The 56472-nt window shown below is 67.2% G+C and carries 54 protein-coding genes and 3 pseudogenes (1 of these 57 only partly in view); 20 read left to right on the top strand and 37 right to left on the bottom strand.

Annotation, left to right across the window (positions count from 1 at the left end):
• A protein-coding gene (locus tag BLW27_RS13715) for a proton-conducting transporter transmembrane domain-containing protein (protein ID WP_245710883.1) crosses the window boundary here: on the top strand, positions 1-911 show its 3' portion. The gene continues 640 nt to the left of window position 1, outside the view; 911 of the gene's 1551 nt are visible here — the last part of the coding sequence; its start codon lies off the left edge, out of view; it ends in the stop codon at positions 909-911.
• Between the two features lie 4 nt (positions 912-915).
• A complete protein-coding gene (locus BLW27_RS13710; RefSeq protein WP_089883956.1) occupies positions 916-3279 on the top strand; it encodes a YbcC family protein in 2364 nt (787 codons plus the stop codon).
• A 4-nt stretch (positions 3280-3283) separates the two neighbouring features.
• Here the strand turns inward: BLW27_RS13710 and BLW27_RS13705 are convergent, their stop codons facing one another.
• From BLW27_RS13705 to BLW27_RS13670, 8 genes are all read right to left on the bottom strand, one after another.
• Positions 3284-4132 (bottom strand): metal ABC transporter permease, encoded by an 849-nt coding sequence (locus tag BLW27_RS13705; RefSeq protein ID WP_089883955.1) that lies wholly within the window; start codon positions 4130-4132, stop codon positions 3284-3286.
• Positions 4129-5034: a metal ABC transporter permease gene (locus BLW27_RS13700; protein WP_089883954.1), complete on the bottom strand. Its 906-nt coding sequence runs from the start codon at positions 5032-5034 to the stop codon at positions 4129-4131. The genes BLW27_RS13705 and BLW27_RS13700 overlap by 4 nt, the downstream gene beginning before the upstream one ends.
• On the bottom strand, positions 5031-5927 hold the full coding sequence (locus BLW27_RS13695; RefSeq protein WP_089883953.1) for a manganese/iron ABC transporter ATP-binding protein: 897 nt from the start codon (positions 5925-5927) through the stop codon (positions 5031-5033). Before BLW27_RS13695 ends, BLW27_RS13700 begins: the two co-directional genes overlap by 4 nt.
• A 75-nt stretch (positions 5928-6002) precedes the next feature.
• Positions 6003-6884 carry a metal ABC transporter substrate-binding protein gene (locus BLW27_RS13690; RefSeq protein ID WP_089884017.1) on the bottom strand — a complete coding sequence of 294 codons (882 nt, stop codon included), beginning with the start codon at positions 6882-6884 and terminating at the stop codon, positions 6003-6005.
• A 118-nt stretch (positions 6885-7002) separates the two neighbouring features.
• On the bottom strand, positions 7003-9129 hold the full coding sequence (locus BLW27_RS13685; RefSeq protein WP_177177907.1) for a CHASE domain-containing protein: 2127 nt from the start codon (positions 9127-9129) through the stop codon (positions 7003-7005).
• Positions 9130-9490: 361 nt separating this feature from the next.
• Complete coding sequence (locus BLW27_RS13680; protein ID WP_089883951.1) at positions 9491-10198, bottom strand: haloacid dehalogenase type II; 708 nt, start codon at positions 10196-10198, stop codon at positions 9491-9493.
• A 191-nt stretch (positions 10199-10389) separates the two neighbouring features.
• Positions 10390-11655, bottom strand: a complete 1266-nt coding sequence (locus tag BLW27_RS13675; protein WP_089883950.1) for a DEAD/DEAH box helicase — start codon at positions 11653-11655, stop codon at positions 10390-10392.
• Between the two features lie 318 nt (positions 11656-11973).
• The gene (locus BLW27_RS13670) at positions 11974-14505 is read right to left on the bottom strand and encodes a cation:proton antiporter (protein WP_089883949.1); all 2532 of its coding nucleotides are present in this window, start codon (positions 14503-14505) and stop codon (positions 11974-11976) included.
• Positions 14506-14752: 247 nt separating this feature from the next.
• Between BLW27_RS13670 and BLW27_RS13665 the strand changes: the two genes are divergently transcribed.
• Entirely contained in the window at positions 14753-15784 is a 1032-nt protein-coding gene (locus BLW27_RS13665; protein WP_089883948.1) for an AI-2E family transporter, read from the top strand.
• Positions 15785-15857: 73 nt separating this feature from the next.
• On the opposite strand, the gene BLW27_RS13660 is transcribed toward BLW27_RS13665, so the two are convergent.
• From BLW27_RS13660 to BLW27_RS13640, 5 genes are all read right to left on the bottom strand, one after another.
• Positions 15858-16811, bottom strand: coding sequence for a YihY/virulence factor BrkB family protein (locus BLW27_RS13660; RefSeq protein WP_089883947.1), 954 nt, complete (start codon positions 16809-16811; stop codon positions 15858-15860).
• A gap of 196 nt (positions 16812-17007) precedes the next feature.
• Complete coding sequence (locus BLW27_RS13655) at positions 17008-18510, bottom strand: tripartite tricarboxylate transporter permease (protein WP_089883946.1); 1503 nt, start codon at positions 18508-18510, stop codon at positions 17008-17010.
• A 4-nt stretch (positions 18511-18514) separates the two neighbouring features.
• Positions 18515-18961: a tripartite tricarboxylate transporter TctB family protein gene (locus tag BLW27_RS13650; protein ID WP_089883945.1), complete on the bottom strand. Its 447-nt coding sequence runs from the start codon at positions 18959-18961 to the stop codon at positions 18515-18517.
• A 7-nt stretch (positions 18962-18968) separates the two neighbouring features.
• On the bottom strand, positions 18969-19949 hold the full coding sequence (locus tag BLW27_RS13645) for a Bug family tripartite tricarboxylate transporter substrate binding protein (protein ID WP_089883944.1): 981 nt from the start codon (positions 19947-19949) through the stop codon (positions 18969-18971).
• 153 nt (positions 19950-20102) lie between these two features.
• Complete coding sequence (locus tag BLW27_RS13640) at positions 20103-20885, bottom strand: IclR family transcriptional regulator (protein WP_089883943.1); 783 nt, start codon at positions 20883-20885, stop codon at positions 20103-20105.
• Positions 20886-21078: 193 nt separating this feature from the next.
• Here BLW27_RS13640 and BLW27_RS13635 point away from each other — a divergent pair, with 193 nt between their 5' ends.
• From BLW27_RS13635 to BLW27_RS13590, 10 genes are all read left to right on the top strand, one after another.
• The gene (locus BLW27_RS13635) at positions 21079-22560 is read left to right on the top strand and encodes an ABC transporter substrate-binding protein (protein WP_245710885.1); all 1482 of its coding nucleotides are present in this window, start codon (positions 21079-21081) and stop codon (positions 22558-22560) included.
• 114 nt (positions 22561-22674) lie between these two features.
• Entirely contained in the window at positions 22675-23592 is a 918-nt protein-coding gene (locus tag BLW27_RS13630; RefSeq protein WP_089883941.1) for an ABC transporter permease, read from the top strand.
• 1 nt (position 23593) lies between these two features.
• A complete protein-coding gene (locus BLW27_RS13625) occupies positions 23594-24496 on the top strand; it encodes an ABC transporter permease (protein WP_089883940.1) in 903 nt (300 codons plus the stop codon).
• A gap of 3 nt (positions 24497-24499) precedes the next feature.
• Complete coding sequence (locus tag BLW27_RS13620) at positions 24500-25498, top strand: ABC transporter ATP-binding protein (protein ID WP_089883939.1); 999 nt, start codon at positions 24500-24502, stop codon at positions 25496-25498.
• Positions 25495-26490: an ABC transporter ATP-binding protein gene (locus BLW27_RS13615; protein ID WP_089883938.1), complete on the top strand. Its 996-nt coding sequence runs from the start codon at positions 25495-25497 to the stop codon at positions 26488-26490. The genes BLW27_RS13620 and BLW27_RS13615 overlap by 4 nt, the downstream gene beginning before the upstream one ends.
• A 4-nt stretch (positions 26491-26494) precedes the next feature.
• Positions 26495-28075, top strand: a complete 1581-nt coding sequence (locus tag BLW27_RS13610) for a gamma-glutamyltransferase (protein ID WP_089883937.1) — start codon at positions 26495-26497, stop codon at positions 28073-28075.
• Positions 28076-28079: 4 nt separating this feature from the next.
• Entirely contained in the window at positions 28080-29462 is a 1383-nt protein-coding gene (locus BLW27_RS13605) for a M20 family metallopeptidase (RefSeq protein ID WP_089883936.1), read from the top strand.
• A gap of 175 nt (positions 29463-29637) precedes the next feature.
• On the top strand, positions 29638-30744 hold the full coding sequence (locus BLW27_RS13600) for a patatin-like phospholipase family protein (RefSeq protein WP_245710882.1): 1107 nt from the start codon (positions 29638-29640) through the stop codon (positions 30742-30744).
• A gap of 282 nt (positions 30745-31026) precedes the next feature.
• Positions 31027-31812 carry an acetamidase/formamidase family protein gene (locus BLW27_RS13595; protein ID WP_245710881.1) on the top strand — a complete coding sequence of 262 codons (786 nt, stop codon included), beginning with the start codon at positions 31027-31029 and terminating at the stop codon, positions 31810-31812.
• An 18-nt stretch (positions 31813-31830) separates the two neighbouring features.
• Positions 31831-32793 carry a Gfo/Idh/MocA family protein gene (locus tag BLW27_RS13590; protein ID WP_089883934.1) on the top strand — a complete coding sequence of 321 codons (963 nt, stop codon included), beginning with the start codon at positions 31831-31833 and terminating at the stop codon, positions 32791-32793.
• Between the two features lie 359 nt (positions 32794-33152).
• Here BLW27_RS13590 and BLW27_RS13585 read toward each other — a convergent pair whose 3' ends face one another.
• From BLW27_RS13585 to BLW27_RS13545, 9 genes are read right to left on the bottom strand one after another with little or no spacing between them, the layout of a single operon-like run.
• Positions 33153-33545, bottom strand: a complete 393-nt coding sequence (locus tag BLW27_RS13585; RefSeq protein WP_089883933.1) for a CBS domain-containing protein — start codon at positions 33543-33545, stop codon at positions 33153-33155.
• Positions 33542-33721: a hypothetical protein gene (locus BLW27_RS13580; RefSeq protein ID WP_089883932.1), complete on the bottom strand. Its 180-nt coding sequence runs from the start codon at positions 33719-33721 to the stop codon at positions 33542-33544. Before BLW27_RS13580 ends, BLW27_RS13585 begins: the two co-directional genes overlap by 4 nt.
• A gap of 4 nt (positions 33722-33725) precedes the next feature.
• Positions 33726-34718 (bottom strand): FAD:protein FMN transferase, encoded by a 993-nt coding sequence (locus BLW27_RS13575; protein ID WP_089883931.1) that lies wholly within the window; start codon positions 34716-34718, stop codon positions 33726-33728.
• A gap of 3 nt (positions 34719-34721) precedes the next feature.
• Positions 34722-35945 carry an NADH:ubiquinone reductase (Na(+)-transporting) subunit F gene (gene nqrF / locus BLW27_RS13570; protein ID WP_089883930.1) on the bottom strand — a complete coding sequence of 408 codons (1224 nt, stop codon included), beginning with the start codon at positions 35943-35945 and terminating at the stop codon, positions 34722-34724.
• Positions 35942-36556 (bottom strand): NADH:ubiquinone reductase (Na(+)-transporting) subunit E, encoded by a 615-nt coding sequence (nqrE, locus tag BLW27_RS13565; RefSeq protein WP_089883929.1) that lies wholly within the window; start codon positions 36554-36556, stop codon positions 35942-35944. The genes nqrF and nqrE overlap by 4 nt, the downstream gene beginning before the upstream one ends.
• A complete protein-coding gene (locus tag BLW27_RS13560; RefSeq protein WP_089883928.1) occupies positions 36553-37218 on the bottom strand; it encodes an NADH:ubiquinone reductase (Na(+)-transporting) subunit D in 666 nt (221 codons plus the stop codon). The genes nqrE and BLW27_RS13560 overlap by 4 nt, the downstream gene beginning before the upstream one ends.
• A 3-nt stretch (positions 37219-37221) precedes the next feature.
• Entirely contained in the window at positions 37222-38016 is a 795-nt protein-coding gene (locus BLW27_RS13555; protein WP_089883927.1) for an FMN-binding protein, read from the bottom strand.
• A complete protein-coding gene (locus BLW27_RS13550; protein ID WP_089883926.1) occupies positions 38003-38785 on the bottom strand; it encodes an RnfABCDGE type electron transport complex subunit D in 783 nt (260 codons plus the stop codon). Before BLW27_RS13550 ends, BLW27_RS13555 begins: the two co-directional genes overlap by 14 nt.
• On the bottom strand, positions 38782-40050 hold the full coding sequence (locus tag BLW27_RS13545; RefSeq protein ID WP_089883925.1) for a Na(+)-translocating NADH-quinone reductase subunit A: 1269 nt from the start codon (positions 40048-40050) through the stop codon (positions 38782-38784). Before BLW27_RS13545 ends, BLW27_RS13550 begins: the two co-directional genes overlap by 4 nt.
• 118 nt (positions 40051-40168) lie before the next feature.
• Between BLW27_RS13545 and BLW27_RS13540 the strand changes: the two genes are divergently transcribed.
• A complete protein-coding gene (locus tag BLW27_RS13540) occupies positions 40169-41362 on the top strand; it encodes a cytochrome c3 family protein (protein WP_089883924.1) in 1194 nt (397 codons plus the stop codon).
• Between the two features lie 54 nt (positions 41363-41416).
• Positions 41417-42583 carry a cation:proton antiporter gene (locus tag BLW27_RS13535; RefSeq protein WP_089883923.1) on the top strand — a complete coding sequence of 389 codons (1167 nt, stop codon included), beginning with the start codon at positions 41417-41419 and terminating at the stop codon, positions 42581-42583.
• 74 nt (positions 42584-42657) lie between these two features.
• Here the strand turns inward: BLW27_RS13535 and BLW27_RS22010 are convergent, their stop codons facing one another.
• Positions 42658-42834 (bottom strand): hypothetical protein, encoded by a 177-nt coding sequence (locus tag BLW27_RS22010; RefSeq protein WP_342708070.1) that lies wholly within the window; start codon positions 42832-42834, stop codon positions 42658-42660.
• Positions 42835-42879: 45 nt separating this feature from the next.
• Positions 42880-42993, bottom strand: coding sequence for a fumarylacetoacetate hydrolase family protein (locus BLW27_RS22005; RefSeq protein ID WP_342708071.1), 114 nt, complete (start codon positions 42991-42993; stop codon positions 42880-42882).
• Between the two features lie 8 nt (positions 42994-43001).
• Here BLW27_RS22005 and BLW27_RS20765 point away from each other — a divergent pair.
• Both BLW27_RS20765 and BLW27_RS13525 read left to right on the top strand, forming a co-directional pair.
• Positions 43002-43154, top strand: a pseudogene (locus BLW27_RS20765) (M24 family metallopeptidase); the annotation flags it as partial.
• Positions 43120-43446 (top strand): annotated as a pseudogene (locus tag BLW27_RS13525) (transposase family protein); the annotation flags it as partial. The pseudogenes BLW27_RS20765 and BLW27_RS13525, both read left to right, overlap by 35 nt.
• On the opposite strand, the gene BLW27_RS13520 reads toward BLW27_RS13525, so the two are convergent.
• From BLW27_RS13520 to BLW27_RS13460, 12 genes and pseudogenes are all read right to left on the bottom strand, one after another.
• Positions 43443-43679: a pyridoxine 5'-phosphate synthase gene (locus tag BLW27_RS13520; protein ID WP_089883922.1), complete on the bottom strand. Its 237-nt coding sequence runs from the start codon at positions 43677-43679 to the stop codon at positions 43443-43445. The pseudogene BLW27_RS13525 and the gene BLW27_RS13520 sit on opposite strands and share 4 nt — an antisense overlap.
• Before the next feature lie 56 nt (positions 43680-43735).
• Positions 43736-44323: pseudogene (locus BLW27_RS13515) on the bottom strand (FMN-binding negative transcriptional regulator).
• A 338-nt stretch (positions 44324-44661) separates the two neighbouring features.
• Entirely contained in the window at positions 44662-45069 is a 408-nt protein-coding gene (locus tag BLW27_RS13510; protein WP_089883921.1) for a universal stress protein, read from the bottom strand.
• A gap of 636 nt (positions 45070-45705) precedes the next feature.
• Complete coding sequence (locus tag BLW27_RS13505) at positions 45706-46452, bottom strand: flavodoxin domain-containing protein (RefSeq protein WP_245710880.1); 747 nt, start codon at positions 46450-46452, stop codon at positions 45706-45708.
• 10 nt (positions 46453-46462) lie between these two features.
• On the bottom strand, positions 46463-47503 hold the full coding sequence (locus BLW27_RS13500) for a 4-oxalomesaconate tautomerase (protein WP_089883919.1): 1041 nt from the start codon (positions 47501-47503) through the stop codon (positions 46463-46465).
• Positions 47504-47579: 76 nt separating this feature from the next.
• Entirely contained in the window at positions 47580-48254 is a 675-nt protein-coding gene (locus tag BLW27_RS13495; protein WP_089883918.1) for a 4-carboxy-4-hydroxy-2-oxoadipate aldolase/oxaloacetate decarboxylase, read from the bottom strand.
• Positions 48254-48985 (bottom strand): PIG-L deacetylase family protein, encoded by a 732-nt coding sequence (locus BLW27_RS13490; protein WP_089883917.1) that lies wholly within the window; start codon positions 48983-48985, stop codon positions 48254-48256. The genes BLW27_RS13495 and BLW27_RS13490 overlap by 1 nt, the downstream gene beginning before the upstream one ends.
• Positions 48986-48999: 14 nt before the next feature.
• Positions 49000-49881: an amidohydrolase family protein gene (locus BLW27_RS13485; protein ID WP_089883916.1), complete on the bottom strand. Its 882-nt coding sequence runs from the start codon at positions 49879-49881 to the stop codon at positions 49000-49002.
• Positions 49881-51824: a TRAP transporter permease gene (locus BLW27_RS13480; RefSeq protein WP_089883915.1), complete on the bottom strand. Its 1944-nt coding sequence runs from the start codon at positions 51822-51824 to the stop codon at positions 49881-49883. Before BLW27_RS13480 ends, BLW27_RS13485 begins: the two co-directional genes overlap by 1 nt.
• A gap of 15 nt (positions 51825-51839) precedes the next feature.
• A complete protein-coding gene (locus BLW27_RS13475) occupies positions 51840-52769 on the bottom strand; it encodes a TAXI family TRAP transporter solute-binding subunit (RefSeq protein ID WP_089883914.1) in 930 nt (309 codons plus the stop codon).
• Positions 52770-52805: 36 nt separating this feature from the next.
• Positions 52806-53477, bottom strand: coding sequence for a TetR/AcrR family transcriptional regulator (locus tag BLW27_RS13470; RefSeq protein ID WP_089883913.1), 672 nt, complete (start codon positions 53475-53477; stop codon positions 52806-52808).
• 562 nt (positions 53478-54039) lie between these two features.
• Positions 54040-54642, bottom strand: a complete 603-nt coding sequence (locus tag BLW27_RS13460; RefSeq protein ID WP_218141120.1) for a TetR/AcrR family transcriptional regulator — start codon at positions 54640-54642, stop codon at positions 54040-54042.
• 163 nt (positions 54643-54805) lie between these two features.
• On the opposite strand from BLW27_RS13460, the gene BLW27_RS13455 reads away from it, so the two are divergent.
• The 3 genes from BLW27_RS13455 (at position 54806) to BLW27_RS20760 (ending at position 56012) form a co-directional block, all read left to right on the top strand.
• Positions 54806-55324, top strand: a complete 519-nt coding sequence (locus tag BLW27_RS13455; RefSeq protein WP_089883911.1) for a cytochrome P460 family protein — start codon at positions 54806-54808, stop codon at positions 55322-55324.
• Between the two features lie 152 nt (positions 55325-55476).
• The gene (locus BLW27_RS21215) at positions 55477-55653 is read left to right on the top strand and encodes a hypothetical protein (RefSeq protein ID WP_218141119.1); all 177 of its coding nucleotides are present in this window, start codon (positions 55477-55479) and stop codon (positions 55651-55653) included.
• Positions 55654-55760: 107 nt separating this feature from the next.
• Entirely contained in the window at positions 55761-56012 is a 252-nt protein-coding gene (locus tag BLW27_RS20760) for a cupredoxin domain-containing protein (protein ID WP_143042269.1), read from the top strand.
• 72 nt (positions 56013-56084) lie between these two features.
• Here the strand turns inward: BLW27_RS20760 and BLW27_RS13445 are convergent.
• Positions 56085-56472, bottom strand: a 388-nt coding sequence (locus BLW27_RS13445; protein ID WP_143042268.1) for a transposase, incomplete at its 5' end; no start/stop codon positions are given.

Raw genomic sequence — 56472 nt, 5'->3', positions numbered from 1 at the left:
CAGTCGCGGCGATCTTCAAATCCGCGCTGATCCCGACCCACGGCTGGCTGACCGAGGTCATGGAGGCGCCCACCCCCGTCTCGGCCCTGCTGCACGCGGGCGTGGTGAACGCGGGCGGCTTCCTGCTGATCCGCTTCGCGGACGTGCTGATCGCGGCGCCGGGCGTGCTGGCCGTGCTGGCGCTGATCGGCGGCTTCAGTGCCCTGATCGGGGCGGCGGTGGCACTGACCCAGACTACGGTCAAGACCGCGCTGGCATGGTCGACCTGCGGGCAGATGGGCTTCATGGTGCTACAATGCGGGCTGGCGCTGTTCCCGCTGGCGCTGCTGCACATCGTGGCGCATTCGCTTTACAAGGCGCATGCTTTCCTGGCCTCGGGCGGTGCGGTCGAGCAGGTGGCATCCACCCGCAAGCCGGGGCCGGTCGCGGCGCCGAGTTTCGGGGCGGTGATGCGCGCCTTCGGCATCGCGCTGGTGATCTATGTCGTCATCGGGCTGGGCTTCGGCTTGGCCGACAAGTCGGCGCAAGCCGTTGCGCTGGGCGCCATCCTGGTCTTCGGCGTCGCATACCTGATCGCGCAGGGCCTGGCCGACGCGGCGCCGGCCGCGCTGACATGGCGGACGGCCGCGATGTCGGCGGTGGCGACGGCCGCCTACTTCTCGTTCCAGACGGGAATGACCGCACTTGCGGGCGGCAGCCTACCGCCACCGCCCGCGCCCGACGGGCTGGTCTGGGCGGTGATCGTGCTGGCGGTCGCCAGTTTCGGCCTCGCAGCGCTGGCACAATCGACCTTCCCGCTCTGGGCGCGGCATCCGGCATCCGCCGGGCTGCGGGTGCACCTGATGAACGGGCTTTACCTCAACGCGCTGGCCGATCGAATGACCGGCCACTGGACCCCTCGGAAAGGCTGAGACGATGTCCCACCAACGCATGACCTTCCCCGGCCCGGTGCTGCAGCTATTCGCCGCGGCCGAGGACGCGATCGCGCAGATCCCGCCGGCCTTTCCGCTGACCGCGACCGTGGCCGTGAACCCCTTCCTGGGGCAGGCCAATGAAAGTCGCGCGATGGCCGCCGCACGACTGGCGCGCGCGGGCGGCGTGCGGGTGACGCAGGAGCGCTCACGCTACGCCGCCATGATCGCCGACGGCCTCATCACCACGCCCGACCTGCGCGCTGCCGCGACGGCAGCCGGGCTGACCGAGGCCGATCTGCGCACCGCCGCCGATGCGCCCTCGCCCGCAGTCCACGCGCTGCCGATGGTTGCCGACCTCGCACGCGAGGCGACCGGAACCGACTGGCCGGAATTCGTGGCTGACCGCTTCGGGTTGTGGGCCTCGGCGCATTTCGACCGGGGGCAGGCATTCTGGCCCGCCCTGTCGGGGGGCGCCTTCGTGTCATGGCGCGCCTTCGCGTCGCGCGACCTGACGGCCGGCATTGCCGGCCTGCCCGGGTTCAACGCGCACGTGGCGGACCTGCAAGGGGACGCGGCCGAAGCGCTGTCGGGCGCCTGCGCGACGCTGGGGATCACCGCCGACGCGGCGCCTCTGTATTTCCACCGCCTGCTGATGAGCCTGGGCGGCTGGGCGCAATACGCCCGGCATCTCGGCTGGCTGGCCGAACGCGACGGCAACCGGGACGGCACGTGCTTCGCCCTGCTTGCCATCGCCGCCACCTGGGAGGCGGCCCTGCTGGAACGCTGGGGCGACCGGATCGCCGACGCTTGGTCCGATGCGCTCGAGAGCTATGCCGCGCCGGTCGCGCCGTCGCGCGACGACCTGCTGGACGCGGCGCTGCAGGATGCGGCCGACCGCGCAGCCGAGCGCCGGCTTGCAGAACAACTCGCCGCGCCGGGAAACGATGCCACGGACGAGCGTCCCGCCCTGCAGGCCGCCTTCTGCATCGATGTCCGGTCCGAGATCCTGCGCCGCGCGCTGGAAGCCACCGATCCGGGGATGCGGACCATCGGCTTTGCCGGCTTCTTCGGCTTGGCCACCGCGCACCGGGCCGCCGGCTCGGATCTGGTCGAGGCGCGCGCGCCCGTGCTGCTACGGCCCGGCGTCGCCTCGCATGACCTTGTGGGGGAATCTTCCGACCGGGCGCTGCGCGTCAGACGACGGGCCGTGCGCGCGTGGGGTCGGTTCAGGATGGCGGCCGTGTCCGCGTTCGCTTTCGTCGAGGCGGCAGGACCGCTTTACCTGGCCAAGCTTCTGCGCGATGCCACCGGGCAGCCGCACCACCACGGGCCCCAACCCATGCCCGCGATGGAGTTGCCGGTGCCGGATCGCGTCATTGCGGCCGCGACGGTGCTGCGCGCCATGTCCCTGACCAAGGACTTCGCGCGCCTCGTGCTGATCTCCGGGCACGGATCGCACGTGACGAACGCGCCGCATGCCTCGGCGCTGCAATGCGGCGCCTGCGGCGGCCATGCGGGCGACGTCAACGCGCGTCTTCTGGCGGCGCTTCTTAACGATCCGGCGGTGCGCGCGGGACTGCCTGAGCAAGGGATCACGGTGCCCGACGACACGCTGTTCATCGCCGGCCTGCACGACACCGTCACGGACGAGGTCACACTGTTCGAGGATCGCGGGCTGGCCAGTCATGCGGATGATCTGCGGCGCCTGAAGGCGACGCTCGCCAAGTCCTCGGCGCGTGCGCGGACCGAGCGCGCATTGGCTTTGCCGCGGGCGGCGGACGCCGCCGCGCTGCTGTCGCGCGGCCATGACTGGGCCGAACTGCGCCCGGAATGGGGGCTGGCGGGCTGCAGCGCCTTTATCGCCGCGCCGCGCCAGCGCACCGCCGGGCGGGATCTGGCCGGTCGGGCCTTCCTGCACGATTACGACTGGCACAGGGACGATGGCTTCAAGGTCCTCGAACTGATCCTGACCGCGCCGGTCGTCGTGGCCAGCTGGATCTCGCTGCAGTACTACGGTTCGGCCGTGGCGGGGGACGCGTTCAGCGCAGGCAACAAGCTGATCCACAACGTCACCGGCGGCATCGGCGTGGTCGAGGGCAACGGTGGGGCGCTGCGCGCCGGGCTGCCGCTGCAATCGGTCCATGACGGCGATGCGCTTCGGCACGAGCCGCTGCGCCTGACCGTGGCGGTCGAAGCTCCGCGCGAAGCGATCTCGGACATCCTGTCGCGCCACGAAGGCGTCGCACGGCTGTTCGACAACGGATGGCTCGCGCTGTACGCGATGGACGATGCGGGCCGGCTGGGCTGGCGCTACGGCTCCGACGGCTGGAGCGCGATCGAATGTGCGGAGCCCAAGGCCGCCTGACGCGCTAGCCGGCGCGCGCCATCCGCTGCCGGGATGCGCGCCGCGTCTCGGCCTGCCGGCGGAGGAAGGCCAGCACGAACAGCGCCGACAGGATCAGCACGATCGTCGGCGCCGGCGCGCTGTCGATGTAGAAACTGGCATAGGTCCCCGCCAGCATCGAGGCCATGCAGACCGCCACTGCGACGACCAGCATCCGACCGAAGCTGCGCACCAGCAGGAAGGCGATGGCGCCGGGCGCGATCAGCAGCCCGATCGCCAGGATCAGCCCGACCGAGGACAGCGTCGCGACGATGGTCAGCGACAGCAGCGCCAGCATGCCGTAGTGCAGCGCGTTCACATGCAGGCCCGATGCCTGCGCCTGCGCCGGATCGAAGCTGTGCAGCAGCCAGTCGCGCCATTTCAGCACGAGCACCCCCGCCACCAGCGCTGAAATCCTGCCCGAGAGCCAAAGGTCGCCCGGCCCCACACCCAGCATGTTGCCGAAGAGCACGTGGTCCAGATGCATTCCCGTGTCGATCGAGACGTAAAGCACGATTCCCACGCCGAACATCCCCGAGAACACCACGCCCATCACAGTGTCCTGCTTGACCCGACTGTTGTCGGCCAGGAAGCCGGTCGCCAGCGCGCATGTCATGCCGGCGGCGAAGGCTCCGACGATCAGCGGGATGCCTGCGATGTAGGCCAGCACGATCCCCGGCAGCACCGCGTGGCTGACCGCGTCGCCCATCAGCGCCCAGCCCTTCAGCACCAGGAAACACGACAGCAGCGCCGCCGGCACCGAAACCAGCGCCGCCATGAAGAAGGCGTTCTGCATGAAGGGCAGCAGGAACGGCAGCGTCAGCGTGTCCATCATGTCCTCGGGACCTCTCGTGCCAGCGGCACCGCACCTTGCCCCCGCCCGGCGCCATCGCGGCGGGCGTCGCGCGCCCGGGCGCGGGTGGCCAGCATTCCGTGTTTCGGCGCGAAGACGAAGGCCAGCAGGAAGATCGCGGTCTGCAGGCTGACGATGATACCGCCCGTCGCCCCGTTCAGGAAATAGCTGGCATAGGCGCCGACGAAACTCGTCGTAGCGCCGATGGCGACGGAAAGCGCGATCAGCCGCGGGAAGCGGTCGCACAGCAGGTAGGCCGTGGCGCCGGGAGTCACCAGCAGCGCGATCACCAGGAAAGCGCCCACCGTCTGCATCGCCGCCACGACGCTGGCCGACAAGAGCACGAAGAACACCCCCTTGAGCAGCCCGGTCCGCAGGCCGATCGTGCGGGCATGCGTCTCGTCGAAGAAGGTAACCATCAGGTCCTTCCACTTGGCCAGCAGGATCGCCAGTGTCACGAAACCGATGATGGCCAATTGCAGCGTATCGCCCGGCGTGATCGCGAGAATGTTGCCCATGGTGACTGTCTGCAACGACACGGCCATCGGGTTGATAGACATCAGGAAAAGCCCAAGTCCGAAGAAGCTGGTGAAGATCAGGCCGATGATCACGTCCGCCTTTAGTCCCGAGCGGTCCGACAGGAACAGCATAGCGCCCGCCGCCAGCCCGCCGGCGAGGAATGCGCCCAGCGCGAAGGGCAGCCCCAGCATGTAGGCGCCCGCCACGCCCGGCACGACCGAGTGGGACAGCGCGTCGCCGATCAGCGACCAGCCCTTGAGCATCAGGTAGGCCGACAGGAAGGCGCACACGGCGCCTACGAGGGCCGAGACCCATATGGCATTCGTCATGTAGCCGTAGGCGAAGGGCTCCAGCAGCACGCTCATCGGTCGCGCTCGGCCTTCTGCGTCGTGTCGCCGTATTGCACGAATGGACGTTCGTCGTCGGTCAGGATCGTCAGCGCGCGTGCGTCCTCGTCATCGTGCAGGTCGCCACCGCCCAGCGTGAACTGCCGCAGCACACCGCCGAAGGTGCGTTCCAGATTCTCGGGGGTGAAGGTCGTCTCGGTCGGGCCGTAGCCCAGCACCGTGTTCTTCACCAGGATCGTCCGGTCGCAGAATTCTGGGACCGAGCCGAGGTTGTGCGTCGAGACCAGCATCACGCGCCCCTCGTCGCGCAGGTCGCGCATCAGGGCGACGATCTGCTCCTCGGTGCGGACGTCGACGCCGGTGAAGGGCTCGTCCAGCAGGATCACCTGCCCCTCCTGCGCCAGCGCACGCGCAAGGAAGACGCGCTTGCGCTGGCCGCCCGACAGCTCTCCGATCTGGCGGTGGCGGTAGTCGGACATGTTCACCCGCGCCAGCGCCTCGTCCACGGCCTTGCGATCCGCCGCCCGCGGCCGGCGAAGAAAACCCATGTGCCCGTAGCGACCCATCATCACCACGTCCTCGACAAGTACCGGGAAAGCCCAGTCGACCTCTTCGCTTTGCGGAACGTAGGCGACGAGCCCGCGCTTCAGCGCCTCGCGCACGGGAAGGCCGAGGATGCGGATCTCGCCCTCGGACGCGGGGACGAATCCCATGATCGCCTTGAACAGCGTCGACTTGCCCGCACCGTTGACGCCGACCAGAGCAGTGACGGTGCCGCGCGGGATCGCGAAGGTCGCGTCCCACAGGGCGGTGTGACCGTTGCGATACGTCACCGTCACATCGCGAGCCGAGATGCCGGTTGCGGCGCCGCCTTCACCGTTGCGATCGGTAGCAGGGATCGTGTCGCGCATCCTTTGCCTTTCGGACCCATCGGTCCTGTCATCCCGCGGCCGGCCCGCGGGCTCCGGTCTTCAACGCGGGAAGGATCAGTCGGATCCGGCCAGCCCGTCCACGATGGTTTCGGACGTCACCCGCAACAGGTCCAGATAGGTCGGCACCGGTCCGTCGGTTTCGCTGAGCGAGTCGACGTAGAGCACCCCGCCGTACTCCGCGCCGGTTTCCCGCGAGACCTGCTGCGCCGGCGCAGTGTTGACCGTGCTTTCGCAGAACACGGCTGGCACGTCGTTCTCGCGAACCCCGTCGATCACCGCGCGTACCTGCTGCGGCGTGCCCACCTGGTCGGCGTTGATCGGCCAGAGATAGAGCTCACGCAGCCCGAAGTCGCGCGCGAGGTAGGAAAACGCGCCTTCGCAAGTCACCAGCCAGCGGCGCTCCTCCGGGATTTCGGCGATCCGGTCGCGCAGCGGCTGCAGCGTATCGCGCAGGCGCTCCTTGTAGGCCTCGGCGTTGGTGGCGTAGGTGCCGGCGTTGTGCGGGTCGGCCTGCGCCAGTGCGGTGGCTATGTTGTCGATGTATATCAGCGCGTTGTCCAGCCCCATCCACGCGTGCGGGTTGGGCATGCCTTCGTACGAGCCTTCGCCGATCGGGATCGGGTCGATCCCCGCGCTTACCGTGACCGACGGCACGTCGCGCAGGTTCCGCAGGAACTGCTCGAACCACAGCTCCAGGTTCAGCCCGTTCCACAACACCAGGTCCGCGTCCAAGGCGCGCACGATGTCCTGCGGCGTCGGCTGGTAATTGTGGATCTCGGCGCCAGGCTTGGTGATCGAGACAATCTCGGCCGCGTCGCCGGCGACGTTGCGCGCCATGTCTGCTATGACCGTGAAGGTCGTGGCCACCTTCAGCCTGTCGCTGGTCTGCGCCGCGACCGGCAGCGCGACGCTCAGCGCGATCGACAGGACAAGCATGCGCGGCAGGATCACGTCGGGCCTCCTTCGGCAGGTTCACTCTCAGTTGATATTGAAAGTCGCTCGCAAGAGTCAACAAGTTGCGACTTATTCGCAAAAAGTCTTCGTCAAGTCGGCCTCACGGCGCGCGGCCGATCGCCTCCTTCGCCTTGGCGATCAGTAGGGCGCGGGGCACTGGCTTGGACAGCAGCTGGTGCCGCGACAGTACATCGCCGCTGCCAATCAGCGAAGCTTCGCGCGGGTAGCCTGACACCAGAACGACCGGCATCTTCGGAAAGTCGCGCTCGACCCGCAGGGCGAGGTCCGGCCCCTGCACATTGCCGCCCATGACGATATCGGTGATCAGCAGATCAAAGCGGGCCCCGCCCTCGAGGAGGGCCAGCGCCTCGTCGCCCGACCCAACCAGGGTTACGGCGAAACCGGCCTGTTCAAGCTGACGCATCATCACGCGGCCTACAGCCTGCTCATCCTCGGCCAGAAGGATCGATCCGGTCCCGGCGGCGTCGCCTGCGCCTGCCGCAGTGGCGGTTTCCCGTTGAACCGGCGCGATGGCTGGCAGCAGGATCTGTGCGGTGGTGCCCACGCCGGGCTCGCTGGACAGGCGGCAGGTGCCGCCCGATTGCTTGCAGAAGCCCAGGACCGACGGCAGCCCCATCCCCGACCCTTCGGTCATGTGCTTGGTGGTGAAGAACGGATCGAAGGCGCGGTCCATGGTTGCCGCATCCATACCCGACCCGTCGTCGGTGACCGAGATCGAGACGTAGCGCCCCGGAACCAGTTCTTCGCGCGGCCGTTCGGGGCTGTCCTCGCCTGTGATGCGCAGGTTCGCCGCTTCGATGCGCAACGAACCGCGACCACCCATGGCGTCGCGGGCATTCAGCGACAGGTTGAGCAACGCATTCTGCAGCCCGTCGGGGTCGACCCGGCTGTGCCACAGCGCGCGCTCGCTGCTGGACGTAAGCTCGATCGATTCCGGCAGCACGCGGCGCAGCATCTGCGCCGCTTCGCGCAGCGCCGCCGCGACGTCCAGGTCCACCGGCCTCAGATGCGAGCGCCGCCCATAGGCCAGCAACTGCTTGGTCAGGTAGGCGCCGCGCCGGGCCGCGGACAGCGCATCGCTTTCCAGCTGGGGCCGCTCCTCCGGGGAGGTGTTCGCCATCAGTTCGAGGTTGCCCATCACGACACTGAGGATGTTGTTGAAGTCGTGCGCGACGCCGCCCACGAGCCGACCCAGCGCCTCGAGCCGTACCGCGCGCGAGCGGGTTTCCTCGACGGCGCGCAGCTCGATCTCCTTGCGTGCCAGCGCGCGCTCCAGCGCCAGACGCTGGCGATCGCGCTGGCCGATTTGCCGCGCGATCAGCGCCAGCAGCAGGATCGACGACGCGATCGCGAAAAGCGGCGGAACAAGATCGATCGGGCGCGGCCGCAGCGCCGCCGAGGCGCCGAACGGTACGCTGAAGCCCGGCAGATCGATATCGGCGAAGCGTCGGTCGCTCAGCAGGGGAATCGCGCCGGGCGTCGATCCGGGGTCCAGATCGACCACAAGCGGCGCGCCTTCGGCGATCCCGATCGTCACCGTGAGGTCGATGTAGTCGAACAGGGGAACGTGATAGCCGAACAGGGATTCCGGCGTCAGTCCGGCCGCGATCACGCCGGCCGGAATCTCCGTACCGGGGCCGGAGCGGACCGTCGAATGGGGGTGGACCAGCAGGAAGCTCGCCGGAGCCGACGGCTCGTCCTGGGATAGAACGACCGGCGCGCTCATTGTCGTCGCCCCAGTTTCCATCGCCCGGCGCGCGGCCGCGTAGCGCGGCGGGCTCGACCCGAAGTTGAAGCCGACGACACCTGCCCGCGCGCCGGCCGGTTCGGCCATGATTACCGGCATCAGCGGCCCGCCGCCATATGGCGGGAATACCTTGAAATCCGGATAACCGGCGCCGCGATAGGCGGGTGCCAGCGCGGCGGTCAGACTGTTCACATCCGCCAGCGTGCCGTCGGGAAAATGCGGGATCAGCGCGATAGCGCGCTCATGCCGACGGCTGGTCGCTTCGGCAGTTTCTTCGAATATGGCGGCGAAGTCGGTCGGCGTCATACGATCGGCGCGCTCGATGACCGAGGCCATGGCCGACAGGCGCAGCGCGACGCTGGAAAGGGCCAGTTCCAGTTCGCTGTAGGCTGCCTCCATTTCGACCAGAGCCTCGACCCGCCGCTCGTACCAGACGTAGAGGGTCGCAATCAGTGTCATGACAGTGACGAACAGGAGTGCAAACAGCCAGTATATCGCGCTTGGCCGGGCGGGGTGATCCCAAGCCTCGGCCGTCACGGAGCGATGCCCGTGCGAGACGCCGGCCGATACGCGGTGCATAGGCTCCGGATCGGGAGGCTGAGGAGGCACAACCGCAACATGTCGCGGGCCAGTATGAAGCGCCGCAGTCGCGAAACAAGCGTTTCGTAGGCCAAGGCACCATAGCGGCCAAGCGTCGGGGGCCGCTAGAGAAATTGTGCCAGAGCTGGTCGCATCGACGCGTGCTCGGCACCGTCGCACTCCGAATCGGCCGCCGGGTCCGCCTGAGTGGTATCTCGTCAGGGGCTACCGGACTGCGATTTCAGGCGATGCTGCCCCTGCCCCATTGCGCGATGATCCTGTCGGCCAGGGCGTCCATGCCGTCGGCGGTGATGTCAGGCTGCCGCATGTCCGCCACCGACAGCACCGCGTTGCCCGGACGCCGGACGAATGCGCCGGCGCAGCCGACGGCCTGCGCGCCCAAAACGTCCCAATGGTGGCAGGCGATCATGCAAAGGTCCTGCGGCTCGACTCGCAGTTCGTCTGACACGAGGCGATAGCATTCCGGCGCGGGCTTGAAGCGGCCGACCTCGTGCACGCTGAACGACCGGTCGAAGAACACCGCCAGCCCGGCGCGCTCCAGCGGGGTCGGCGCCGGGCCGGGAGCCGAATTGGTGAGCGTCACCAGCCGGAACCCCGCGTCGCGCAGCTTTTCGAGCGCCGGCGCCACGTCGGGCAGTGCCGGCATCGTCGCGATGTGCGCCTTCAGGTCGTCGACATCCGCGTCCGATATCTCGATACCCCGGGTTTCGGCAACCATGCGCAGCGCGGGGCCAGCCAGTTCACTGAAGGGTGCGTAGAGTCCCGACAAGGTCATCGCTTCGGAGTATAGGATCACCTGCGCGAACCAGTCTCGCATGACGTGCGCATCTGCGAAGATCCGGCCGAAGACCGGCTCGAGCGTCGTGAGATCGAGCAGCGTCTCGTTGACGTCGAAGACAAGGATGGAAGGGTTGCGCGGTTCGGACATGGATCACTCCTGTTGCGGTCGCAGGCGGGCCCACCGGACGCAGTGCGCGGTCAAACCACGCCAGGGCCGGTTTTTTGAGCTTCAACTATTCTACCGTCGACGCAAGCCGCGGTTCCGTGTGACGCGGAAACCGGAGGAGGCAGACCCCGCGAACGAAAGCGGCCCCCGGAACACCGGGGGCCGCTTCATGGTCAGGCTGCGCGGCGCCGACGGGGGCGGCCGCTGCGTGCCGGTGCCTGCCCGTGCGCCGCCTTGGGCTTGCTCGGGGCGCCACGTCCTCGGCCGCCACCGCCGCCGCCCTTGCCGCGGCGCGCGTTACGCTCGGGTTCGGGACGGGTGCCGCGGGCGACCGGAAGCTCGGTCTTCATCAGCTTCTCGATCTGGACCAGCAGGTCGACCTCGTCCGCCGCGCACAGCGCGATCGCCTCGCCCTCGCGCCCGGCGCGGGCGGTCCGGCCGATGCGGTGGACGTAGTTCTCGGCCACTTCCGGCAGGTCGTAGTTGATCACGTATGACACGCCCGGGATGTCGATCCCGCGCGCGGCGACGTCGGTGGCGACCAGGATGTTGGTCTCGCCCGACTTGAAGGCCTTGATCGCTCGGTCACGCTGGCCCTGGCTTTTATTGCCGTGGATCGAGGCGGCGTTGAAACCATCGGCGACCAGCCCCTTCATCAGCTTCTCCGCACCATGCTTCGTGCGCGAGAAGACGAGCGTCAGCGCCTCGGGGTCGTTCGACAGGATCTCGCGCAGGCGCGCGGGCTTGTCGGCCTGAGGCACGAACTGCACGGACTGGACGACCTTGTCGGCGGCCTTGCCCGGAGGGGCGACCTGCACGCGGCGCGGATCCTTGAGATACGCGCGCGACAGTTCTTCCATCTGCTTCGGCATGGTGGCCGAGAACAGCATGGTCTGGCGCGGCGTACCCAGCTTGGGCGCGATCTTGCGCAGCGCGTGGATGAAGCCGAGGTCCAGCATCTGGTCGGCCTCGTCCAGCACCAGGTGGCGCACGGTGCTCAGGTCGACCGCGCCGCGGTCCATCAGGTCCATCAGCCGGCCCGGAGTGGCGACCAGAACGTCGGTGCCCTTCAGCAGCGCGTTGATCTGGCGGTTGATCGACTGGCCGCCGACCACGGTAACGACGCGCAGCTTCGTGCCTTCGGCCAAGGGCCGCAGGTTGTCGGCGATCTGGTTGACCAGCTCGCGCGTCGGGGCCAGCACCAGCGACCGTGCAGTCTTGGGCGCGGGCTTGCTGGACTGGGCCAGCAGGTGGTCGATGAGCGGAAGGCCGAAGGCCAGCGTCTTGCCGGTGCCGGTCTGGGCGAGGCCCAGGATGTCGTGCCCTTCCAGGGCCAGCGGAATCGCCTGGTTCTGGATCGGGGTGGGTTCATTGAGGTTGGCGCGCTTCAGCGCCGCGGAGAGTGTCGGCGCAAGGCCGAGCATGTCGAAATCGAACAAGCGTTATCCTTCATGACCGCACGGATGCGGCCCGTTGCAAGGCTGCGTGGCACGCAGCCCCATGAGGGTTCGCGGGACCTCTGGACGACCGGGTGTGTCCCGGGCCGTCTGGCCGTCGCGTCAGGAACCCTGCGTGATGGGGAACTGAAAAAGGTGTGCGCTGATGGCCCCTTGGGGCGCGGCATGCTCACGCGGCAGCGCAGCGACACCGCTCATGTGGGGCATCGCGGCCCTTAGGTCAAGGGAAATGACGCCGGGGTCAGCCGCGGGTCAGGAGGCGCGTGTCGGCGGGGCGGGTGCGGGCGCCGAGAGACCGACCTAGTACGCCTTGTCGGACCCTGCGGTTTCGGCGAATTCCGCGAACAGATCCTCGGGCGCGATCCCGCGCTTTTCCGCGCTGGCGCGCACCGCGTCGCGCAGCGCCTTGCTGCGGCGCACGAGTCGGCGAAAGCGCGTCTCGTCGAGGATCAGCAGTGTCGACGGCGCGATGGCGCGCACCTCGGTGCGGGGCGCCCTGTTCAGCAGGATCGCCATCTGGCCGAACATCTCGCCGCGGCCCAGCCGCCAACTTTGACCGGCGCTTTCCAGCTCGACCGCGCCCGAGGCGATAAAATACGCGCTTCTCGCGGCAGTCTCCTTGCGGACGATGATCTCGCCCGCATTGACGTAGCGCGTTTCCAGCGCCCGGCCGAGGCGCTTGAGCACAGCATCGTCAAGCTCGGCGAACAGCGGGAATTGCCGCACGAGGTCGGGCCGGCGCAGCGTGATGTCCAGGCGCGGGCGCTCCTCGGCCGCGGCGCGGCGCGCGTCCAGATCCTGCGTCAGCGCGGCGTAGACCTCGGCCCCTACAAGGCCGTCATCACGCATGGCCGCGTATTCGCGTTCCTCCAGCCGCAGCGCCGTGCGCCGGATGAAGCGGCGTTCCAGCTCATCGGCGTAGCCTGGATATTGCAGGCGCAGTCCCTCCAGCGCGGTCTCGACCGCCTCGACGCGGCGGGCAAGCAGGTCGTGCAGCAGCTCGGCCACGCGCTTTCCGTGAATGCGGCGGATGCGCCCGTCGATGAAGGCGCCGAGGTCACGCAGGACCAGCCGCTGCGACAGCAGCGCCTCGAACCGGTCGGCTGTCAGCTGCACCAGCGGCCGCGAAAGCCCCAGGCGGTTGTGCAGCAGAAGCGCTGCGCGGAAGGCGCGGCCATAGGCGACGCTGCGTCGTGCCGCGCGCTGATACCCGCTGCGCCCGTTCGCGCGCGCTCCCTCGATCAGCCGATCCGCGTCCGACAGCACCCGTTCGGCCATGCGCGACGAGATCGTGCGCTCGCGGACCCGCGCAAGGATGCTGTCGCGCTCGTGCCCCGCGAGCGCGATCAGCCCCAGCGTGATCCGGTCGCGGTCCAGGATGTCGGCGCTGTCCTCTGCCGATTTCACCGCAGCGCCCAATCGGTCGCCGAAGCGCTTGGCCTCGGAGCGTACGATGTCGTGGCCAAGCTCGTAGTTCTCGGTGGTGCGCGCCACGTCCTCGCGCACGGTTTGAAGCGCCACAGCGACCACCTGCCGCGACAGCGCCTCGTCCAGCGGCGACAACCGATCCAGCCCCAAGCGGCCGATCATCCAGCGCAGCGTCGTGCCCTGCACGATCAGCGTGAACAGCGTGAAGCCGGTGGCGAGAATACCCACCACGCGCTGGATACCGTCGGGCACCCGGAAGCTTTCGGTCACCGCCAGCGCCAGCGCCAGCGTCACCGCCCCGCGCAGGCCGCCCCACAGGATCGCCGCGCGGTATGGCCGCTCGACCGGCGGCGACAGCCGCAGCCTCGCCAGCAGCGGCAGCAGGACGAACAGGATCACCGCACGCGCCGCCACCGCGGCCAGGATCACCACGCCAACTAACAGGAAGTCTCCAACCCGAGCATCCTCCAGCAGCCGCGGGATCAGCAGCGCCGCGAGAATGAAGATCAGCGCCCCGGCCCAATGCGCCAGGACGTCCCAGATCTCGCGCAGGTTAGCCCAGGATTGCGGCGGCAGGCGCCCCGGCCCCGCCAGGTTCAGCGTCAGCCCGGCCGCGACGACCGCGATCACGCCCGACGCGCCGATGCTTTGCTCGGCGATGATGTATGCAAGGTAGGGCAACGCGACCGAGATCGAGATCTGCGCCAGTTCATGCCGCGCGAACATGGCCATGACCCAGACCGCGAACCGCGCCGCCAGCCAGCCGGTGAAGGCGCCCCCGGCGATCAGCAGCGGGAATCGCGCCAGCGCGTCACCCAGCTGCGGGTCGGGGATGCCGAGCATGACGAATCCCATGAACAGGCCGAACAGCGCGATGGCGGCGGCGTCGTTCAGCAGGCTTTCGCCCTCGATGATCCGCGCCAGCCTGCGCGGGGCCGAGATCGATCGGAAGATCGAGACCACCGCCGACGGGTCGGTCGTGGACACGATCGCGCCGATCAGCAGGCACGCCGCGAGCGGCAGCGAACTGGCCCAGGACAACGCATAGCCGACACTCAGCGTCGCCACGACCACCGCGACGACCGCCAGCACCAGGATCGGCACCCAGTCGTCCAGCATCCGGCGCAGGTTCATCCCCAGCGTCGCCTGGAACAGCAGGGTCGGCAGGAAAACGTACAGGAAGACGTTCGACCGGATCGGCAGCCCCAGGATCGCCTCGGCCACGGGGTTCAGCGCGTCCGTCAGCTCGGTCCGCAGGAAGAAGATCGCCGCGACGCCGATCAGGACGCCGAGCACCGCGAGGATCACGCTGAACGGCAGTCGCAACCGCGCGGCCAGCGGCTCGGCCGCGCCGATGACGAGGAAAAGCGAGGCGATGACGGTGGTGATGAGAACGATGTCCATGATCCTGCAATAGCTGGAAGTTCAGGCACGGGAAATCGCTCGCGCATGCACATTTGCGCGCCGGGGCTCCTTCCATGCCCGCCACGGCGCGGACAGCGCCGAAAAGGGCGTCGCCTTCGCGACCGGCGGATTCTATAAACGCCGGGGGCGTCCGCCCGCGGCTTCCACGGTCCGTCTTTGCCAGACACGCGGGGCTCGGGGCAGGACGTTATTCGAAGGAAGCCGGGCGGGGCGATCGGAAACTAGAATGCGGAACGCAACGTACGGGACTGCGCTGACCCTGATGCTGGGCTGGCTGCTTTGGATCGGCAAGCCGGTGTTGCTGCCGGTGCTCGCTGCCGTAATCTCGGTCTACGTGCTTTTGACCGCGGCGGCCAGCATGCGCAAACTGCCAGTGGCCGGGCGTCTGCCGCCCTGGGCCCGCCGCACGGCGATCCTGCTGGCCTTCACCATCGGGACGGTCCTGCTGTTCATCCTCGTCATCAACAACGTCGCGCAGGTCTTTTCCGCCCTGCCGCGGTACGAAACCAATCTGGAGGCGGTCATCACCCGGGTCGCAAGCCTGCTGCGCATCGAGGACGAGCCGACGTGGGAAAACCTGCGCCGCGCCACGCTGGACCGGATCGACCTGCGAAGCTGGGTTGCCCCTGCGCTGCTGTCGCTTCAGGGCTTCGGCGTGACGCTGTTCCTGGTGGTGCTGTATGCCAGCTTCTTCATGGCGGAACGCGGGCTCATGGCGCGCAAGGTCGTGATCGCGATGGGCGGCGAGGAGCCCGGTCAGCGCGCCCTGTCACTGCTGGCGCGCATCAACGAGCGGATCGGCGACTACCTGTTTGTCAAGACGGTCGTGAACATCATCCTGGGGGGGGCGTCGTTCGCGATCATGCTGGTTCTGGGGATCGAGTTCGCGCTGTTCTGGGCGGTGCTGATCGCCTTTCTCAATTACATCCCCTATTTCGGCTCGCTCTTGGGCGTGCTGTTCCCGGTCCTGCTGAGCCTCGCGCAGTTCGGCACGTTCTGGATGGCGGGCGTCGTCATGGTCAGCCTGTCCGCGGCGCAGATCTTCATCGGCGCCTATCTCGAACCACGGATGATGGGGCGCGCCTTCAACCTCAGCCCGTTCGTGGTGCTTCTTGCCCTCGCCTGCTGGAGCACACTATGGGGCCTTCCCGGCGCGCTGCTGGCGGTGCCGATGACGGCAAGCCTGGTGCTGGTGCTGGCGGAGATAAAGATGACCCGCCCAATCGCGGTGCTGCTGTCGGCCAGCGGAAAGGTCTGACGGTCCCGCCGCAGAGCGGCCGCCCGACGCTTCCGCGGCATTTGATCCGGCTTTGCGGCCATGCCGAGAGACTTCAGGGTGTCCGGCCGATCGTGTCGGCCTTCACGGCCCCGCGTTCGCCTTTCGGGAGCGGCTTGCCGGTCGTCGTGTCCTTGCCGGTCTGGTGCTCCATCTCCGAGTTGAGTTCGGCTCCGAGCAGCACGATGAACCCCGACAGCCACAGCCACGTCAGAAGGATGATCACACCGCCAAGGGCGCCATAGGATTCGTTGTAGCTGCCGAAGTTGCGGACGTAGATCGAGAACAGGATCGACCCGATAAGCCAGATGACGGTCGCCACCACCGCGCCGGGGCTTATCCAACGCCATTGCGGGTGTTCGCGCGACGGCCCGTAACGATAGACGACCGCCAAGCCGAAGATCGCCAGGATCGCCAGCAGGGGCCAGCGTCCGTAGGTCACGGCGGTTTGCGCACCTTGCGACAGGCCCATCTGGCCCAGTAGCGCAGGGGCCGCCAGCGTCGCGCCGAAGGCGATCAGGACGCCGACGATCAGGAACAGCGTCAGCGCCAGCGCGATGACGTTCAACGCGATGAAACCGCGGCTTTCCTCCTCGTCGTAGGCGATGTTCATGCCCTCGATGAGCGATTTCATGCCCTTCGACGCGGAGTAGAGCGAGAACAGGATGCCGCCTGCCGCGGCCAGCCCGATGCCCGCACCCGCGTTCGAGGCGACCTCGCGGGCCTGGCTCTCGATGATCTGTGCGGCGTCTGCGGGAAGGACGCCGGCGACGGATGCCAATTGCTGTTCGATCGCCGCCGGGTCGAGGATCAGCCCCGCGATCGAGATCAGCGCCGCGATGGCCGGGAAGATCGCCAGCAGACCGAAAAACGCCACGCCCGCCGAGACGATCGAGACATGGTCCGCCGTGAGCTCGTCCTTCACGCGCAGCAGAACGTCTCTCCACCCCGGCCGTGGAATGTCCTGCGGCCGCTCCGCGCCGCGGCCCCGGTTCGAAGTTTGCGCCATGCCTAGCTCCTTGATCCTACCTGGGCGACAAACCCCGAAGGCGCCGCCGGGTTGCATAGCGACGCGCTTCCAAGGGTCGAAGGCTCCCGGTCGATACGCGCGGGCAGACCTCTGGGAGGCCGCGCACGGCACGTCGTCGACGGCTGGAAACCGCGGCAGATACGAAATCGCGCTCGAAAACGCTGGAATGAGCCTTTCAGTCGACCGGCACGCCTTTGCGCCGCCGCTGAACCACCTGCACAGCGGACAAGACCAGCAGACACGCGATCGCCACAACGAATGCAGCCGAGATCGGGCGCTCGATGAACACCATTGGATCCCCTCGGCTGATCAGCAGGGCGCGACGCACGTTCGTCTCGATCAGGGGTCCGAGGACGAAGCCGAGAAGGAGGAGCGCCGGGCTGAACCGGGCAAGCGCAAGAAGATACCCCGCGAGGCCGATCACCGCGACGGACACAATGTCGTAGGTCAGGCCGCGCACCGAATAGACGCCTAGGCAGATGAAGATCAGGATCGCGGGATAGAGCCAGCGGAACGGGATGCGCAGCAGCGCGACCCAGATGCCGATGAGCGGCAGGTTCAGGATCAGGAGCAGCAGGTTGCCGATCCCGAAGCTGGCGACGAGGCCCCAGAACATTTCGGGCCGCGCGTCCAGCATCATGGGGCCCGGCTGCACGCCGTGGATGACCAGCGCACCCAGCATCAGCGCCATGATCGGGTCGCCGGGAATGCCCAGCGTCAGGGTGGGTACGAAGGCGGTGATCGAGGCCGAGTTGTTGGCGGCTTCCGGCCCGGCCACGCCCTCTATCGCGCCTTGGCCGAAGCGGTCGGGACGGCGCGCGATGCGCCGCTCCATCGCGTAGCTCAGGAAGGACGACAAGGTCGACCCCGTGCCCGGCAGGGCGCCGAAGAAGCTGCCCAGCCCGCTGCCGCGCAACGTGGGGAAAGCCATCCGCTTCAGGTCATCACGCGTGGGCGCCAGCTGGCGGAACCCGATTCGGCGGGCGACCGCCTGCCGCTCCGGGTCGCGGACGTTGCCGATCACCTCGGCCACGCCAAAAAGGCCCATCGCCAGCGCCACGAGGTTCACGCCGTCGAGCAGCTCGGTCTGCCCGAACGTGTAGCGCATGGCTCCCGAGTTCACGTCGGTGCCGATGCAGCCCAGAAGCATGCCGAGGACGATCATGGCGAATCCCTTGGCCGGCTTGGCGCTGCCGATGGTCGACGCCGCGACCAGCCCGAGCACCATCATGGCGGCATAGTCCGCCGCACCGAACGCCACGGCGATGCGCGACAGCCACCCGGCGAGCATCACCAGCACCACGATGCCGATGATCGAGCCGGCGAAGGACGACACCATTGCGGCGAACAGCGCGGGCCCCGCGCGGCCTTCGCGCGCCATCGGATAGCCGTCCAGCGCCGTGACTGCGGATTGGGGCGTGCCCGGCAGCCGCATCAGGATCGACGCGACTGCGCCGCCATACTGCGCGCCGTAATAGACCCCCGCCAACATGATGAGCGCGGCCTCGGCCGAGATGTAGTAGGTGATCGGCAGCAGCAGCGAAATCGCCGCCATCGCCCCGATCCCCGGCAGAACGCCGACGAAGGTCCCCAAAAGAACGCCCAGCAGGCAGTAGATCAGCACGCCCGGCTGCAAGGCAAAGCTCAGCCCGGTCAGAAGTCCTTCCCAGGTTCCCATGCTCTCAGAGCCCGCGGGGCCAGAGAGGCAGCGACATGTTCAGCCCCGCGCGGAACACCAGCAGGGTCAGCACTGTCACAATAGCCGCTAGGCAGAGCCGCCATGCCCAGCCGCGATGCGGCGCCGGCAGGGACGCGACCAGCACGCCGGCGAAGGACGCGAGCACCAGCCCGAGCGGCCGCAACCCCAGCCCGAAGACAAGGATCGCGGCCAGCACGGCGAGGGCAGCCCAAGGCTCGAAGGACATCGCGGCGCCCGCCCGGCGCAGGCCGGGCACCGCCACGATCAGCCCGAAAGCCGTCAGCATGAGGCCAAGCGCCACGGGAAAGGCGCCGGGGCCCATCTGCCTGAGCGAGCCCAGGTCGTAATGGACCCAGGCCCAACCCGTCGCCGCGACACCGATCGAGGCGAGCGCAAAGCCACCAAAGATGTCGGCCCAGTCCCGCCGCATCGTCGCGTTACTGCGCCTCGATGCGGTCGATCACGCCACCCCACATCTCGGTATCGGCGGCGATGCGATCTTCCATCTCCTGCGCCGTGCCGGGGGCCGCCTGCCAGCCGATGGCCAGAAGCTGCTCCTGTACCGACGGCTCGGCGAGGATCTCGTTGATCTCGGTGTTCAGGCGCTCGAGCACGGCGGGATCGGTGCCCGCGGGGGCGATGAACCCGTTCCAGAGCTCGGCCCGGAAATCCTGGGGCATGCCCGCCTGACCGGCGATCACGGGAACATCGGGCGCCTGGGCAAACGGTTCGGACGAGGTGATCCCGAGCATCCGCATGTTGCCGCCCTCGACATGGGGCATCGCGGCCGAAGGCGCCATGAAGCCCGCATCGATCTCGCCGCCCATGATCGAGGTCGTGACCTCGGCATAGCTGGTGAAGGGAATGTGCAGCATGTCGACGCCCGCCTCGTCGGCGAAAAGCTCCGCCGTCAGGTGCGAGCCGGAACCCTGACCGACGGAGCCGTAGGCGATGGCGTCGGCCTCGGCGCCGGCGGCCTCGACGAACGCTTCCAGGTCCTCGATGCCGGACTCGGTCGAGACGGCAAGCACCAGGGGCGAGGTGGCGATCAGCGTGACAGGCTCGATGTCCTCCTCGACGTCGAAGCCGGTGTCGCCCATCATCCGCGACGCCGTGGTGAGCGGCCCGTTGATCGTCGTGCCGAAGGTCAGATCATCCTCGCCGGTATTGGCCAGCATCTGCTGGATACCGATCACGCCACCCGCCCCAGGACGGTTCTCGATCACGATGGGCTGGCCCAGACGCTCGGCCAGCGGGTCGGTGATGATGCGGGCCAGCGTGTCGGGCGACGAGCCCGCGGGGAAGCCGACATAGACGTGGAGCGGGCCGGAGGGCCAGCTGTCCTGGGCGAAGGCGGGCGCGGCAACAAGAGCCAGCGCACAGCCGAGCGCGGCGCGGCCTGTGATGCGGTTGGTCATGGGCAGTGTCTCCTCCTTTTATCCGAGCAACGAACACTACTTCCGGGCATAGGGCAATGGCTGCAAAGTTCCGCTGGGCAGCGCCTGAGAGCCCGGTTACCCGCCCGGGTCCGGGTGGCGAGACCGGCCTTGCCTCGATTGCGCGTCACGGGATCATCCGCGATGCGCCGGCAATGCGGGCGAGATGGCGTTGGCCGTATCCTGAAGGCGGGGAATTATCTCGGCCTCGACCTGCTCGTAGGTCCAGGTATGCGCCGAGACCGAGCATTGCACGGCTGCGACGGCGCGCCCGCCCGGCCCGGCGATGGGACAGGCCACGCCGATTTCCGACAGGATCATCTGCCCCGACGAGATGGCGTAACCCTTGGCGACCGCCTCCTCTATGCTTCGGCGGATCACGTCGCGGTCCATCGTGGTACGCGTGGTGAATTTCTTCAGCGGCCAGGTCCGTATCGCCTCTTCACGCTCCTCCGCCGGAAAGGTGGCGATCATCGCGCGCCCGGCAGAGGTGGACAGCGCGGGCAGCCGGCGGCCGATGACGGTGGCCGCGAAGTAGGTGCGCTGGCAGGGCAAGCGGCTGACATATATGATGTGGTCGCCCGACAACTCGGCGAGATTCACCGTCTCGCCGAGGGACTGGGACAGGTCGATCAGCTTCGGGATCGCCTGCCCTACCAACTGGTCGGACCAGTAGTAGGCATATGCCAGCTCCAGCCACGCATGCGACGGCCGGAACCGTCGCGTGACCGGGTTCTTGTCGAGCATGCCCTCGACATGCAGCGTGTTGGCCAGCCGCTGGACCGCGCTCTTGTCCAGCCCGGTGCGCTCAGTCAGTTCGACCAGCGACAGCTCGGTATGGCTTTCGTCGAAGGCCCGCAGCAGCCGAAGCCCCTTCGCCAGCGAGCCGACGTACAACGTATTCTGCTTCTTTTCCAAGCGATTGCTCCGCCGTTTCCCGAACCCGTGAATCTAGCCTTGACGACCGCGGTGAACAGAGACTTTACTAACCATATAGCAATATCAAGAATTAAATAGTGATACTTGCTTCGGCAAAACGCTGCGGGCCTCGGTCCGCAAGACCAGGGAGCTGACAATGAAAATGACGGTCCTCAAATCGACCATCGCGGGCATGGCCCTTGTCGCGGCAACGGGCGCAGCCTGGGCCGACAAGGCCAACGACACGCTGCGTGTCGCCTTCACCAAGGAGCTGGAGAACGTCGACAGCTACTTCAACTCGTCGCGCGAAGGCGTGGTCTTGCAGCGCGCCATCTGGGACGGGCTGATCTACCGCGACCCGGTCACCAACGAGTATCACGGCAACCTCGCGACCGACTGGGAGTGGATCGACGACACCACGATCGAGTTCAAGCTGCGCGAGGGCGTGAAATTCCACGACGGGTCGGACTTCACCGCCGACGACGTGGTCTACACCGTCAACTTCGTCGCGGACGAGGCCAGCGGCGTGAAGACGCAGCGCAACGTCAACTGGATGAAGTCGGCCGAGAAGATCGACGACTACACCGTGCGGATCAACCTGAAGGCCAAGTTCCCGGCCGCCATCGAATTCCTGTCCGGCCCCGTGTCGATCTATCCAAGCGACTACTACGCCGAGGCCGGCCCCGAGGGCATGGGCCTGAAACCCGTGGGCACCGGCCCCTACAAGGCGGTCGACGTGACGCCGGGCCAGCATTTCGTGCTGGAAAAATACGATGACTACCACGACAGCCCCAAGGGCCAGCCGTCGATCGAGCACGTCGACATCCGTACCATTCCCGACGTGAACACCCAGATGGCCGAACTTTTCAGCGGCACACTCGACCTCATCTGGCAGGTGCCGGCGGACCAGGCCGAGAAGCTGGCGCAGATGGACCAGTTCACCGTGTCGAACGAATCCACGATGCGCGTCGGCTACCTGGCGATGGACGCATCGGGCCGGTCGGGCGAGACCCCCTTTACCGATGTCCGCGTACGCCGCGCCGTGAACCACGCGATCAACCGGCAGGAGCTGGTCGACGCGCTGCTGCAGGGCCAGTCGCAGGTTATCTCGACGCCGTGCTTCCCCAGCCAGTTCGGCTGTGACAGCGACGCCGCAGTGTCGTACGACTACGACCCCGAAAAGGCCAAGGAGCTGCTGGCCGAGGCGGGCTATCCCGACGGCTTCACCACCGACTTCTACGCCTACCGCGACCGCGCCTATGCCGAGGCGATCGCCAGCTACCTTAACGCGGTCGGCATCGACACCAACTTCAAGATGCTCCAGTACTCGGCCCTGCGCGAGCTGAACATGAAGGGCGAGACGCCGATCTCGTTCCAGACCTGGGGCAGCTACTCTGTCAACGACGCGTCGGCCATGATCAGCCAGTTCTTCAAGCACGGCTCGCTGGACGACGCGCGCGACGACCAGACGCTCGAGTATCTGAACATCGCCGACAGCGCGACCGACCCCGAGGTCCGCAAGGAGAACTACTCGAAGGCGATCGAGCGGATCACCGAGCAAGCCTTCTGGGCGCCGATGTTCTCGTACAACACCAACTACGTCTCGACGAAAGAGGTTGAATATACCCCGACGGCGGACGAGGTGCTGCGCTTCACCACGATGTCCTGGAACTGAGCTTCACAAGGCGGGGGTGCCAAGCGTCCCCGCCTATTGGCTGATCCGTTAATTCCCACCCAGGCCCGCCGCCGCGCGTTTCCGACGCGCGGCGCAGATCCAAGGTGAACCCCCGTGCTTCAATTCATTCTCAAACGCCTCGGGCTTGCCGTTCTGGTGGCCTTCACGGTGTCCTTCATCAGCTTCAGCCTGCTGTTCCTGTCGGGCGACCCCGCCGCCGCGCTCGCCGGCGAGACCGCCAGCGGCGAGGACATCGAGGCGGTGCGCCGCCTTTACGGGTTCGACCGCCCGATGCTGGTGCAATACGCCGAATGGCTGACCGCCGCGCTGCGCGGGGATTTCGGCGAAAGCTACTATTTCCGCCTGCCGGTCTCGTCGCTCATCGCCGAGCGGCTGAGCGTGACGATGACCCTGGGCGTCTGCGGCATCACCTTCGCGCTGCTGACGGCGGTGCCGCTGGGGGTTGTCGCGGCGATCCGTCCCAACTCGCTGGTCGACCGGATCGCGCTGTTCGTCTCGGTCGCCGGGCAGGCCATGCCCAGCTTCTGGTTCGGCCTGATCCTGATCGTGGTCTTCGCCATCCAGCTTGGCTGGCTGCCGCCCTCGGGAACCGCATCGTGGGAGCATTTCATCATGCCGACGATCGTGCTGGGCTACTACGCGATGCCCGCGATCATGCGCCTGACCCGCGCGGGGATGCTGGACGTGCTGTCGTCCGACTACATTCGCACTGCGCGCGCCAAGGGCGCCAACGAACGCCGCGTGCTGTTCCGCCACGCCCTGCGCAACGCGATCATCCCCGTCGTCAGCCTTGCGGCCGTGCAGATGGGCTTCATGCTGGGCGGGTCGATCGTGGTCGAGTCGATCTTCGCCCTGCACGGGGCGGGCTACCTCGCGTGGGAGAGCATCGCGCGCAACGATCTGCCCACCGTGCAGGCGCTGATCCTGATCTTCTCGATGTTCTACATCGTCTTCACCTTTCTGGCCGATGTGCTGAACGCCTGGCTGGATCCCCGCATGAGGACCGGCTGACATGGCTGACGTGACATCCCATGACCGCCTGCTGGACGAGATCACCGGCCCCACCCCCGGCCAGATGCTGCGCAAGCGGGTATTCGGGCACCAGGGCCTGCTGATCGGGCTGGCCGTCGTCGTCCTGCTGACGCTGGTGGCGATCTTCGCGCCCCTGCTGGCGCCGCACGATCCCTACGCCCAAAGCCTGATGACCCGGATGGAGCCGCCGGTCTTCATGGGCGGCACGTGGGAGCATCCTTTGGGTACCGACCACCTGGGCCGGGACTACCTGTCGCGACTGATCTACGGCGCGCGCGTCTCGCTTCTGATCGGCGCGGTGGCTGCGCTGATCTCGGGCCTTATCGGCACAGCGATGGGCGTGGCGGCGGGCTATTTCGGCGGCAAGGTCGACGCGGTCGTGACCTTCCTGATCAACGTGCGGCTGGCGATGCCGGTCGTGCTGGTCGCGCTGGCGGTCGTGGCGATCCTCGGTGGCTCGCTCGAGGTGGTGATCGTGGTTCTGGGCCTGCTGCTGTGGGACCGCTTCGCCGTGGTTATGCGCGCCTCGACCATGCAGGTGCGCCGGCGCGAATACGTGGCCGCCGCGCAGGTGATCGGGGCATCGACGCCGCGCATCCTGCTGTCCGAGATCATGCCCAACATCGCCAACAACCTGATCGTGGTGGTCACGCTGGAAATGGCCCATGCCATTCTGCTGGAGGCCGCGCTGTCCTTCCTCGGGCTGGGCGTGCAGCCGCCGACGCCCAGCTGGGGCCTGATGGTATCCGAGGGCAAGAACATGATGCTGTTCGAACCCTGGCTGGTGCTGATCCCCGGCGCCGTGCTGTTCGTGCTGGTTCTGGCGATCAACCTGATGGGCGACGGCCTGCGCGACGTCACCGCCCCCGAAAACCGGAGCTGACCGATGAGCGAACCTCTTCTGGACGTCCGCAACCTGACGCTGGACATCCCCACCGGCAGCGGCACCCTGCACGCGGTACGCGGCATCGACTTCGACCTCAAGCGCGGCGAGACGCTGTGCATCGTCGGCGAAAGCGGGTCGGGCAAGTCGCTGACCTCGCTGGCACTGATGGGCCTGCTGGGCAAGGGCATCAAGCGCAGCGCCGACCGCATGACCTTCGACGGGACCGAGCTGACCACCGCCAGCACCCGGCGGATGCGCGCGCTGCGGGGCGACCGGATGGCGATGATCTTCCAGGAGCCGATGACCTCGCTCAACCCGGCTTACACGATCGGCGATCAACTGGTCGAGGCGCTGCTGCTGCACCGCAAGGTCTCGCGCCAGGCGGCCCGCGCCCGGGCGGTCGAGCTGCTCGAAAAGGTCGGCATCACCGCCGCCGAAAGCCGGTTGTCGCAGTATCCGCACCAGCTCTCGGGCGGGTTGCGCCAGCGGGTGATGATCGCGATGGCGCTGATGTGCGAGCCCGAACTTATCATCGCGGACGAGCCGACGACCGCGCTGGACGTGACCATCCAGGCCCAGATCCTGCGGCTGCTCTACGATCTCGGCCGCGAGATGAACATGGCGATGATCCTGATCACGCACGATCTGGGCGTCGTGGCGCGGGTCGCTGACAAGGTGGCCGTGATGTACGCGGGCGAGCTGGTCGAGACCGGCCCCGTGGGCGACATCTTCAACGCGCCGTCGCACCCCTACACGCGCGGCTTGCTGCGCTGCATCCCGCTGCCCGGCAAGACCGCGCGCGGCAGCCAGCTGGGCACCATCCCGGGCATCGTCCCGTCGCTGGTGGGCGAGGTCGAGGGCTGCGTGTTCCGCACCCGCTGCCCCCATGCGGTGATGGAATGCCGCGGCGCGATCCCCAAACGGCAGGATGGCGAGCACGCCTTCCGCTGCATTTTCCCGGACGGCAAGCGCCACTCCGAGAAGGAGCTGACCGCATGAAGGACACCGTGACGCAAAGCCCGGTTCTGGAACTGTCCGGCGTCTCCAAGACCTACCGCGTCAAGCAGGGCCTGTTCGGCGCGGTCAAACCGCTGACGGCCGTCAACGACGTGTCGCTGCAACTGGGCCGGGGCGAGGTTCTGGGCCTCGTGGGCGAATCCGGCTGTGGCAAGTCCACGCTGGCCAAGATCCTGCTGGGGCTGGAAAAGCCTACCGCCGGGCAGGTGCTGGTGGATGGCGAGGATATCTCGGCCCAGGGACGACTGGCGCTGGCGCGGCGCATCCAGCCGATCTTTCAGGACCCGTATTCGTCGCTCAACCCGCGCAAGAGCATCTACGACGTCATCTCGTTGCCGCTGCGCGTGCACGGCATCGGGGACGAAGACGACCGCAAGCGCAAGGTGCGCGAGATGCTGGACGTGGTGGGCCTGCCCGCGCGGGTGATGAACACCTATCCCAGCCAGATGTCGGGCGGCCAGCGGCAGCGCGTTGCCATTGCCCGTGCCTTGATCATGAAGCCCGAGGTGGTGATCTGCGACGAGCCGACCTCGGCGCTGGACGTGTCGGTGCAAAGCCAGATCCTGAACCTGCTGGGCGACCTGCGGCGCGAATTCGGCCTGACCTACCTGTTCATCAGCCACGACCTGGCGGTGGTCGAGCATCTCGCGACACGCGTCGCGGTCATGTACCTGGGCCGGATCGTCGAGGAGAACACCGTGGCCGGCCTGTTCGACGCGCCGCGCCACCCCTACACGCAGGCGCTTCTGAAATCGGTGCTGACGCCGGAACCGGGCATGGGCGTGCCCGACACCCAGCTTGGCATGGCCTATCCGAACCCGATCGCGCCGCCGCCGGGCTGCCATTTCCACCCCCGCTGCCCGCGCGCGACCGAGTTCTGCAAGACCGACGCGCCGCGGCAGGTCGAGCTTCCCGCCGGTCACGTCGCCTGCCACCTGCACGACCCCAAGACCCCGATGTACGAGCAAGGATGACCGCATGTCCCTGAACCTGTCGCGCAGCATGCAGATCCGCAAGACCGTGATCGAGACCGAGCACGGCGTCGTCGCGGCACAGCATCGCCTTGCCGCCGTCGCCGGGGCCGAGGTTCTGGCCGCGGGCGGCGACGCGGTCGATGCCGCCGTGGCCACGTCCTTCGTCATCGGCGTGCTCGAGCCGTGGATGAGCGGCCCCGCCGGCGGCGGCGCCACGATGCTGTGGCGGGCCGACAAAGGCCGGGCGCTGGCGCTGAATCACGGGATGCGCGCGCCCGCCGCACTGGACCCGGCGGATTACCCGCTCAGCGGGCAGGGCGCCGCCAGCGACCTGTTCCCGTGGGAGCATGTGGTGGACGACCGCAACGTGCAGGGCGCCACCGCCATCGCGGTGCCGGGCGTCGTCGACGGGCTGGGGCAGGCGCACGCGCGCTTTGGCCGGATGCCATGGGCCGAGCTTCTGTCGCCAGCGATCGACCACGCGAAGCGCGGCATGCTGGTGGACTGGTTCGCCTCGCTGGTCATCGCGTCCTGCACCCGCCAACTGGCCGACGATTCCGACGCGGCCGCGCTGTTCCTCGAAGACGGGCAATGGCCCATGATCAGCGGCTGGACCGCGCTGGCCGACAAGCGGCTGGACCAGTCGCGCATGGCCGACAGCCTCGACCAGATCGCGCGGCACGGCGCGCGCACGCTGTACGACGGCGATCTCGGCGCCGCGATGGCCGCCGACGTGCAGGCCAAGGGCGGGAGCCTCTCCGTGGACGACCTGCGCGCCTACCGCGCCGAGTTCCACGATCCGCTGGCCTTCGACTACCGCGACGTGCGCTTCCACGTCGTTCCCGGCCTCACCGCGGGGCCGACCTTCCGCGATGCCTTCGCCGGGCTGGAGACCGTCTCGATGGGCGATGCCCCCGGACCCGACAGCTACGCCGCGATGGCCGATGCGCTCAAGACCGCCTATGCCCGCAGGCTCGAAGGCATGGGCGATACCGGCGAAAGCCCGCAAGCGCCCGGCTGCACCACGCATTTCTCGGTCGTGGACCGGCAGGGCAACATGGTCGCCCAGACCCAGACGCTGCTGTCGATCTTCGGCTCGCGCGTCGTGTCGCCCTCGACCGGGTTCCTGATGAACAACGGGATCATGTGGTTCGATCCGGTGCAGGGGCGGCCGAACTCGCTGGGGCCGGGAAAGCGGTGCCTGATGAACGTCTGCCCGGTGATCGGCGAACAGGGCGACCGGCGCTTTGCCTTCGGCGCCTCGGGCGGGCGCAAGATCCTGGGCGCGGTGGCGCAGCTTTCGTCCTTCGTGACCGATTTCGGCATGGACCTCGACCGCGCCTTCCACCAGCCGCGCATCGACGTGTCCGGCGACACCCTGATCGCCGACGACAGCCTGTCCACGGACGTGCTGGACCGCCTGCGCCAGAACCAGCCGGTGGCCGAAACGCGGCGCACGATCTTCCCCTATGCCTTCGCCTGCCCGGCGGGTGTGATGCGGCGCGGCAACCGGAACTCGGGCTGCACCGAAATCATGTCGCCCTGGGGCGACGCCATTTCCGAAGACATGACGAAGGAACGCTGACAGCATGAGCCGCGACACCGCGATCGACACGATCACCGCCTATTTCGACACCGGCCGCTTCCAGTCGGACCTCTCGGGCCTCGTCGCCTTCGAATCCGAAAGCCAGGACCCGGACCAGGCGCCCGAGCTGATGCGCTACCTGACCGAGGCGATGGAGCCGCGGCTGAAGGCGATGGGCTTCACCTGCTCGATCCACGCCAACCCCGACCCGCGCGGCGGCCCCCTGCTGATCGGCGAACGGCACGAGGGCGACGACCTGCCGACCATGCTGACCTACGGCCATGGCGACGTGATCCGCGCCCAGACCGACCAGTGGCGCGAAGGGCTGCACCCGTTCCGGCTGGTCGAGGAGGGCGATCGCCTCTACGGCCGAGGCACGGCAGACAACAAGGGCCAGCACCTGATCAACATCGCAGCCCTCGAGGCGGTTCTGGAGACGCGCGGCGCGCTGGGCTTCAACTGCCGCATCGTGATCGAGATGAGCGAGGAGACGGGCTCGGCCGGCCTGCGCGAGTTCTTCACCGAGCATCGCGACCGGCTGACCGCGGACGTGCTGATCGCCTCGGACGGCCCGCGCCTGCAGCCCGACACCCCGACGATGTTCATGGGCTCGCGCGGGGGGATGTCCTTCGACCTGATCCTGGACCTGCGCGACGGCGCGCACCACTCGGGCAACTGGGGCGGTCTGCTGGCCGATCCGGCGATGATCCTGGCGCAGGCGCTGGCGACGATCACCGACAGGCGCGGCCAGATCCGCATCCCCGAATGGCGCCCCGACAGCCTGACGCCGACGGTGTGCGCCGCACTCGACGGCCTGCCCATCGACAGTGCCGACGGCCCCGCGATCGACACCGACTGGGGCGAAGAGGACCTGACCCCGGTCGAACGCGCCTATGGCTGGAACAGCTTCGCCGTCCTCGCCATGAAAAGCGGCGTGCCCGAGGCGCCGGTGAACGCCATTTCCGCCCATGCCCGCGCCACCTGTCAGCTGCGCTACGTCGTCGGCACCGACCCCGAGGACATCCTGCCCGCGCTGCGCCGCCACCTCGACGCGCACGGGTTCGAGGCGGTGCGGATCGAACCGCACGACCGCGGTTTCTTCCGCGCCACGCGGCTGGACCCGGATCACCCGTGGGTCGCCTTCGTGGCCGACAGCCTGACGCGCAGCGCCGGGCGGGCGCCGCACATCCTGCCCAACCTGGCAGGATCGCTGCCCAACGACAGCTTCGCCGACATCCTCGGCCTGCCCACGGTCTGGGTGCCGCATTCCTATCGCGGATGCTCGCAGCACGCGCCGAACGAACATGTGCTAAAGCCGGTCTGCCGCGATGCCTTGCAGATCATGGCCGGGTTGTTCTGGGATATGGGCGAGGGTCGCACGCCCTGACGCCCCGCGCCTGCCAACCTGCGTGCATGTCCGGCGTGGCCCAGTTCCAATAGGCAATCGAAGGCGGCAGCCCAAGTCTCGTTCCTGGCGTCGAGAACAGGCGCGGAGAGGGTCAAGCGGATCGCCTCTTTGCCGCCGCGCCCGATGTTGGTGTCTTTGCACAACGATTGACCCGTTGCCACAAGATGCCTATGCCCATGCTGCGTCGCAGCAAACGGTACGACCAATGGTGGACAAGCCACACGGCAAGCGTGTCAATCTCGCCCTTCAGGGCGGCGGATCGCATGGCGCGCTCACCTGGGGCGTGCTCGACCGCCTGCTGGAAGAGGACCGCTTGTCGATTGCCGACATCAGCGGCACCAGCGCGGGGGCGATGAATGCCGTGGTCCTGGCCGACGGCTACGAGCGGGGCGGACGCGAGGGCGCGCGCGCAGCCCTGCGCAATTTCTGGAAGGCTGTCAGCGATGCTGCGCAGTTCTCGCCGATCCAGCGCAGCCCGTGGGATCGCGCAGCCGGGAACTTCAGCCTGGACCTTTCGCCCGGCTATTTGCTGGCGGAAGGGATCACCCGGCTGTTCTCGCCCTACGAACTCAATCCGCTGGGGGTGGACCCGCTGCGGATGATCCTCGACCGGCAGGTCGATTTCACCAACGTGAACCGGTGCCGGGACATCGCCGTGCACGTCACCGCGACCCATGTGCGAACAGGTCGAGCGAAGATATTCTCCCGAGGGGCGGTCACGGCGGATGCGGTCATGGCATCGGCCTGCCTGCCGCAGATCAGCCGGGCGGTCGAAATCGACGGCGAAGATTATTGGGATGGCGGCTACAGCGGCAATCCGGCCCTGATGCCGCTTGTCACGAGCGAGGCCAGCCCCGACATCGTGATCGTCCAGATCAACCCGGTGGTGCGCCACGAGACCCCGCGCAGCGCCCGGGAGATCATCAACCGCGTCAACGAGATCAGCTTCAATACCGCGCTGATCAAGGAAATGCGCGCGATCCACTTGATGCAGCAGATGATCGACGGCAAGGGACTCGACATAGGGCCGGCCGGTCGAACTTACCTTCACCTGATCCATGCCGATGCCGAGGTCCAGGATCTGTCGGCCTCGAGCAAGTTGAACGCCGAATGGAACTATCTCAGCCTGTTGTTCGAGCGCGGGCGTGGCTGGGCCGAGGCTTGGCTGAACGTGAACTTCGATGCGCTCGGCACCCGCTCGTCACTGGATCTGGATGCGTGGTTTTCCGATCCCGGCATCTCTCCGCAAGCGAAAACCTGAAGCCCGGAAAATCCGCCAGACGCGGCCGCGATCAACGGGCCGCTTTGGTGCAGCGAGACCACCGCTTGCAATCGAGGCCGCCAACGCCATAACCGGAAGCCTTTGATCCTCTGGAAGCACATGCCATGACCCACCGCCTGACAGCCAGCCTCGAGACCTGCGCATGGGGCTATTTCGATGCGGCCTTGCCGCCGGCCCTCGAGATTACCAGCGCCGATACCGTGACGATCGATACGGTTTCGGGCGCTATTGCGCAGCTGCCACCTGCGGATGCGGGCTTTCATGTCCCGGACGAAAATTCACGAAATCCACGCCCGCGCAGAGCGGATGCTTCCGGGGCATATCCTGACAGGACCGGTGGCAATCCGCGGGGCGCTGCCGGGCATGGTCTTGCAGGTCGACATCCTCGATGTCGCGCTGCGGCAGGACTGGGGGTGGAACATCATCCGTCCGCTGGCCGGTGCTCTGCCCGAGGATTTCGATACCGGACGCACGACGATCATCCCGCTCGACACCAATGCGATGACCGCGCGCCTGTCCTGGGGGCTGACGCTGCCTCTGGCACCATTCTTTGGGGTCATGGGGGTCGCTCCGCCACCGGGTTGGGGGCGGGTCTCGACGATCCAGCCCCGCGCCCACGGCGGCAACCTCGACAACAAGATGCTTGGTCCCGGCGCAACGCTGTATCTGCCGGTCTTCGCCGAAGGCGCACTGTTTTCGGCCGGAGACGGCCACGCGGCGCAGGGCGACGGCGAGGTCTGCGTGACCGCGATCGAAACCGCCCTGACCGGCACGTTCCGTCTGACCGCGCGGGACGACATGACGTTGGCTGCGCCACGTGCCGAAACGCAGGATCACCTGATTACGATGGGCCTTCACGAAAGCCTCGACCGCGCCGCGGAGCGGGCCGTGCGCGACATGATCGACTGGATCGCCGAGCGCCGCGGACTGAGCCGCGAGGACGCCTACATGCTGTGCTCGCTTGCCGCCGACCTGCGCATTACGCAATGCGTCAACGGCACCAAGGGCGTGCACATGGTGCTGAACAAGGCTCTGCTGGACCGCTGAAAGACGAGGAAGCGAAAAATGACGGTGAAGACGGCGATCATCGGTCTGGGGATCATGGGCAGGCGCATGTTGGAGCACATGGTCCGGCACGACGACTTCTCCCCGGTCACACTCTGGGACCCTGATCCGGATGCCTGTGCGGCCGCCCGGGCCATCGCCCCGGACGCCGTTCTGACCCCAAGCGCCGAGGCCGCGATGGATGCCGCGGATCTCGTTTACCTGGCCTGCCCGCCCGGACCGCGGCGGGCCTACACGCTTGCCGCTGCGGCGGCCGGGCAGGCCGTCTTCCTGGAAAAGCCGCTTGGCGTGGATCTCGACGCGAGCGAGGATCTCGTCGCACGTCTCGAAGCCTCGGGCGTCCCGGCTGCGGTGAACTTCGTGCAGGCCTCTGGCGACGCGCTGGCGGACGTCTCGGCCGCCGCCGAATCCGGCGCGATGGGCGATCTTGTAGGAGCCGAGATCATCCTGACCTACGGCGCTTGGCCGCGCGCATGGCAGCAGGCGGCGGACTGGCTGCGCTATCGCGACGAAGGTGGAATGACACGAGAGGTCGTCTCGCACTTCCTGTTCTTCACCGAACGTGTGCTGGGCCCACTTACCGTGGAATGGGCCCGCCCTTCGTACCCATCCGACCCGGCCTTGAGCGAAACGCAGATGGCGGCACGTCTTCTGACAGCGGATGGCCGTCCGGTGACCGTTCTTGCGAGCGTGGGCGGTGCACTTCCGGACCGGCAGGAACTGACAATCAAGGGAACGCGGACAAGCCGACGGATCACCGATTTCTACATCGACGCCGTTTCGGACGGAGGCGCATTCTCCGAGATCCGCCCACGCCCTGAAGACCCCCGGGCGACCAGCCTGAAAGCACAGCTGGACGAGTTGCAGCTTTGCATCGCCGGCCAGCCTCACCGGCTGGCATCCCCACGGGAAGCGCTCCGGGTGCAGCAACTGGTTGAGGCCATGTTGCGTGGAATGGGCTGAAAGGATGCATGTGAACGGGGTGCTTCGGCCTAGTGCGCACGGCGGATACGCAGCCCAGGTTTTTCAAAGCTCGGAAGCCAACCTCTGATCAGGCGGCGGCCGCGGATGGTCAGGCCGGCAACCCGACCCTGAAGGCAGGGCACCTCCGATGCCAGAAGCAGCAGGCCAAGCGGGAGCATCCACATGCTGGGGAGAGGCCGCGACACCGCCGGGCTCTTCTGCCCTCCGGCACCACAAGATGATCGATTGTTCCGCCACCATGCGCCCACCAACGACCACTGGAAATCTTTGACGGCTGCGCCTGCAGCGAAGGCGGCGCTTGCCGGTCGATGCGCGCCGTAAAACGTTCCAGAAGAGCATCACCCCAAGCTCAACAAACTCGCAAGGACATCTGAGCGGCGAACAATACCGACGATGCGGCCACCGTCTCGCACCGGAAATGCGCGGTGCCGGTGGTGCAGGAACATCTCCGCGACCTTGATCAACTCGTCCCGCATGTCGACGAGAACGACCTCTCGCGTCATGTGATCCGCGACGCTGCCCGTCCATTCGCGGTAATAGCTCGCATGGAGCGCGGGGCGGAAGCAGTCCTTCTGGCTGAGGATGCCGGCCAGGACTCCGTCCTCGCCCAGAACCGGAGCCGCAGAGGCGCGCGCCTCGACCAGAAGGGCGGCGGCGCGGCGGATCGGGGTCGTCGGCGCAAGCGTGGGAAAGTCCTCACGCATGATCGACAGGATTCGCATCGCGCTCATCGCGGCACTTCTTCTTCGGTTTCCCGGCGCAGCGGGCAGTCCGCGCAGCGCCCCTCGGGCAGGCAGGCTGCCGCGCTGCAACTGGTGAGGGCCGGCCCCCGGCCGAGGATCAGGCCGAGGCCGAGGCCCAATGCGGCGAGGGTGACGATCGCGACGGCGAAGATCAACTCTGTCATCCCGCTATCCTCTCCATGTCAGCACGTCGCCAAGGCCGCCCGTTGAGATGTGGTGCAGCGAGGAGTCGTCCTCGAACAGGAACAGCGCGGGGATGTCGCGGGCGCGGGCAAGCGCCGGGCCGCCAACGTCGCCGGCCGCGAAGAGGGCGGTGGCCCAGCCGTCGGCGGCCATCGCATCCGCCTGCAGGACCGAGACCGAGCGCAGGCGCCCTTCCACCGGGCCGGCGGTCGCGGGGTCGATGATGTGGCCCCAGATGCGCGGACCCAGCGCGAAGCTCTGCGCGCCCAGGCCGGATGTCGCCACGGACATGCCGGCGGGCAGGTGCAGGATGGCGGGCGTATGGTTTCCCGCGTGCGGGTGTTCCACCGCCACCTGCCAGTCTCGGCCGGAGGGATGCGGCCCCAGCGCGCGCAGCTCTCCCCCCAAGTCGAGCAGTAGAAAGTCGAGGCCGCTACCCCGTGTCAGTTCGGTGGCGCAGTCGAGCGCGCGACCCTTCGCGATCCCGCACAGATCCAGCGTCAGGTCCTGCCGTCGCTTGGCGATCCGCCCCGGGAACACGTCCAGCCCGCGCCAGCCGGGCGCGCCGCCGCGCTCGATCGGGCCGAACCCCCAGCGGGCGACGAGCGGACCGACCGTGGGGTCGAATGTGCCTTCGCTGTCGCCGGCGAGGGCCAGCGCCGCCTGTGCCACATGGACCAGTTCGGCGCCCCTCAACTCTGTCAGGGTACCGGCATTGAAGCGGCCGATGGTGCTGTCGGTGCGCCAGGGCGACATCTCGGCGTCGATGCCGGCGAAAAGGGCGTCGATCGCCGGTCGCAACGGCCTAAGGTCCGCCCCCGAAGGCCCCACGATCCGCCAGGTCGTGCCGAAGGCTTCGCCCGTCAGAGATTCGAGCGCGGCGGCGCGGGCCAAGGCGGGGCGGGTGAGCAAGGGACAGGCGAGCGTCGCCCCGAGCAGACCCAGAAAACCGCGGCGCGAGGCGAGGTGTCTTTTCATATCTCAGGCTCCGAAGTCGTCATAGTATATGGTGGAAGCCTCGACGCCCAGCCGCTCCAGCGTGGCGAGGACGGCCGAGATCATAACCGGCGGCCCGCAGAGGTAGTACTCGCAGTCTTCCGGGGCGGGGTGGCCGCTCATCTCTGCGCGCAGGATCTCGTGAATGAAGCCGATCGCACCGGTCCAGCGGTCGCCGGGGGCGGGGTCGGACAGCGCCGGCGTGAAACTGAAATTGGCGTGGGTTTCCGACAGGGTCGCGAATTCGTCGGCGTAGAACAGGTCGGCGGCGGTGCGTGCGCCGTAGAAGTAGCGGATGCGCCGGGCGGTGCCTCGGCCAAGCTCCTGATGGATCATCGCGCGCAGCGGTGCCATGCCGACGCCGCCGCCGATGAACACCATCTCGCGCTCGCCGGGCTGGACGTGGAAATCGCCGAACGGGCCGGAGGCCACGACCGTATCTCCGGGCTCCAGCGAGAACAGCCAGGACGAGACGAGGCCGGGCGGGACCTCGGCCTCGCGCCCGGCGGGCGGCACGGCGAGGCGGATGTTGAATACCGCATTGCCTGCATCCTCGGGCCGGCTGGCCAGCGAGTAGGCGCGCGTCACCTCGACCTCGGAGGCGACCTTCATGGAGTGCCAGCCGGCGATCTGCCAGGCGTCACGGAAGGCCTCGGGCAGGTCCAGCGACGCGAAGTCGAGGCGGTAGGGCGGCGCCGTGATCTGCATGAAGTCCCCGGCGCGGAAGGTCGAGGGACGGTCGCCTGGCAGCGTGAGCACGATTTCACGGATCAGGGGAGCCAGCATGCGCGTCGAGGCGACGGTGCAGGCAAAGCCCGCGCCCGCGCTCAGGATGCCCTCGGGGACGTGTACCTGACAATCGCCGCGCAGGCTGGTCTGGCAGGCAAGGCGGACCTGATCGCGCCGCTCCTTCGGGGACAGGACGCCGCGCTCGGTCGCCTGCGGCGCGCCGGCACCCTCGCCCAGCACGGTGACGCGGCACAGCCCGCAGGTCCCTTTGCCGCCGCAGGCCGCGGGAATGCGGATCTCGGCGTCGTGCAGGACGTCGAGCAGCTTCGCCCCGCGCCGGGCCGTCACGTGCAGCGCGCCGTTGACGTCGACATCGACCCCGCCGGAAGGCATCAGCCGCCGCCGGACTGCCAGAAGCCCGGTCGCAAGCCCCAGGACCAGCGCCACGATCACCAGGCTGCCCAGCACGATCTCCGTCATTGCGACAACGCCATCTGCGCGAACGAGGCGAAGCCGAGCGACATCAGGCCCGTCAGGATGAAGGCGATGCCGAGCCCCCGCAGGCCCGCCGGCAGGTCAGCATAGGACAGCCGCGTGCGGATCGCGCCCAGCATCACCACTGCGACGCCGAAGCCCAGCCCGCTGCCAAGGCCGAAGACCACGGATTCGGCCAAGTCGTAGGATCGGTCGACCATGAACAGGCTGCCGCCCAGGATTGCGCATTGCACGGTCAGCAATGGCAGGAAGGCTCCGAATGCGGCATGGATGGTGGGGAAAAACCGGTCGAGCACCATCTCCAGCAGCTGCACCGTCGCCGCGATCACCCCGATGAAGGCGATGAGCGACAGGTAGGACAGGTCGAGTTCCGGCATGCCGATCCAGGCCCAGGCGCCCGGTGCCAGCAGCCCCTGATAGATCAGCCAGTTCAGCGGCACCGTCACGCCCATGACGCCGGTCATCGCAACCCCCAGCCCCATGGCGCTTTCGGGCCGTTTCGACAGCGCAAGGAAGGTGCACAGCCCCAGGAACAGGGTCAGCGGCATGTTGTCGACGAATGCCGCCCCCAGGAAAAGTGCCCAGAGACCGGTCATTCGGCGGCCCTCGCCTGCGCGGGAGAGGCATGCTCGGGCGCCTCGGCCTGCTCGATGCGCCACGAGCGGATCGCCCAGACCAGCCCTCCCAGCAGGAAGAAGGCGGAAGGCGCCAGCAGCATCAGGCCCAGCGGGGTGAACCAGCCTCCCTCCGAGGCCAGCGGGAGGACCTGCTCGCCGAACAGGCTGCCCTGGCCGAACAGCTCTCGCGTCCCGCCGATGATGATCAGGATCAGCGAATAGCCCAGCCCGTTGCCGAAGGCGTCGACCGCCGCGGGAAGTGGCGCATGATGGCGAGCATAGGCCTCGGTCCGGCCGAGGACGAGGCAGTTGGTGGTGATCAGGCTGACATAGATCGACAGGGCGCGGCTGATCTCGGCGAAATAGGCCTGAAGGAACTGGTCGATGACGACCACCAGCGAGGCGATGATGACGATCTGCACGATCAGCCGGATCGAATCCGGGATGTGCCGGCGGATCAGGCTGATGAGCATGGCGGAAAGCGTCAGCACCACGGTCAGCGACACCGACATGGTGAGCGCGGTCGGCAGTGACGTGGTCACCGCAAGCGCCGAGCAGATGCCGAGGATCTGCAGCGTCACCGGGTTCTGCCGGATCAGCGGCTCGGTCAGGATGGCCCAAAAATCCGTACGGGGGGCCACGGCTCAGAACTCCCCGCGCTGGATGGCGCGGATCAGCGGGCCATAGCCTTCGGGGCCAAGCCAGAAGCGCACCATGTTGGTGAAGCCGCGCCCGGTGCGGGTGGCGCCGGTAATCCCGTCGACCTCGTAGGGGCTCGACGCCTCGCCGCGCGCCACCGAAAAGCGCATGTCGCCGTTCGGGCCGCGCAGTTCGGTGCCGGGGAAATCCGCCTGCCAGGCCGGTTCCTCGATCCGGCCCCCAAGGCCGGGCGTTTCGGAATGATTGGTGACGGCGACCCCCGCGATCGTGTTCATGTCGCCACGCAGCGCCATGATCGCGTCGATGCGCCCGCCATAGCCCTGCCCCGTCATCGGCAGCAGCACCAGCGAGATGTCCTCGCCTTCCCGCAGCAGGAAGATCTGCGCGAAATCAGGCCGCTGGCCCAGCCCGGCGATGTCCTCTCCGGGTTCGAGCGTGCTCCAGTTCGCGGCATCGGCCAGCGTAACGGGTAGCGTCTCGGCCGTGACATCCTCGGCCGCGCGCCCCGTTTCCAGGTTAACGACCACGGTGGACAGGGTGCCACCAGACTGCTCCAGCAGGTCGGCCATGCCCGGGATGCCGCGCACCAGCGTTTCGATCCGGGCCTGTTCCTCGGCCGCGCGGTTGGCCGTCTGGATCGGGCGCAGCAGGACCGTGGCGCCGCTGACCATCAACGCGCAGACGCTGGCGACGAGAAAGGCGATGACCAGCGTCTTGGTCCGGCTTTCGTTGGGCAGGGCCAACAGCCTGCGCCAGGGATTCCAGTCACTGCGCGCCATGACGCCTCCGTCTGCGTGCATACCAGAGAGCAAGTGCCATCTCGTCCAGCAGAGGCGCCGCAAGCGAGGTCAGAAGGGCGGCGGCCACCGCGTATTGCGCGGGCGCGGCTCCCTGCCAGCCCGCCGCGAACAGGGTCACGAACCCGGCGTAAAGGGCGCCGTTCAGCCAGCGCGCGAAATGGGTGGTGGCGCTGGTGACCGGATCGGCCACCAGCAGGACCAGCACGATCCCCGCGGCGGGCAGCGCGGCTTGGGACAGCAGGCCCAGCGCGAAGGTCACGGCAGCCACCAGCGCGGCGCCAGCGATGACACCACCGGGCAGCACGCCCGTCGCCAATCCGATCAGTGCGGCGGGTATCGCGGCCCAGGCCACGGGCGCCAGGAAGTCGGGCCACGGAAAGCCCGGAAAGCCGAAGCCCAGGAAGGACAGCGCCACGGTGGCCGGATGCACGACGTTCCGGCCCCAGCCGCCGAAGACCAGCTCTCCCATCACCGCGCCGAAGCTGATCCCGAGGACGAGGCGGAAGGTCCCCAGCCCTTCGGGCGCCAGCATCGCGATCGCCAGCGCGGTGATCGCCAGGGCGAGCGAGATCGCCTGCGCCCGTGCCAGCAGGAAGACGAGGTTCCAGAATCCCAGCACCAGCAGGGCAAGGCTCGACCGCTGCACCGCCGGGGCCCCGCCGAACCACAGCCAGAAGACCGCCAGCGGCAGATAAGCGGCCAGCAGCATCAGCACGACCGTCTCGCGCGTCCAGATCCCCTTCGTCACGCCGCGAACTCCGTCCGGATGCGGTCGAGCATTGCCCGCAGCAGGCCGGGCAGATGCGCGTCTCCGCCCAGAACGTAGTCGGCCAGCGCCACGTCCTCCTCCAGCAGGGACAGAAGACCCATCTTCATCGCGGTCTCGTCGTCGCCCGAGCCGAGAGCCCGGACGAAGGCCGCCGCGGGCAGCGTGTTGCCAAAGGCCTGGTCCAATGCCGCGTTCGGGATGACGGGCTTCGGCGTCCCGGACCGGGTCAGCGCGGCGATCAGCCAGTGCGGCTGCGCGCCCGCCGCCCGCCGCGGCAGGACCGTGACCTGGCGGTGGCGCGGCGCCAGCCAATGCGCCTCGTGGCCGTCCAGCGGCGACCCCGAAAGAAGAAGATGCGCCCCCGGCTGCGCGATCCGGTGGGCCAGCCCGCGCAGATCAGCCCCGGGCTGGGCGCGCAGCAGCCGCCCCTCGCGCAGCGCCTCGCCGCCGACGCGGACAAGGCGCGTCATCGGCAGGATGCCGGTCGCGAGCAGGTCACCCAGATGCGCGACATCCTCGGCATGGATGTCCCAGACCGGCCGGTCGAGCCCGGCGGGGCACAGCGCGTGAGCGCGCAGGCCGGCGGATCCCTGCGGATGGCGCGGTCCGCAATCCACCGTGCGCACGCGCCCGGCAAGTGCGGCGTCGAACAGCGGCGGGCCGGGCTGCTGGCAGACGAGGACGGGGCCGTCGGTCAGGCCGGCCAGCGCGTGCAGGCCGCGCCCGAACGCCTCTTCCCGCCCCGTCAGCGCCTGCCGCGGATCAGGGGCGAGCGGGGCCGTGTCCGTCGCCATGACAATGATCGCCGCCGGACGCTCGTCGGGTGCGGGCATCCCGCCGAAGGGCCGGCGCCCCAGCCAAGGCCAGAGGCCGGCGTTCTGCATCAGAAGCCGCAGCCCCGCCTCGGTATCCGCCCCGGACGTGTCGTGGCGAACCGGGTCGCCGCCCGGCTCGCGGAACAGCACGATCTCGGAAAGCCGATGGCCCTGAAGCAGATCGATCCGGGCGACACGGGCCGGCATCTGTGCGACAAAGCAGATTTCGGGCGCCGAGCGCAGTCGCGCGATCGGCGTTCCCTGCGCCACCAAAGCCCCCTGCTCGACCTCCATCGCCACGCGCGGCGCCTGGCCGGGCATGGCGCGCAGGCCGGCCTCTTCCGTGACGAAGTCGTCGCACTCCAGCGGACCGGAGGGCGGCGAGGCAAAGCGGGGCGCTAGGCCGGAGCGGAAGCTGAGATCGATCATTCCCGCCGATTAACACGCTTCCGCATTTGCCGATTTGACTCAGCGCAAATCGCAAGCCGGCATATTCTGGCAGCCTTGGCGCGACCCGCCCATCACCTGCGCCACCGGAGGCCGCGACATGCCCGATACAGCAAGATCCAAACGCTCGCTTCCAGCTGTCCTGCTCGGGTTTCTCCTATCCGTCGGTCTGGCATCGGGGCAGACGGTACTCGCCCAGGACGATCCCGCAGCGTCCGAGGGTTCGGAATCCCAGACCGGGGTTCCCTACGCCTTCCCGATGTCCGGCCCGTTCGATGCGGCCGGAGTCGAGATCGAGAACAGCCAGGAGATCGCCGACTGGTTCCGTTCCGCCCACGCGGACGCGGCGGCCGAGGCGTTCCGGCATTGGGACGAGGAGGAAGAGATCACCGCCGTCTGCGCAACCTGCCATTCCGGCGAAGGCTTCCGCGACTATCACGGGCTGGACGGCAGCGAAGCCGGCGTCGTGAACGGACCGATCAGCACCGGGGGCGTCGTCGATTGCGGCACCTGCCACGACGCAGGGCTGAACGACGTAACCGAGGTGGTGTTCCCCAGCGGTCTCCGGCATCCGGTGCAGGGGGTCGAGGCGTCGTGCATGACCTGCCACCAGGGGCGCACCTCGGGCACCCAAGTGTCCGAGGCCGTCGCCGGGCACGCCCTCGACACGCCGAACCCGGACCTGCGCTTCATCAACCCGCATTACGCGACCGCTGCGGCGACATGGTTGGGCGGCTATGCCGGATCCGGCTACCACTACGAGGGGCGGACCTATGCCGGGCGGTTCTTCCACGCGCCCCCTGTGGCCAGCTGCAATTCGTGCCACGACCCGCACACGCTCGAGGTCGCCTTCGAGCCGTGCCAGACCTGCCACCTGGCCGATTCGCCGCAGGCCATCCGCATAGCGCGGCAGAGCTATGACGGAAGCGGCGACACCACTAAGGGCATCCGGTCCGACATCGAGGCCAACGCCGCCACCCTGCTGGACATGGTGAAGGCCTATGCGACAGAGGTCGTGGGCGCGCCGATCATCTATGACGGCAGCCGCTATCCCTATTTCTTCGCGGACGCGAATGGCGATGGCGCAATCGACCAGACAGCGGACGGGCCCACCGCCTACGCCGCATGGACCCCGCGCAGCCTGCGCGCCGCATACAACTGGAAGCTGGTGACGGCGGATCCGGGGAATTATGCCCACAACCCGGTCTACATGCTGCAATTGCTCTACGATTCCATCGTGGATCTGGGCGAGCCGCTGGGCGTGGACGTCGAAGCCATGGGTCTGCGACGCTGATGCCGCTGCCCCGTCGGCACCCGCGACACGACATGGCCTGAGGAGCGGGCGGCTTTGGAACAGGAAAGCCTGCTGATCACGATCGGCCTGTTGTTTCTCGTCGGGCTGATCGCGGACCGGTTCGGCCACATGACGCGGTTGCCGCGGGTGACGATGCTACTGCTGCTGGGGCTGCTCATCGGCCAGTCGGGCCTCGACCTGCTGCCCGACCCCGCGCGGAGCGCGTTCGAGCCGCTCACCGCGGTCGCGCTCACCATGGTCGCCTTCCTGCTGGGCGGCGAGTTGACGCGCGAGAACATGACCCGGCATGGACGGGCCATCGTGGCGATCTCGCTGTCCATCGTCGTCGGGACAACGGTTATCGTCTGGGGTGGCCTGGTCCTGCTGGGGATGGATCCGGGACTGGCGCTGCTGCTGGGCGCGGCGGCGACGGCGACAGACCCTGCAGCCATCGCCGACGTCCTCCACCAGTCCGGCATCCGCAACAGGTTCACCGAGACCCTCAGCGGCATTGTCGCGGTCGATGATATCTGGGGGCTCGTGGTCTTCGCGCTCTGCCTCGCGGTGGTCCAGCTTTCGGGCGGCTGGCTGGAGCCGATCGTCGCCGCGGCGCATGACATCGGCGGTGCGCTCCTGCTGGGTGCCGTCATAGGCATTCCGGCGGCGTTTCTCACCGGCCGACTGGAACCGGGCGAGCCGCAGCAGACCGAAGCGATCGGCGTCGTCTTCCTGACGACCGGCCTGTCGATCTGGCTGGACGTGTCGTTCCTGCTGGCGGGGATGACGGCCGGCGCGCTGGTCGCGAACCTTGCCCGGCATCACGAATACGCATTCCACGAGATCGAGAACATCGAATGGCCATTCATGATCCTGTTCTTCCTGATGGCCGGTGCGACGCTTGATCTAAGTGCGCTGTTCACGCTGGGTTGGATCGCCGCCGCCTATGTCGCACTGCGCGTGGCGGCACGCGTGGCGGCGGGCGAGGCGGGCGCGCTTCTCGCCCGCGTGCCGCGCGGCGAACGACACCTCTACGGGCCGGCGCTGCTGCCGCAGGCCGGCGTTGCGGTGGGCATGGGCCTGGTGGCGGCGGAAGCCTATCCCGAATGGGGCCCGACCATCCTGACGCTCACCATCGCGGCGACTGTCGTCTTCGAGGTCGCCGGCCCCCCCTGTACGCTGGCCGTCCTGCGCCACCTGACGCGCTCGGGCCCGGACCATTGACGTGGGAGACGGCTGCGCGGCGGTCTCGGATCCGGAAAACGACTGCGCGTCCGGCTTCCGGTCGATCCGACGCCCTACAGCGCCGCAAGAACCATCGAGCGCTGTTCACCAAGCCCGTCTATGCCCAGGGTCCCGACCTCGCCGCCCGAAAGGTAGCGCGGCGGCTTCTGCCCCATGCCCACGCCCGGCAGCGCCCCAGTGAGATGATGTCGCCCGGCTGAAGGCTCATGATGCGGCACCCTGTAGATCATCGTTGCGGTCGTTCCGGCCTGCTGCCGCACTCCGTCAACGTCGAGCTACGGGCCGAGGTCCTCGAAATCCTCGATCTCGTCCCGCGTCACGAGCCAGGGGCCGGTGCGGCCAAACGTGTCGCAGCCCTTGCCCTCGTCCCAATTGCCCGCGCGGTCGATCTGGAATTGCCGAAACAGCGATGTTCCACGCCCTGCAGGAGGAAGGCGTCAAGGTCTTCCACGGCCAGCAGATCATGCTCGCCGCGCGCGAGATCAAGAACTGGGACGAGATCCAGCTGCGCACGCAGGCCGCGAGCATGGTCGACGGCGTCTACCACATTCAGTGATTATCCCGGTGCCAGTGCATCGTTGGGTCGCTTGCCACCAGCAGATTGGCTGCTGGGAGATCAAGGATACGATGCCGGCTGGTTCCGCGAAGACTTTATGGATAAGGGAACTACGCCCTGCATCCCGTGGCGGATGTCGACGTGCCGCTACGAGCGTCGCAGCAGGATCGAAATCATGTTCGGGCGCCTGAAGGACTGGCGACGTGTCGTAACTCGCTATGACCGACGCCCTAGGGTTTTCCGCTCAGCAATCGCGCCCGCGGCTACCGTCCTGCTCTGGCCCTAGACATGCGTCTGGGGCTTAGTTTCTGTCTCGGGAAACTTCGTCTGCACAGGATGCGACAGGTCGAAACCCTCCGGATACCTGATGTGGCGACCATCCGGGCGCGGAGGGACCGTGATGCCTTCGGCCCCTTCAGCCAGAACCGCCCTTACGATGGCGATCGGTTCCGGCCACGGCACGCTGCGCCGGCTCCGCAAAAAAACGGCAGCTTCCAAGTTCACGGAAAGCAACGTCATGGCACTGTTCCTGTTCAGTCTTCGACGGCCAAACGTTCCGCCATCCGCTCAGCAAGTTACGCATGCCCAGAGGCTCGTAGTCCTTCGACCGCTCCCAGATGATCCCTTGTCTCTCGGTTCTGGCTAAGTGTCGCTTTTGCCAACGTCCTGCTTACAGTAACGCGAAACGCAACGATCCCGCCGAGCATCTGCTCCATGTAATCAGTTGGGGCATCGGCCATTCCCCAAGCCACTTTTCCGTTCACGCGCCGCTCATGATCGCGGGTCAAAAGGCCAACGGCGGCTCGCTTGCTACGATCATCGTGTTGAAACGAAATGGCCCCATAGACATGAACAACCTAGTAGTTCCAGCTCGGCACATGCCGATGGTGCTCCTGCTCGGTCGGATAGAAGTTCGGAGAAACGTAAGCATCGTCACGCCGGAAGACTGCAAGCACCTCTTGGCTATCCTCAATGAGTCGGTGCGTGTCGTTCGCCAGCGCGACATGCCCTACGAGGGCGTCCTCCGGGCCCTGAAGCAATGGAAGGTGATTGGCGACGAGGCCCTCAGGTGTATGTGCGACCACACAGGCAAGCGGTGCATCGCGCATCATTGCCGCGATCGCGTCTGGCCTGACTTCATGGAAATGACGCGGAACATACATTCGTAACCTGCTGCGCTTGACCGTAGGACGCACTTTATGGACCGGCAATGAGATCGCAACCGCGGCATAGAGGGTCGCGGGACATCGGGAACGTCCGCAGTGTCCGCCCAGAACACCTTGATGCAGACGCCGCGAATGACTGGTTTCCACCCACTCAGCACGGTCAAGGAGAGACATGAACGGCTCTGACCGGCCCCTTGAGGTCGAGTCAGCGCCGCAGCGGCTTCACCGAACCAGCCGTTCGTGCAGCGCGCAGCAACTTCGCAGCTTGGATGACCGGCGTGCGGACGCAGCGAGCTTTCGCTGTCCCTGTTCGAACGACCGGTTCATCCCGTCAATCACCGCAGCACATGCACCGAACAGGGCGCGTGGCGCAGCACTTTGCCGGTGGTCGATCCCAAGAACCAGTCTTGCAGCCCCGGCTTGTGCGAGCGGATCACGATGAGGTCGTATCCGCCCTCTTTCACTACGTCGAGTATCTTCGAGGACGGGCTTCCGATTTCGGCGCTGATCTTAGCTTCGGGCAAATCTTGGAATGCCGCCTCCAATCTTGTCTGCGTTTCGCCGCAGGAGCGCTCGTAAACCTCGTACGGGATCTCAGTGGAGACGTAGTTCGGGATCACCTCAAGCACCGAAAGCGCGTGGATGGTTGCTCCCTCGTCTGCCAGCACACGAGCGGCCGCGATCGATTCGGGGACAGCGTCGATGTGGTCCGGAGCGATAGGAATGAGAATCTTCTGGTACATGGGTCACCTCCTTGACCGTCTGTGCCAGATCACGCGCTCGAGCGTGTTGACCTTGATCAAATGAATGACCCGTGCGACGGCGTTCATGACAAAAAGAGGGAAAATGAGGCGACCTGATGCCCGGCGGCTTCCAATCTCCACGCTGCAGCGGTGGCGCCACGGGCGTGGCGCAAAGACCTGTCCGATCAATTGGCGCACGTTCCGAGATCGATCTTTCCGCCATCTTTCAGACCGTGAACATACTTCGCGACCTTGACGAGCGGCAGTGGCGTTGGCGTCGAGATGCCGGCGCCGCTGCCGTAGAGAACCGCCGGTCCAACTAGGATCTCACGTTGCGGGATTGGCCATCCCGGAATCCATCGCGGACGTAGGACATAACCTGCACGATCGGCAGTGACTCGTTCAGACCTGTCAGGTCCGTCGGGAGGCGGGCAAGGTCCGCGGCGCAAGGTCCATCCCCACGACCGCCCTGCCCATGTCAGCTCCCGCAGTTCATGAGGTAGAGTGCGCTTCCGGCCGGGACCGCATCGCGTGGGACTGAACTGGAAAGCAAAGTTGAAGCAGAAGGGTAGTAGCCCGGTCCGGATCGCTGTTCCGAGCATCGCAATCAAGTGGCGAACCGCCACCAGATACCGGCTATCGTTCCGCCAGTCGTTCAGTTTTCCCCCTTCGAGGTGCCTCGAGCGCGAGGAAATCATCAAGGGTTGCCGCAAGCGCATCCCAGTCGGTGAACTCGTGCTCGCCCTTGCTCGGGTCGTAGCCACGATCGCGCAGCACGACATGTCGGACGACCTGGGTGGCGAAATAGTCGTATTTCCGGGTCTGAACGGCGCCCGCGACCAGAGCCTCGGCATCCGGAGTGAACTGGGTGCGCATCTTCATCTCGATCAGATAGTCGTCGGCTTCCGCGAGCCCTTCGGGGAATGCGGCACTGAGACTTACCGAGAGCAGAAGCGTCCGGCGGGCCGCGAGTGCCTCGCGATGTGCTGCAATGAAGATCTCGAACGGCACGGGATGCCGACGCTCATGCACCGGGGCGGCGAGGATCACCTTGTCGACGCCATCAAAGGAAACCGGCGCCGTCTTGTTGGCCGTATCGAAAAGCACGGCCTCGAGACCGGCTTCGCGGACCTTTCCTTCGGCAAAGCGCGCGATCTTGCCGGTCTGCCCCTCGACGGTTCCGAATGCGATGAGTATTGCCATTTGGACCTCCGGCATGATGGTTGCCTGCTTGCGTTGAAGCTGCGCTTTATCCGCATTCTGGCTGATTTCTCCCGCTCGGGATTTGCGGCAGATCAAGTTCAGGGCAGGCGTGTCGATTCCGCTGACCCGGCGGCCGGATAAACGCAAGCGATAGAAATGCAGCGCTTGGTCCCCTTTCATGTTCGGTGCCTCAGAACACGAACCCGTCCATCAGCTTGCGCGCGGTGCGCAGGATGGCGGTGCGTGCGACCTCGCCATTCCGCAATGTGGTGATCACCGTCAGTTCGCCGGTGGGGTGCTCGATCGACAGTGACTTCTCCTCGCCTTCGGGTATTGCGGCCACCTCTGCCGCCGGCCCCTCTGGTTGCAGAGCGGCCGTGGCTACGCTGACGGCTCCCAGCACGCCGATGGCCTTGTGGCAGCGGTGGGGGATGAAGGTGCGGGTGGCAAGCGCCCCGCCCGCCCGCGGCGGGGACACGAGCGTCATCTTCGGCACCGACTTCTCGGACACGTCACCGAGGTTCATCAGGCGCCCGGCCCTCAGCCGGATGCCTTCGAGTTGCGTGCGGAGCGCGGCATTCGCCTCGAGCTCCTCCGGCGCCTCGTTCCCGGAAAGCCCGAAGGCATCGGCCCGCATCACCACGCAGGGCATGCCGTTGTCGATCAGCGTGCAGGCCACGCCCTCGATCTCATCCACGGCGTTGCCGGTCGGAAGGAGCGCGCCACAGCTCGAACCAGCCGTGTCCTCGAAGGCGATAGGCACCGCCGCGGACGTGCCGGGCACGCCGTCAATCCGCGCCGACCCGTCGTAGGTCACCCGTCCGCCCGGCGTCGAAACGCGGGCAACAGCACGCTGGCCGGTATTCTCCATGTGAATGACGACCGTGGTCTCGCCGTCCCAAGCCTCGACGAGCCCGCGCTCGATCGCGAAAGGGCCGACGCCAGCGAGGATGTTGCCGCAGTTCTGCGCGTCGGTGACCACCGCCTTGTCGACGAAGACCTGCAGGAACAGGTAATCCACGTCGACCCCCGGCCGCTCGGAGCATCTTACCACCGCAACCTTCGAGGTCAGCGGATCCGCGCCGCCCATTCCGTCGATCTGCCGCGGATCGGGCGAGCCCATGATACGCAGGAGGAACGCGTCCCGGTCCACGGGCAGTTCGTCGGCCAGGAAATAGCCGCCCTTCGACGTTCCCCCACGCATCCACATCGCGCGTACGCCATCCGTCATCCGCTCGTCCCCTCTTCCTCTTTCATCGCGCATTCGAGGGTCCGGCCGGCGCACGGGACCTCCGGCCGCGCCATCCTCAGACGTATTTCAGGCCCTTCTCGGCCAGCCGCGCGCGCATGTCGTAGAGGTCGAGCCCCAGTTCGCCCGCCGCCAACCGCGTGCGCTTCGCTTCTTCGTTGGCAATGCGCGCCTCGGCCTTCTCAAGCACCTGGGCGGCTTCCTCGCGCATGACGACGCAGACACCGTCGGCGTCGGCCACGATCACGTCGCCCGGGCGCACGTAGGCGCCGGCGCAAACCACCGGCACGTTCACCGAGCCCACGGCCTCCTTCACCGTGCCCTGCGCGTGGACGACCTTTGACCAGACGGGGAAGCCCATTTTCGTCAAGTCCGCAACGTCGCGCACGCCTGCGTCGATCACCAGGCCGCGGCAGCCCCGCGCTTGGGCAGAAGTCGCCAGCAGGTCGCCGAAATACCCGTCGTCGCAGGGCGAGGTCGGGGCCAGCACCAGGATGTCGCCGTCGCGCAGCTGCTCGATGGCGACATGCACCATCCAGTTGTCGCCCGGCGGAGCGCTGATGGTAACCGCCGACGCGCCGACCGAGGCACCGGCGTAGATCGGCGTCATGTGCGCCGCCATCAGCCCCTTGCGCCCTTGGGCTTCGTGCACTGTGGCCACGCCGCATTTCCCCAGCCGGCGGACGATGTCCGGGTCCGCGCGGTCGACGTTCTGAACCACGACGCCGCCCATCACAGTTCGTCCACGGTGCGGGGGAAGATAGACTGGAAGCCTTCGGCGTGAGTGGCAGCGCGCCCGCCAGCCTGTCCGCCCGAATTGCGTCGGAAATGGTTGGCCCGGTTCTGCGCGACGTTGGTGTAGTAGTCCCACAGGTGCTCCTGGCCCTGCATGCACTCGATGGCGGCGCGCTTTTGCTCCCACACCTCCGAGATGTCGAGGAAGGTATCCGGCTTCCAGCCCATCTGCTCGGTCTGGTGCGGCTCGAACAGGTAGACCTGCGGCGCGCCCAGCACCGTCTCGCCGGGATTGTGGCCCCAGGCCTGCGCGATCATCCGCGCCTCGAGCGTCACCTGGCAGACATACATGTGGTCGGTGTTGTACGGATCGTATTTCGAGTGGGTCAGCATGAACCGCGGCTGCACCTTGCGGATGACGTCCACCAGCCTGTCCTTGCCGGCCCGGTCCACCTCGAGCGGATAGTCACCCAGGTCAAAGAAATGGATGTCGTGGGCGTTCAGCGCAGCGGCGGCGTTCTCGGCCTCCTTGCGGCGCTCGGTCTTGACCTTGTCGAGCGTCATCCCCTCCTGCTTCCACAGCTTGGCGCTTTCGCCGCGTTCACCGTAGGACAGGCACACCACCGTGACGTCGTATCCGCGCTTCTGATGCAGGGCGATCGCCCCGCCGCAGCGCCATACGAAGTCCGCGGAATGCGCGCTTATAACCAGAGCCGTCTTGTTCGCCATCCTGTCTTCTCTCCTCAGTCCAGCGCTTCCGGCCAATAGAGCCGGGTCGGATTGTCCACCAAAAGCCTGCGCAGCGCGGTCGCATCGGGCGCGATCTTGGCCAGCAGGTCGACGAGATGCCCATCGTCAGGCATGTTCTTCTTGATGTTCGGATGTGGCCAGTCGGTGCCCCAGAGCACGCGGTCCGGGAACCGGTCGACAAGCGTGCGCGCGAACGGCACGGCGTCCGCGAAGGGCGGCCCGGCGCGGCTGATCCGCTCGGCGCCGCAGACCTTCACCCAGAACCGCGAGTCCTCCATGAGCTCGAGGAGCATCCGGAACGCCGGCTGGTCGGTGCCCTGGCTCGCATCGACGCGCCCCATGTGGTCGACGATCAGCGGCACCGGCAGGCTTTCCAGCACCGGGGCCAGCGTCTCGAGCCGGTTGGCGTCGAAATGAACCACCGCGTGCCAGCCCGGTTCGGCGATGCGGTCGACAATGGCGCGGACCGCGTCGATGTCGGCGTCCTTGCCCAGGTGCGAGACGAAGTTGAAACGCACCCCGCGCACCCCGCCCTCGTGCAGGCGGCGCAGTTCGTCCACCGTCACATCCTTGTCGACCATCGCCACACCGCGATAGCGTCCTTCCGAGGCGGCGATGGCTTCCAGCATCGCGGCGTTGTCGGTTCCGTGGCAGCTTGCCTGCACCAGGATCGACCGTTCGATCCCCAGCATCCGGTGCAGTTCGAACAGCGTCTCCTTCGGCGCGTCGACAGGCGTATAGGTCCGCTCGGGCGCGAAGGGAAACCGGGCAGCCGGCCCGAAGACGTGGCAATGCGCGTCGCAGGCGCCCGGCGGAAGCGCGATCTTCGGCTTTGACGGCGACGGGTGGAACGGAAGGTTCTGGGACTCGGTCATCAGGCTTTTCTTTTCACTTGGGAGGTGTCGGAGATTGATCCGGCAAGCCGGAGCCCGACCATCACGAACAGGACCAGCCCCGCGCACCGCGCGCTAAGCGTGATCACGTCGGTCGAAGCCACCGGCGTCGGCCAGACGACCAGCAGGGACGCGGCGGCGAGCACGAGCCGTTCCGGCCACGTCGTGGGCCGGCCGCACCAGCCGGCGAAGGCCACGGTCAGTCCGACGGTGCCGATCACGGCGAGCGCGGTGGCCAGCGCGATCTCGACCGGCGTGCCCACCATGAGCAGCGCGGGCATCGTCGCGAAGAGGAACGGCACCAGAAGCTTCACGAAGCCCAGGCGCACGGCCTCGAACGCCGTCCGGTTCGCGTCACCGCCCGAGATGCTGGCCGCGGCATAGGCCGCAAGCGCGACCGGCGGCGTGATCGCCGATGCGAGGCCGTAATAGAAGATGAACATGTGCGCGACGATAGGCTCCATCCCCAGGCGCGTCAGCGCCGGCGCGACCAGCACCGCAAGCAGCAGGTAGGCCGCCGAGGTGGGTAGCCCCATCCCGAGCAGGAAAGACACCAGCGCCGTCAGCAGGAGGATCGCGAAGAGGTTGCCGTTGCCCAGATCGACGATCAATCCCGACAGCATCAGGCCCAGCCCGGTCAGGTTGAGCACGCCGATCACCGCGCCCGCGGCGGCGACGGCGGCGACGATGGGCATGACGGCCAGCAGCGTGTCGCGGCAGACCAGTGCCAGGTCCACCAGTCCGATGCGCGTCTCGCGCCGCCACGGCGAGATCAGAAGCCCGAGGACCAGGCACATCACCGCCGCGCGGGTCGGCGTATAGCCCGCAGCCAGAAACCCGATGAGCCCGATCAGCGGCAGAAGCAGGTAGCCGCGCCTGAGCAGCGTGTCGCGCAGCAGGGCGAGCCCCGCCTGCGCGTCCCGCTCGAGCCCGAGGCGCCCGGCCTCGAGCCACACCGCCACCATCAGGGTCAGCACGTAGAGCAGGCCGGGGATCAGCGCGGCAAGCGCGATCTGCGCATAGGGCACGCCGATGATCTCGGCCATCAGGAAGGCCGCGGCGCCCATCACCGGCGGCAGGATCTGGCCGGCCGAAGACGCCGCGGCCTCGACCGCGCCGGCCAGCGTCGGGGTATAGCCCACGCGCTTCATCAGCGGGATGGTGAAGGTGCCGGTGGTCACGACGTTCGCGACCGCGCTGCCGTTGATGGTGCCCAGAAGTGCGCTCGAGAGCGCCGCCGAAAGGCCCGGACCGCCGCGCATGCGGCCCGTCAGGCCGCGCGCGAGATCTACGAAGACCTCGCCGGTGCCGATCTTCATCAAGAGCCCGCCCAGCAGGGCGAACAGGAAAATGTATTCCACGGCCACGCCCATGGGCACGCCGTAGATGCCCTCGGTCGAGAGCATGAGGGTCGAGGCCAGCCGCCGCAGGTCATAGCCGCCATGGCCGTACTCGCCGGGAATGAGATAGCCGAACCAGGCGTAGAGGATCGCCGCCGCCATCATGACCACCAGCGCCCAGCCAAGCGCCTGCCACACCAGCACGAAGAGCACGGCCAGCAGCCCTGCGAAGATCCACAGGTCCGGCGGCGTTGCCATGGCCCCACGCATGATGATGTCGATGTAGCTGGCCCAGAGGTGATATCCCGGCACCAACGCGAAGACCGCGAGCCCGTAGCACAGCCAGCGCAGCCACGTGCGTTCACTGGCGAGACCCAGCACGAGAAGCGCCCCCGAGGCCACCAGCGAGAAGAACGCCGAGCGCAGGATCAGCGCCGTGATCAGCCCGAAATAGGCTCCGTAGATGACGAGCCCGGTGACCGCCACGGCCACCAGCGTGAAGAGAAGCGAGATGAAGGCGATCTCTCCGCCCGAACGGGTGGTGGCGGAGCGGTCGAGCCGCAACCTGTCGAGTAGCTTGAACACCGCTCCGCCCTCCGGTCAGTTCGTCGAGCCGAAATAGGCTTCGGCGCCCGGGTGCAGGGCGATCGGCGTCCGGGTGGCCGTGTCGCGCGAGATCGCCTGTGCCTGTGGGTGCACCTCGCCCAGCTCTTCAAGGTTGTCGAAGATCACCGCCGTCAACTCCTCGATCAGCGCCGGGTCGGCGTCCTCCTTGGTGAAGAGCGTCGCCGGATCGTTGACCACCGTCACCGGCTCAGTCTGGTCGGGATAGATGCCGGCCGCGATCTCATGGGGTTGGTAGTAGGGGAACTCCTCGAATAGACCTCCGACCTTTTCCTGGTCGAGCGACAGCAGCACCATGTCGCGCTGCGCATCGAGGTCGATCAGCGCGGCGGTCGGCGCTCCGGCCAGTACGGTCGTGGCGTCGATCGTGCCGTTCATCAGCGCGCTCGTGCCCTCGGTATAGGACAGGAACTCGACGTTGCCCGGGTCGAAAACGCCGTAGGCCTCGAGCAGGCGCTGCGACAGGACGGCCGCGTTGCTCCCCGGGGGGCCGAGATTGATCCGCTTGCCCGCAAGATCCTCGAACCCGGTGATGCCGGTATCCGCCGTCGTGGCGATCTGCAGCACGGCCGGGTAGAGGTACGCCATGGCCGCGACGGGCTGCGGATCACCCTCGAAAGGCCCCTGCCCCTCCTTCGCCTCGTAAAGCGTCGAGGAGGATGAAAAGCCGAAATCCATCTGGTCCGCCGCGACGCGGCGGATGTTCTCGACCGACGCGCCGGTGACCTCGGCCCGCGCGGTGGTGCCTTCCATGCGGTTGTTGATGATATCGGCGATACCGGCACCGATCACGTAGAACAGGCCGCCGGTGCCACCCGTGCCGATCGAGATCCGTTCCTGCGCCGCGGCGGGCGTGGCTGCCAGCACGGTCAATGCGGCGGCTGCCGCTTTCCAACTGAAGGTCATTTGGTCCTCCCTTTCTTGCTTCAGGTTTTGTTTGCCTCAGGTGTCGGCGCCTACCGGTTCGCGCGCAGGTGCCAGGGCGCGGAGCCCCGCGCTGGTCGCCTCGACGATGAGCCGGATCGCCGTTTCGCGGTCGTGGCCGTCCGCCGCACCATGTGACAGCCGGTTGATCCGCTCGGGGTTGATCAGCGTGTAGTAGAGCGAGCCCAGCAGGAAATGGCTTTGCCAGACGATCTCTTCCCGCGGCGCGTCGGGAAGGCATTCCCGTATGGCGTCAATGAAGGTTTCGGTGGTGGTGTCGAACGCCTCGGCGATGATGCGCTTTGCGTCGGGATCGCCTTCCGCGGACAGAAGCGCGCGCATGCGCGTGAACCGCGCGCCGCCTCCGGCCAGGTCGTTCGAGGATGAGAACGCGGGAACGAGGTAGGCACGCAGCACCGCCGTCAGGCGCTGCCGCGGATCGGCGACCCGCCGCGCCTCGCCCAGAAGCTCGAGCCGGCGGGCGTTGATCGGACGCGTGTGCAGCTCGTAGATCGCCTCGAGCAGCCCCAGCTTGTCGCGGAAATGATAGGTGACGCTGCCGACATTGACAGATGCCGCCCGCGCGATCTCGCGGAGCGACACCGCCGCGAAACCGCGCTCGGAAAACAGGCGCTCTGCCGCGTCAAGCACCGCCGCCCTCGCTGCCACCTTCCCGCCGGGTTTTACCATCAACCGTCCTCCTCGTTGCGAACAGATGTATCAATCCGTTTTCTCGCTGTCCATATTTTTAAACAGATGTATAAAAGCGGACAGCGGCTCTTTCTACGTTGGCCGGCTCGCATGGCCTGATTACGCATCGCTTCCGCTGCCGGCCCTCTCGGCACGGACCGGGCGAGCGATCTGCTATCCAGAAGGTGGAAAGCGGCCGGCACGTGCCTGAGGTGCAGAGCTTGCCAAGCCATCCTCGTGGCCTTGGATTTGACATCACGGGCTTCTCCACGCCGCCCATCAGGTAGTTCGACGACTTCTGTTCCCGCGACCGTCGCACGGGATCCTGATAAACACCGGTGCGGTGGAGGCCGACGATGCCCTCTGACTGACCACTAAGATCTCGGACCGGGTGACCGAACTTCGCGACATTTGGGATGAGAGCAACCCAGCCAGAGGCTTTCGGGCGGAGCAGGTCAGGACCTCGATGCGACGACTCTTGCTCACCTTGTCCCAGTACCGGCACGAGTCGATTGGACGGGTCAGTGAACCGATGCTGCGACTACGTCATTGGACGATTTTGTCAGCAGCACCCCTGATCGCCATAGCGCAGGAGCGCCAGAAGAGGCCGCGCCGCACCTTCCATGACATCGCGCTCGGGTCGGGACCGCGCGAGCACCCGCAATCCGAACATCAGCGCGCTGAAGGAGCGCCCCGCATCCTCGGGCGTCACGTTCGGGTCCGCCTGTCCCTGCTTCTGCGCCGCCTCGTAGTTGCGCCGGAAGAATGCCTCGACCTCGGCAAGGTTGTCGGCAACGACCGTGGCGATGTCCTCGTCGTGCGGGCCGAGTTCGATCGCCGTGTTGATCACGAGGCATCCCAACCGATCGGGATCTTCCGATGCCGCGTCGATCACGCGCGCGACGAAAGTCCGGATTCGGTCCGCCGGCGCAGGAAGACGCTCGATCCCCTCAATGCAGCGCTGCGTCCGGTGCTTCGAGTAGTAAGTCAGCGCCGAGCAGAAGACTTGGCGCTTACCTCCGAAGGCGTTGTAAAGGCTCGTCATGCCGAGACCGGTCGCGGCTTCTAGGTCTCGTATTGAGGTCGCCTCGTAGCCGCGCGCCCAGAACTGCCTGACAATCTTTTCCATCGTGGCGGCTTCGTCGAAGGATCTCGGGCGAGCCAAGGACCTCTCCATCTTTTTGTATCATCTGCTGTAAAATCCTCCCCGCGCGCCAAAGTTCCTCACGAAGTCCCGGCCGCACGCATTCTGCAACGACTGCAACAAAATTGGGTCTGGCGCGTTACGTCGTATGGGCCGACCGGCCCCAGCAGGAGGAGGATTTTAGATGAAACTGATATTGATCGGAGGCGCTCTGACCCTCGCGGCGACCATCGCGCTGGCGCAGGATTTCGGTGGGCAGGAGGACCAAGACTACGCCGCGCAGCTCTGGCAGGCCATGCAGGAGCGAAACCTGGCAGGAGACGATGCGGTGCAGGCGTTTCCCTACGAGGGGACGGACCCCCACGGCATGATGCTGGAGACGTCCTACACCGACGCGACGATTGACGGTCACACTGGCGCGCTGGTGATCAAGCGCAACTATGGCCCCGAGGGCGTGACGGTCGATCAGGTGCTCGGCAGCCCGGGCGATCATCTTGGCGCCGTGACGATCATGTTCCGGCGCGGGGAGGACTACGCGCCCGACTCCGGCAACTGGTTCTGGGCCAAATATCTGCCCGACGGCAGCCTCGACCAGACTCCGGATGGCATGCCTATCGCGGGGAAGGCGCAGGGCTGCATCGATTGCCACGCCTCGGCAGAAGGCGAAGACTTCCTCTTCACGACGAACGCCGATCTACGGTGACAGCAGGTCCAGCGCGTTGAAGTCGTTGCGGTGAGCCCTGCGGCGCGGCGCCGCAGGGTGCAGGCTCAGATATTCTATCGGAGAGCGAACTTCTGGACATGACGGCTTTCGTAAAGGAGGTGCCGGCAGTCTCGGCGGAGCGATACGCTCAGATGCTTCAGACAGAAGAAGGCGCTGCCGCTGACGATCAGAAATACGTCGCGGCAGAAGCCAACACACCGCAACGCGAAGCCAAAGCATTCGAGTGTGACGCCGGTGCCGCAACGTCTTCAGAGGCGAGCGGAAAGAAGAACGAAGAGGCCGCCACGGCTGGAGGCCGCCACGGCTGAAGGCCGCCCTCCACAGGCAGAAGCGATGGAGAGCGGGAAAGGCATCGCGGCGTCACCGCGGCCCGAGGCGGAGGACGATTCCGGACCTGCGTGCGGCAACCGTCGAGATGACGAACGCGCTCGAATATGTGCCGGCCACCGTTGGATTGAAGACCGGCGACACCATCCGAGGGACGACTTCCTCCGATGTCCGCCACACGGTCACAGCAGACACGAGCTTGACGAACGATGCCTCGCACGTCGTTCTTCCGGAGAACGCCCAGCCCTTCGATTCCGGCAACATCGCGCCTGCCGGCTCTTGGGCAACTCGTTCGAAGTCGCTGGCCTCTACAAGTATTTCTGCATTCCGCATGAAGTAGCAGGCATGATCGCGGAGGGACGTTGTTGCACAAATCTCGCCTGAGGCGTGACTGCCCCTTACCCCACTGACGTCATGCCGCGCGGACGATATCGGCGGTGCCGAGGGCGGTGAAGCGGTTCATAAGGGCGATGCGGATGTGGGTTTCGGCAGTCTGTCGGTCGGGGTCCCTGGCCATGATGCGATCGCCGAAGGATTTCAGGCATCGCATCTTCGCCTCGATCCGGCTGCGGGCGTGGTATCCCGTCCAGCGTTTCCAGAATGCCCGTCCGTAATATCGGGTGGCGCGCAGGGTGTCGTTTCTGGCGCGTGCAGCCGGGCAGTCTTCTTTCCAAAGACGTCCGTTCCTGCGGATGGGGATGGGGATGATCGCGGTGCCCTGCCGGTCGGTGATGGCTTTGTGGCACCGGCGCGTGTCGTAGGCGCCGTCGGCGGTGACCGTTCCGATCTGCTCGTCTTCC

The sequence above is a fragment of the Citreimonas salinaria genome (assembly GCF_900107235.1).
Lineage (GTDB): Bacteria > Pseudomonadota > Alphaproteobacteria > Rhodobacterales > Rhodobacteraceae > Citreimonas > Citreimonas salinaria.
Note: the sequence above shows the minus strand (reverse complement) of the source record. Positions and strands in the feature narration are given on the sequence as shown.

Coding starts and splice junctions, on each gene's coding strand:
- BLW27_RS13710 (WP_089883956.1), top strand. CDS start 916: ATGTCCCACCAACGCATGACCTTCCCCGGCCCGGTGCTGCAGCTATTC.
- BLW27_RS13705 (WP_089883955.1), bottom strand. CDS start 4,132: ATGATGGACACGCTGACGCTGCCGTTCCTGCTGCCCTTCATGCAGAAC.
- BLW27_RS13700 (WP_089883954.1), bottom strand. CDS start 5,034: ATGAGCGTGCTGCTGGAGCCCTTCGCCTACGGCTACATGACGAATGCC.
- BLW27_RS13695 (WP_089883953.1), bottom strand. CDS start 5,927: ATGCGCGACACGATCCCTGCTACCGATCGCAACGGTGAAGGCGGCGCC.
- BLW27_RS13690 (WP_089884017.1), bottom strand. CDS start 6,884: ATGCTTGTCCTGTCGATCGCGCTGAGCGTCGCGCTGCCGGTCGCGGCG.
- BLW27_RS13685 (WP_177177907.1), bottom strand. CDS start 9,129: ATGACACTGATTGCGACCCTCTACGTCTGGTACGAGCGGCGGGTCGAG.
- BLW27_RS13680 (WP_089883951.1), bottom strand. CDS start 10,198: ATGTCCGAACCGCGCAACCCTTCCATCCTTGTCTTCGACGTCAACGAG.
- BLW27_RS13670 (WP_089883949.1), bottom strand. CDS start 14,505: ATGGACATCGTTCTCATCACCACCGTCATCGCCTCGCTTTTCCTCGTC.
- BLW27_RS13665 (WP_089883948.1), top strand. CDS start 14,753: ATGCGGAACGCAACGTACGGGACTGCGCTGACCCTGATGCTGGGCTGG.
- BLW27_RS13660 (WP_089883947.1), bottom strand. CDS start 16,811: ATGGCGCAAACTTCGAACCGGGGCCGCGGCGCGGAGCGGCCGCAGGAC.
- BLW27_RS13655 (WP_089883946.1), bottom strand. CDS start 18,510: ATGGGAACCTGGGAAGGACTTCTGACCGGGCTGAGCTTTGCCTTGCAG.
- BLW27_RS13650 (WP_089883945.1), bottom strand. CDS start 18,961: ATGCGGCGGGACTGGGCCGACATCTTTGGTGGCTTTGCGCTCGCCTCG.
- BLW27_RS13645 (WP_089883944.1), bottom strand. CDS start 19,949: ATGACCAACCGCATCACAGGCCGCGCCGCGCTCGGCTGTGCGCTGGCT.
- BLW27_RS13635 (WP_245710885.1), top strand. CDS start 21,079: ATGGCCCTTGTCGCGGCAACGGGCGCAGCCTGGGCCGACAAGGCCAAC.
- BLW27_RS13625 (WP_089883940.1), top strand. CDS start 23,594: ATGGCTGACGTGACATCCCATGACCGCCTGCTGGACGAGATCACCGGC.
- BLW27_RS13620 (WP_089883939.1), top strand. CDS start 24,500: ATGAGCGAACCTCTTCTGGACGTCCGCAACCTGACGCTGGACATCCCC.
- BLW27_RS13615 (WP_089883938.1), top strand. CDS start 25,495: ATGAAGGACACCGTGACGCAAAGCCCGGTTCTGGAACTGTCCGGCGTC.
- BLW27_RS13610 (WP_089883937.1), top strand. CDS start 26,495: ATGTCCCTGAACCTGTCGCGCAGCATGCAGATCCGCAAGACCGTGATC.
- BLW27_RS13605 (WP_089883936.1), top strand. CDS start 28,080: ATGAGCCGCGACACCGCGATCGACACGATCACCGCCTATTTCGACACC.
- BLW27_RS13595 (WP_245710881.1), top strand. CDS start 31,027: ATGTCCCGGACGAAAATTCACGAAATCCACGCCCGCGCAGAGCGGATG.
- BLW27_RS13590 (WP_089883934.1), top strand. CDS start 31,831: ATGACGGTGAAGACGGCGATCATCGGTCTGGGGATCATGGGCAGGCGC.
- BLW27_RS13585 (WP_089883933.1), bottom strand. CDS start 33,545: ATGAGCGCGATGCGAATCCTGTCGATCATGCGTGAGGACTTTCCCACG.
- BLW27_RS13580 (WP_089883932.1), bottom strand. CDS start 33,721: ATGACAGAGTTGATCTTCGCCGTCGCGATCGTCACCCTCGCCGCATTG.
- BLW27_RS13575 (WP_089883931.1), bottom strand. CDS start 34,718: ATGAAAAGACACCTCGCCTCGCGCCGCGGTTTTCTGGGTCTGCTCGGG.
- nqrF (WP_089883930.1), bottom strand. CDS start 35,945: ATGACGGAGATCGTGCTGGGCAGCCTGGTGATCGTGGCGCTGGTCCTG.
- nqrE (WP_089883929.1), bottom strand. CDS start 36,556: ATGACCGGTCTCTGGGCACTTTTCCTGGGGGCGGCATTCGTCGACAAC.
- BLW27_RS13555 (WP_089883927.1), bottom strand. CDS start 38,016: ATGGCGCGCAGTGACTGGAATCCCTGGCGCAGGCTGTTGGCCCTGCCC.
- BLW27_RS13545 (WP_089883925.1), bottom strand. CDS start 40,050: ATGATCGATCTCAGCTTCCGCTCCGGCCTAGCGCCCCGCTTTGCCTCG.
- BLW27_RS13540 (WP_089883924.1), top strand. CDS start 40,169: ATGCCCGATACAGCAAGATCCAAACGCTCGCTTCCAGCTGTCCTGCTC.
- BLW27_RS22010 (WP_342708070.1), bottom strand. CDS start 42,834: ATGATCTACAGGGTGCCGCATCATGAGCCTTCAGCCGGGCGACATCAT.
- BLW27_RS13520 (WP_089883922.1), bottom strand. CDS start 43,679: ATGACGTTGCTTTCCGTGAACTTGGAAGCTGCCGTTTTTTTGCGGAGC.
- BLW27_RS13510 (WP_089883921.1), bottom strand. CDS start 45,069: ATGTACCAGAAGATTCTCATTCCTATCGCTCCGGACCACATCGACGCT.
- BLW27_RS13505 (WP_245710880.1), bottom strand. CDS start 46,452: ATGAAAGGGGACCAAGCGCTGCATTTCTATCGCTTGCGTTTATCCGGC.
- BLW27_RS13500 (WP_089883919.1), bottom strand. CDS start 47,503: ATGACGGATGGCGTACGCGCGATGTGGATGCGTGGGGGAACGTCGAAG.
- BLW27_RS13495 (WP_089883918.1), bottom strand. CDS start 48,254: ATGGGCGGCGTCGTGGTTCAGAACGTCGACCGCGCGGACCCGGACATC.
- BLW27_RS13490 (WP_089883917.1), bottom strand. CDS start 48,985: ATGGCGAACAAGACGGCTCTGGTTATAAGCGCGCATTCCGCGGACTTC.
- BLW27_RS13485 (WP_089883916.1), bottom strand. CDS start 49,881: ATGACCGAGTCCCAGAACCTTCCGTTCCACCCGTCGCCGTCAAAGCCG.
- BLW27_RS13475 (WP_089883914.1), bottom strand. CDS start 52,769: ATGACCTTCAGTTGGAAAGCGGCAGCCGCCGCATTGACCGTGCTGGCA.
- BLW27_RS13470 (WP_089883913.1), bottom strand. CDS start 53,477: ATGGTAAAACCCGGCGGGAAGGTGGCAGCGAGGGCGGCGGTGCTTGAC.
- BLW27_RS13455 (WP_089883911.1), top strand. CDS start 54,806: ATGAAACTGATATTGATCGGAGGCGCTCTGACCCTCGCGGCGACCATC.
- BLW27_RS21215 (WP_218141119.1), top strand. CDS start 55,477: ATGCTTCAGACAGAAGAAGGCGCTGCCGCTGACGATCAGAAATACGTC.
- BLW27_RS20760 (WP_143042269.1), top strand. CDS start 55,761: ATGACGAACGCGCTCGAATATGTGCCGGCCACCGTTGGATTGAAGACC.